Raw genomic sequence first — 42,946 nt, 5'->3', positions numbered from 1 at the left:
GACCAAACTCATTTTTCTTTGTCGACTTTTGTCGTCGACTCTTAATACTATAGCAGATTTGTTTTATCATGTCAAGAACTTTTTTCATTCTTATTCGTCCTTAATTTTTATGCTTCCGCAAAGACATATAGTAATATAGCATAATTGCCAGTAGTCTTCAACATTATTGATACCCAATCATATTAATTTTATTCAATTAATTTATTTTTTTCTTATAAAATCTCTTGTTTTCTCCATATTTTACTTAACAGGAATTGTGTTAATTTATCCATAATTAATAATTTTCTATATACCAAAACAAAATCCACAAGCCCAGTATAAAAACTAAGCCTGTGGATTCCAAGTTAAAATTACTTTATCTATATTTTAACTCTATTCTTCAGTTGTAGCAACTTCGCTATCATATTTTAGATAGTCTATATCTAATATTTGATTTCTAGGGCTATATGATGTATGAAGTAATTTATGAGAAACCTTCCCAAGAGGCTTACCTAAAAACTCTTTATATAGCTGCTTGATCGCAGGATTTTCATGGGACTTTCTAATCTTCATACTTTTATCAACATTATAAATACCCTTAATTCTTTCTTCCTTAACCTTAGTAGTAGTTCCTATAGGCTGTCCTCCACCACCAATGCATCCGCCTGGGCAACACATAATTTCGATGAATGTATAATCTGCTTCCCCATTTTTAACCATATCTAATATTTTCTTTGCATTGCTTAGTCCATGAGCCACAGCTACTTTTACAGATGTCCCATTTAAATCAATTTCAGCTTCTTTAATGCCTTCTAGTCCTCTAACTTCAGTAAAATCTAGCTTTTCAAGCTCTTTTTCAGTTACTAACTCATAAACCGTTCTAAGAGCTGCCTCCATAACCCCACCAGTTGCACCAAATATTACTGCTGCTCCTGTTGTAATTCCGAAAGGCTCATCAAATTCCTCTTCTTCAATATTTGCTAAATCAATACTTGCAGATTTAAGCATTCTTGCAAGTTCCCTTGTTGTAAGCACTGCATCCACGTCTTTATAACCATAGGATGACATTTCTACTCTATCAGCCTCATATTTCTTAGCTGTACAAGGCATTATAGATACAGTAAATATCTTCGATGGATCTAATCCCATTTTTTCAGCATAATATGTTTTTGAAAGTGCACCAAACATTTGTTGAGGAGATTTACAAGTTGATACATGCTTAATTAAGTCTGGATAAAACCCCTCTAAATAATTTATCCAACCTGGACTACATGATGTTATCATAGGTAGCACACCATTATTCTGTATTCTGTGTAATAATTCATGACCTTCTTCAATTATTGTTAAGTCTGCAGTAAAATTAGTATCAAACACTTTATCAAAACCAAGTCTTCTAAGAGAAGCTACTACTTTTCCTGTTACATTTGTACCTGGCTCAAAGCCAAATTCCTCACCTATACTTACCCTAACAGCTGGAGCTATTTGTACAATTACATGAAGAGTTTCATCATATAGAGCGTTCCATACCTTCTCTGTATCATCTTTTTCATATATAGCACCAACTGGACACACAGTAGTACACTGTCCACAAAAAACGCACAAAGTATTGATAAGTTTCTTTTCAAACGCAGGAGTTATACAATAATTGATTGATCTATGTGCTTGACTTAATATCCCTACCCCTTGAACTTCTTGACAAACTTCTATACATCTATTGCATTTTATACACTTACTATGATCTCTTATAATTGCTGGATTTGATTCATCTATTTCTAAAGAATCTACTTCTTCTTCAAGATTAGTCTTAGAAATATTAAACATTTCACAAAGTTTCTGAAGTTCACATTTACCATTTCTAATACACTTAAGACAGTCCTGTGGGTGATTTGCTAAAATTAGCTCAAGTACTCCTCTTTGCGTATCTCTAACTAATTTTGAATGTGTATTTACTTTCATTCCATCCCAAACTGGAGTGGAGCAAGCAGTAACTAATTTATTAGGTCCTGTTTGTACTAAACATATTCTACAATTGGCTTTAACTTTTTGATCTGGATGGTGACATAATGTTGGAATATTAATACCGACTTTCTTAGCCGCTTCTAATATAGTAGTACCTTCTGGTACAGTTATTACTTTATTATCAATAGTAATTGTACAGTTACTCATTTTTAACCTCCTCAATATTATGAACTTTAGTATCTTTATCTACTCACTTTATAAATTCGCTGATAAAACTCTACTGGAAAATGCTTTATCGCTGAGAGCAAAGCTGTCGGAGCAGTTTTTCCTAATCCACAAAATGAAGCGTATTTCATAACGTTGGCAAATTTTTCTACTGTTTTCAAATCTGTTATACTAGCATCTCCAGCAACAAATCTATTGATTATTTTTGTAATCTGTCTGTTTCCTTCTCTACATGGTGTACATTTTCCACAACTTTCATGTAAGAAAAAGTCTTGTACAGATTTTATGAAATCAACCACACTATTTGTTTCGTCTGCTACCAATATTGCACCAGAACCTATTTCAATTCCATGATCCTTTAATTCTTTATAACAATATCTTAAATCTATCATATCAGCAGGAACGATAGCTCCAGATGCCCCTCCAAGCTGAAGAAATTTTAATTTTTTATTTTCTTTAATACCTCCACCGATATCATATATAATTTCTCTTAAAGTAACACCAAAAGGAATTTCATATGCACCTGGCTTGTTAATATTTCCACATAAACTAATTAATTTCGTACCTTTACTTTCAGAAGTTCCGTACTTTGTATATTCTTCAGAACCTATTAATAATATAGATGCTGCTGCGGCAAACGTTTCCACATTGTTTACAAGTGTAGGAAGATTATAAAGTCCACATTGTTTAATATATGGAGGTTTTATTCTTGGTCTACCACTTTTACCCTCCATTGACTCAATTAAAGAAGAATTTTCACCACAGACATAGGCCCCTGCTCCTGAAAATACCTTTATATCAAATTTAAAATCAGTACCTAAAATCTTTTCACCTAAATAACCGGCTTTTTTCGCTAATTCAATAGCTCTTCTAACCTTGTTATGAAGATGTTTATATTCTTCTCTAATATAGATATAACCTTCATTTGCTTTAACTGTATAAGCAGCAATGGTCATTCCCTCTATTATTTTATAAGGGTCATATTCTAGTAAATATCTATCTTTAAAAGTTGCTGGTTCTCCTTCATCTGCATTACATATAATAATTTTTCTATCTCCCTTTACATTCGCTGCTTGTTCCCATTTTTTCCCCGTTGGGTATGCTGCTCCACCTCTTCCTCTTAATCCAGAAGCTTTAATCTCATCGATAACACCTTGTGGCCCTAATTCAAAAGCTTTCTTCAAAGCTTCAAATCCGCCTAATTTAACATACTCATCAATTGATTCTATATTATATTTGTTAAAATTTTTTGTTATAACATTAACAACTCTATTCATGATTAATCCTCCTGTAACTATTAATAATCTCTTTAATTTTAGTCTCATTTAAATTTCCATAAACCTTATCATCAATTCTAAATGCAGGCGAGATATCACAAGCACCGAAACAAGCTGTATATTCAAGACTAAATTCTCCATCTTCTGTAGTCTCACCCATTTTAATACCTAATTCTCTTTCTAAAATCTCTCTAACTTTTTGATACTTATTCAATCTACAGGTAGTACTTTTACATAGTTGAATAACGTGTTTTCCCTTTGGCTTATCGTTAAGAGCTGAGAAAAAAGTAATAACATCATAAACCTTACTTGTAGGAATATTCAACTTGATACTTATATATTTTGCTACTTCTTCTGGAATATAATTTTGAGAAATGTTTGATTGAGTTTCTAAGAGGATAGCAAGTAAGTCGTTCTTATTCCAATTGTGCTTTTCTAATATTGAGTCAATTTTGTCAAACAGGCTTCTTTTGGTTGTGAATTTTTCCATTGTTTTGATACTCCCCCTTTAGATTATAAATAATTATTATAAAGTATAAAAAATCTTGATATTTATATATTAATAGAAATGTCGAAAAATATCCAGAATAGTCTAAAAATTAACAATATTAAAACAGCGGCTTAAAGCCGCTTTAAGATAGACAAAATCTTCGATTTAAAATCAACTGCAATATAGATTTTGCCTATATTTATAATAGAACATAAAAAAATGGAGGATTGGCTTCTCGCATCAACCCTCCATTTTTTTAATAATATTTAAGTGGTGCGCCCAGAGGGACTCGAACCCCCAACCTTCTGATTCGTAGAAATCACGAACATAAGTTCGTAAAATAACGAAACTTTTATAAAATAGTGAAACTTTTGAAATAAAAGAGGAATTAAGGAAGTAAATGTCAAATAATAGATATAAATGAAAAATTATGGGAGGGTAATATCGTGTACTATATTATAATTGTCTTAATCATTATTTATATAACGTATAATTACATAATTAAATTGAAAAAAACAGAAAATAATGTATCAATTAAATTACCTTATAAAAGTAAGAAACATTTATTAAGTAAAGCTGAATATAACTTTTATAAAACACTAACTTTAGCAATTAAGGAAAAAAATTTATACATATGTCCAAAAGTACGACTAGCTGATATTTTATATGTAGATAAAACAGAAAAAAGACAGCTCTATTGGAACAAAATAAATTCAAAACATATTGATTTTTTAATTTGTGAAAGTGAAACTCTTAAACCAGTATTAGCTATAGAATTAGATGATTCAACTCACAATAAATCTGAAAGAATAGAAAGAGATGAATTTTTAAATAATGTATTTAAAAGTACAAATTTACCTTTATTAAGAATTAAAGTAGGATATGGATATAAAGTTAATGAATTGAAAAATAAAATAGAAGAAATATTGAATCCAACAAAAATAGAAAAAGCATTATAAGATTCGCATTTGCGAATCTTATTTTAATGTAATCAATTTAAAATAAAGTTGTAAGAAAAATAAGAAAAGTGTATAATATAACCAAACATATGTTCGCATTTCATCGTTACATTAAATAGGGGGAAAACATTAAAGGGGGCATTTATGAAGTTGTTGAAAAACAAGTTAAAAGAAATGCTGAAGGAAAAATTAAATGCAAATAAAAATAAGCTTAAAGATATAATAGAAAACAACTAAAAAAATTAAATATCTTCAAGCTTATTAGCCATATCAATAAAAATTTCTATCTCTTTTAATATTTTCTCGATTTTTTCAGGGGTGAGTTTCTCGCCCCTTTTAATTTTGCCTTTTTTAATATAAATTTCAATAATTTCATCAGCTAGTTTGTCAGCTTCTTCATCTGTCAATTTGTAAGAATTATTAGGATTAGGGTTATCTGTTCTGCCTAGTAAGTAGTCAATACTAACATTAAAAAAATCTGCAATTTTAATTTTTATTTCATCACTTGGTTCGTTAATACCATTTTCATATTGAGATAAAGTGGAATTTTGAATGTTTAATATTTTAGCTAATTCTTTTTGAGTAATATTCTTTTCTTTTCTTAATTTTTTTATTCTTTCTCCTAATACCTTACCCATAATACCCCTTCTTTTTTCATTATTTATGAAAATATTTTATCATTAACTAAAAAAAAATACTAATAAATTTCATAAAACATGAAATTTATTATTGACATTCATGAAACATGAATGTATAATAAAATTAATTCAGATATCATGAATTTATTTAAATAGATTTCATTTTATATGAAATTTAATAAAATTGGGAGTAGGACTAATTTCCTACTCTCTCCCACCCCAAATAAAAGGATAAAAGAAAGGCGGTGTAAATTAGATGTTAGTTAGTCTAAAAGGATTAGTATTAGAAAAAGTACAAAAGCAAGATAAAGACAACAATAAAAAGTTTGTACTACGTTTATACCAACCAGGCGAAAGAGTGAATTTAGATGTAACAGTAAATCAGCAAACATTTAGTCAAGTAAAAGAGATGCAAGAAATAGAACTAAGTAATGTAAGAATAGGCACATACCTAATAAATGGAAAAGTTGGAATGTATGCAAAACAAGAATTCTAGAAATAGAATTCTTGTAACATGGCGGTGGTGGTCTAGAGGTCTAGGACACTAGGGTTGTAGCCTAGAGGTCGAGGGTTCGAATCCCTCCCCCGCACCCAAAAAGAAGGTGGTGAGGAAATGAGAAAGTTAACTTTTTTATTGATAGTGTTTATTTTATTAAATACAAGTTTAGTATATGCTGAAAGTCAACAAGTAGGTAGTAGGTTGTATATAGATGATAGTATTTTGGATTTAGAAAATACATTCGGACAGGGTTGGGAAGATTACGATTTGATTATAAAAAATACATATGATGATGGAGTTTATGCTTTAGTAGATTTTGTAGGAGAACCTGAATATATAGAGGTATATGTAAGTAATAGTTATATTGAATTTAAACCGATAGATGATAATGGAAATGTTTTGGATATAGTTCATGTAGAAAGAAATAGTACTGTTGCATTTACTTATGATTATTATGATGGTTATGTTAGAAGTGATAAGGAAATATTTGGACAATATGTAGATACTATAATTTACACAAAATATGCAAAGTATGAAATAAGATTAGATGATGGAACAGTAATATATACACCAATTACAATACCTTATTTCGTAGACTGGTACAATGAGGAAGAAGGCGGATTAATAACAATAGAACCAGGAGAAAGTTTATATATATTCAATGACAAAATAGACCAAGCATATTTTCTAATAGATAGTGATACACACTTAGGAAAATACAGAATGACAGTAACTGGACCAGATGGTTTTTATATAGAACAGGAAAAGTCAATTACAAGTATTGGATTTGAGTCATATATAGATAAAAATGATACTTATGTTATAGAAAACATAGGCAATTATACGATAAATTTTTGGTTTGATGATAAGGAATTAATGGATTGTATGAGTTATTATGAGAATTTAGTTTATGATGATGAAATTGAAGAAGTACAATGGCAAACAGTAAACATGGTAGATGGAGATTTATTTATCGCAACAAATACCGATGCAGTACCAAGAAAAGTAGTAATTCCATACAATCCACTAAATGAAAAGAGATTTGTAGTAACAGTAATGAATAATGGTGTTAAAACACAACAGACAGTTGACATATACAATGACTATATAATTACCTTAGAAAAAGACGATATATTGTACTTATATCAAGTAAAAGGAACTTATGACATAGTACAAAGTGAAAATATAACAGGGATAGTATATAGAGAAGTACTTAATAACAATAATGTACCAGATGGATTATTAAGTAGTGATTTAATTCAACTATATCAATTAGAACAACAAAAAGCAGATGAAGAAGAAGATTTAACAGAAATAGAAGAACAAATAAAAGAAATAAAAGGCATAAGAGGAATATTAACAAAAGTTTATTCAGATGTAGTATATGTATTTGAAACATTAGTTTCATTCGTTGGAATGTTGAGTTCAAAATCAGGGCAAGTGATGGCAGTTTTTAAAGATATATTCTCAGTATTACCAGATGAATGGGTACAACTAGGTACAGTAGGCATATCAATAATGATAATAGTATCAATCTTTAGAAAGTAGGGGTTTTATGGAAGTATTAAGAGTATTAATAGATTTAGCAGTAAAAGTAATGAAATTAAAATTTAATGTATTTGAATATCAGATAAGTTTCTTTGAAATATTCATAGGCTCAATGCTCTTATACTTCGCAGCAAGGTTTTTATTTGGAATAATTCAAAGGAGTGGATAGTATGGAAGAAACAGATTTAACGCAAATAGAAAACATACTAACCAATATGGATATAGAAATAACAGCAATAAAGCAGCAGATAGCAGATATGTCAAATTACATAGATAGACAAGTAGAATTAATAGATAAGCAAAATAATATAGCAGTATTTTTAATTTTAGTATTGTTATATCTAGCATTTAAGGAGAGTGTAAAGAAATGGATTCGTTAATGAATTTATTAGGAACAGTTCCACAAGGCATGGAAGAAATAGCGTTCATAGTAAGATGTTTTATATTTATCTTAATAATCTCTGGAGTAATAGACATCATAAAAGGCATAACATTTAGGTTATCAAAAGGTGGCATGTAATTAAATTAAATATATTAAATATTCTAGGAAAGGAGGTAATACTACAACACCAGTAATAGATACTTCTTTATTCAATGAAATAATAGGTATGATTCAATCAATATTAGGATTATTCCAACAGTATCCATTAAACGTACTAGTATTAGGAATGATAGCAGGAGTAGCATTTAGAGTATTAAGAGGAGCAAAGAAAGTAGCAAGATAGTAATAAGAGAGTCCCTGAATGGGACTTTCTTATTCTAATCAATTAAAAAAGGGTGATATTATGTTTGGGCTTTTAAATGCATTGATATTTGATTATTTACCTAAAATCCCACATCTATTGTATTGGAAAATAATTGATTTATATAGATATGTAAAATACAGAGAATGGGAAAAATTCAACTTATATGGTTTATACATTTGGATAGGTATGTTTGGAACAGGAAAAACCATATCAATGGTTAAAACAGCTTACGACTTATGTAAAAAATATAAAGACCTTAAGATATTAACGAATATAAAGCTAACTGGATTTCCCAAGCATACCAAAATAATTCCACTAACAAATTATGATCAGATAATTGAAATAGATGGCAATACTCTAATCTTACTTGATGAAATATCAAGTATATTTAATTCCAGGAATTGGGCAAAAAATGGAGTACCTGCCGACCTCATTGGTTTGTTGCTCCAGGTACGAAAAGAAAGAAAAGTTATATTTGCAACTGCACAACGGTTTAAACACGTTGATGCTCTCATAAGACAAATAACATTTTGTGTAGTAGAAAGCAAGACATTATTTAAAAGGTGGACATTTAATAAATATTATGATGCAGAAGAATACGAACAAACGATTGATATATATAACTTTAAACCTAATCCGTTGAGACGATTAAGTTTTATTCAAACAGATAGATTAAGACGTATGTATGATACATACGAAATGATATCTAAAGCTAAAAAACAAGAATTCTTAACACCAGTAGAAATACTTGAAAAGCAGGGAGTAGTTTCTTCAGTAACTATATTAGATAAAGATACTAAAAAAACTTTAAAAAAGAAGTTAGTAATTTGATGCTCCTGCCCTGTGGCAAATGGCTACATGCCATTGCCACAGGGCGCAAGCTATAGCATACAATATAAAGGTTTAAAGCTTGCAAAAAAATGAGGTGTTGATAATGGATTATAAAAATATGAGCATGTTTAGTTTAATGAAATTATTAAAGAGATGCAGGACCAAAGGACAGATTAAATTTCATTTGAGACGTTGGAAAGCAGCAAATAAAGAATATTTGGATAAGTTAAAATATTGATAAGTTTGTAAATATTTACCAGTTTCTTCTCTCCAAGAGCCCAGAGCAAAAATAAATATGAAGTAAAACTACCTTATAGCACTAACAAAATGGAGCGTTTTTGTATGCTAAAATGCTGTAAGGAAGGGAGAAAAAATAAAAACTAAGTATTTCTTCTTCCCTCCTGTCGCCCTTCGCAGTTTATAAATAGCATACAAAATTGATAAAAGTCAATAGAACGTGGAATACCGCAGCAAAGCGAGGATATGCCGCGAAAGCTATTGACTTTTATCAAAGCAAAATGTCTTAAGAAACGTTAGTTGCGGGTAGGTTGGCTTCACTTGAGTAATATCACACTTAATGCGAAAGCTTAAGTGTGATATTTAAAAGCTAAAGGGGGTCTACCTATGATTAATTTAATGAGTTTTAACTTCCAGGTAAAAATAGCAGGTAAACATATAACATTAAAAAAGTATTCTAAAACATTACAGTTCAATTATGCTAGTAAACCTACATTTGCAACGAAAAAAGGAACAAGCGAAAAAAATAGAGAGAATTTTATTAAGTCTATTATGAGAGCAAGACAAAAGGTTTTTGATATAATCGCATGTAATATAAACTGCATACCAGATTATTATGGTAATATACAAAGACCTAAATTCTGGACTTTAACATTTGCTGAAAATGTTACCGATTTACAAACTGCAAATGCTGAATTTACAAAGTTTAATAAACGTCTTTCTTACTACCTTTATGGTGTACATAAAAATGTGCTTAAGTATATTTGTATACCAGAATTTCAGAAACGTGGAGCAGTTCACTTCCATGTATTATATTTCAATTTACCTTATATTGAACAAAAAGAATTTTCAAAATTATGGCGACATGGTTATACTTGGATTGAATCAGTTAATAAAAAAGAAGAAATTGAGGATTTTGCGAAGTATGTTGCTAAGTATATAAATAAAGAAAACTCTAAAGGTGAAGATAATTATGAAATATATCTTGAAAAAGATTTATTAAATCAGAAAAGATATTTTTGCTCCAGAGGTTTAAATAAACCTAGTATCTATAAACTTAACATAGATGAAGAATTGTATAAAGTTTTTATAAACATGTTAAAAGAATTTAACACAAACAATCAAGAATATCAAAATGACTTTATTGGTAAAGTTGAAGTAAATAACTATGAAATAGATAAAGCATCAGTAATGTTAAATATACGAAATGCTATAAATACTTTGCATAAAATTATGCATGATATGTATAATAGAAAACTAGTATTCAGATATAAGCAAATTAAAAAACACATTATGAGTTTTGAAGATTATCATGAGAAATTATATGTAGAAATGAGAGCTAGAGAAAAATTTAGAGAGAGGGTGAGTTTTTGCTAACTCTAGAAAAAGCATTAGAATTGTTTTTAATAGACCAAAAACTAAAAGGGAACACAGATAAAACTATATTTAACTATGAAAGATTTTTAAGTTACTTTATAGATTTTATCGGAAAAGATAAATTAGTAACAGATATAACTTTGTTAGATTTAAAACAGTATCAGTTATATTTGGGTAGTAAAGATAAAGAATATAATTTTAAAACAAATAAAAAAGAAAAATTATCTAAAACAACGATACAGACATATATTAGACAGTTAAGAGCATTTATAAATTGGTTATATAACGAAGCATACATAAAAGAGAATTTAGCAGAAAGATTTAAATTACCAAAAGCACCTAAAAAAACAATAGAAATATTAAGTGATGAAGAAATTGAAATTTTATATAAAAGCATTAATGATAAAACTGAATTCGGATTAAGAAATAAATGTATGATATCGCTGATGTTAGACTCAGGATTAAGAAGTAATGAAGTAATTGAGTTAAAAGTTGAAAATGTGCATTTTACTCAAAATGTAATTAAAGTTTATGGTAAAGGTCAAAAGGAAAGGATTGTTCCACTTGGATTGTATACTAAAAAGTTATTATTTAAGTACTTAAATGGATATAGACCAATGCCAGAATATCCGACAACACACGTTTTTATAAGTCAAAATAAAACGCCTGTAAGTAAAGATGTAATTAAAATGATATTTGTTAGATTAAAGAAAAAAACAGGAATAGAAAGGTTACACCCACATATATTAAGGCATACATTTGCAACTAAATATTTAATAAATGGTGGAGATATATTTACATTACAGCAAATTCTAGGACATACATCTTTAGAAATGACTAGGCGTTACTCTCATTTAGCTTCAAGTTATGTAATGAAGAACTTTAAAAGATTATCACCATTAGATAATTTAAGAGCAAAAAATATAAAATTATAATTAAAATAGTGAAACTTTTATTAGTGAAAAACAGTAATCAGATTAACATAAATTGTAAATTGAAAATTGACAAAAAAATTTAGTTCATATGCCACGAAAGCATTAAAAAATGGAGGATTGGCTTCTCGCATCAACCCTCCATTTTTTTAATAATATTTAAGTGGTGCGCCCAGAGGGACTCGAACCCCCAACCTTCTGATTCGTAGTCAGACACTCTATCCAGTTGAGCTATAGGCGCAAACATGGAGGCGGCACCCAGATTCGAACTGGGGAATAAAGGATTTGCAGTCCTCTGCCTTACCACTTGGCTATGCCGCCAAAACAGTTTAAAGAATAAATGGCTGGGGCGGCAGGACTCGAACCTGCGAATGCTAGAGTCAAAGTCTAGTGCCTTACCGACTTGGCGACGCCCCAGCAAAATATTATCATTTGATGGGGTGGATAATGGGATTCGAACCCATGGCCTCCAGAGCCACAATCTGGCGCTCTAACCAACTGAGCTATACCCACCACGAAATAATTTTAAATTTAATCTATAATGAAAATTGGAGCGGGTGAAGGGAATCGAACCCTCGCGACTGGCTTGGAAGGCCAGGGCTCTACCACTGAGCTACACCCGCTTAATAAATGGAGCGGAAGACGGGATTCGAACCCGCGACCCTCGCCTTGGCAAGGCGATGCTCTACCACTGAGCCACTTCCGCACACTGACTATGTCAGAATTCTAAATTTTAAATGATATTGAGTCGCTAAAATATTTAACATTTAAAATTTATAATTTAAGATTCACTACGAAGTAGTGTATGGTGGAGGGGGCTGGATTCGAACCAGCGAAGGCTACGCCAACGGATTTACAGTCCGTCCCCTTTGGCCGCTCGGGAACCCCTCCTAATATGGAGCTGGCGATGGGACTCGAACCCGCAACCTGCTGATTACAAGTCAGCTGCTCTACCAGTTGAGCTACGCCAGCATATTTGGCGACCCGGAAGGGGCTCGAACCCTCGACCTCCAGCGTGACAGGCTGGCATTCTAACCAACTGAACTACCGGGCCAATATCTGGCATTCTAACCAACTGAACTACCGGGCCATAAAATCAATTTTAAATCGTAAATGTTAAGTTTTAAATATCTTTTTAAAGCTTCAACTTAAAAAAGATGGTGGGCGCGACAGGGCTCGAACCTGTGACCTCCTGCTTGTAAGGCAGATGCTCTCCCAGCTGAGCTACGCGCCCAATTTTGGTGACCCTACCGGGATTCGAACCCGGGTTACCGCCGTGAAAGGGCGGTGTCTTAACCACTTGACCATAGGGCCACAACGGATTCGAACCGCCGACACTGCGGGTATGAACCGCATGCTCTAGCCAACTGAGCTACGCCGCCACGTTTTTCAATATGGTTGCGGGGGCCGGATTTGAACCGACGACCTCCGGGTTATGAGCCCGACGAGCTACCTGGCTGCTCTACCCCGCGATGATGTGGTGCCGGGGACCGGAATCGAACCGGTACGGTCTTATAAGGACCGCAGGATTTTAAGTCCTGTGCGTCTGCCAGTTCCGCCACCCCGGCATTTATTCTGGCTCCTGGGGTGGGACTCGAACCCACAGCCTACCGGTTAACAGCCGGTTGCTCCACCATTGAGCTACCCAGGATCAATACCTTTTGTCAGCGACGACAAGATATATATTAGCATAATTATAGATTCGTGTCAATAACTTTTTTGAAGAATTTTCATCTTTTTCGATGTACTTCGACAAATTTATAGAAAGCAAAGTATATTAACAGAATACAGTAAACAAAATCTTCGACTTTAAAAAATTAAGGAAGATTTTGTTGAAATTCATAAACGGAAATTATATTCAAAATTATCCACAGTTTAGCAAGGAATATAATTTCCTATGAATTGTAAAAAACTCCTACCGTATCCCAGTACCTAGTACCTGATACATTATACGCTGTGCAGTTTTCAAAGTACAAACCTTGCCGCTTTCGCGGAGTTCTAAATGTTAAATGCTTAATTTTAAATATTTTTTATTTAACATTTAAAATTTATAATTTAAAAATATTTTTCAAAACACTTTATGTTTTGAAAAATATCGCTCTAGCCAGCTGAGCTAAGGGCCCTTAAAAAATCATAATTTATGGTGGGCTTAGGTGGACTCGAACCACCGACCTCACGCTTATCAGGCGTGCGCTCTAACCTGCTGAGCTATAAGCCCACGTACTGCTTTTGCAGAATTTAAAATGTAAAATTCAAAATTATCTTTGTAATTTTACATTTTCATTTTTTAATTTTCAATTCGTCTGAAAGACGTGCCACGTGCGCTACCAAACTGCGCCACACCCCGATGTTGTCCTGTTGGCAGGGGTGGCAGGACTCGAACCCACGACATTCGGTTTTGGAGACCGACGTTCTACCAACTGAACTACACCCCTGTATTTGATTGGTGGGCCCTCAGGGACTCGAACCCCGGACCTGCCGGTTATGAGCCGGACGCTCTAGCCAGCTGAGCTAAGGGCCCTTAAAAAATCATAATTTATGGTGGGCTTAGGTGGACTCGAACCACCGACCTCACGCTTATCAGGCGTGCGCTCTAACCTGCTGAGCTATAAGCCCATATTGGTCGGGGTGGAGGGACTCGAACCCCCGGCCCCATGGTCCCAAACCACGTGCGCTACCAAACTGCGCCACACCCCGATGTTGTCCTGTTGGCAGGGGTGGCAGGACTCGAACCCACGACATTCGGTTTTGGAGACCGACGTTCTACCAACTGAACTACACCCCTGTATTTGATTGGTGGGCCCTCAGGGACTCGAACCCCGGACCTGCCGGTTATGAGCCGGACGCTCTAGCCAGCTGAGCTAAGGGCCCTTAAATCTTGGCGGAGAAGGAGGGATTTGAACCCTCGCGCCCCGTTAGGGACCTACTCCCTTAGCAGGGGAGCCTCTTCAGCCACTTGAGTACTTCTCCACTCTTTATTTGGCGGAGAGGGTGGGATTCGAACCCACGGCCCGCGCAAGCGAGTCACTGGTTTTCAAGACCAGCTCCTTAAACCACTCGGACACCTCTCCATATTGGTGACCCATCCGCGACTCGAACGCGGGACACCCTGATTAAAAGTCAGGTGCTCTACCGACTGAGCTAATGGGTCGTTTTGCAACTCACAGTTATATATATTACAGGATAAGATATTGTTTGTCAACACTTTTTTTAAAATTTTTTATGTGGTTTATTTTACCAAAATTTAACCTCTGATACTAAAGCATCAGAGGGCAAACTGTAAACAAAATAGAACTATAATAATTGAAAAAATATATTTGTTTATGAGCATTATTTTTTCAATTAATTAATAAATATAACTTGAACCCCTGATACTAAAGCATCAGGGGTTGCTAAATTAGAAAATATTCTCTCTTAATATAGTTGCATTTCTATTAGGCCCTATAGAAACTAACTTAACTTTCACGCCAGTAAGCTCTTCAATCTTAGAAATATACTTCTTTGCATTTTCAGGTAATTCATCAAATGTTTTTACATCCTCTATCTCTTCTTCTTTCCATCCATCTAAAACCTCATATATAGGTTTGCACCTTTTTAGAGTTTCTAAACTTGAAGGAAAATCTTTAACTACTTTTCCGTCAAGCTCATATGCTGTACATATCTTTAGTTTTTCAAAACCTCCTAATGTATCTAACTTAGTAATTGCAATAGAGGTTAATCCATTTATTCTAGCTGAATATCTAAGCATAACAGTATCTAACCATCCACATCTTCTTGGTCTACCTGTTGTAGTTCCATATTCATACCCTTTTTGTCTTATCATATCTCCAGTCTCATCAAATAATTCAGTTGGAAACGGTCCTTTTCCTACTCTTGTAGTATAAGCTTTAACTACTCCTAAGACTTCTTTTATACCAAAGGGGCTTATTCCAGTTCCAACAGTTACTCCTCCAGAAATTGGGTGAGATGAAGTAACATATGGATATGTTCCAAAGTCTATATCTAAAAGTGTCCCTTGCGCTCCTTCAAATAGTATCTTTTTGCCATTTTCAATAGCTTCATTTAATAAAGCAGTTGTATCTACAACGTATTTTTTTATTTTTTCTAGGTAATCCATATATTCTGTTACAATACTATCTTCATCAAGCCCACTTTCACCATAAAGTTTCTCAATTATTTCATTTTTTTCTTTTATATTTCTTCTAAGTTTTTCCTCTAAAATATCTTTATAAAAGATATCACACATTCTAATTCCATTTCTTTCAACTTTATCTCTATAACAAGGACCTATTCCCTTAATTGTTGTTCCAATTTTACTCTTGCCTCTTTTTTTCTCTTCAAGTTCATCTAGTTTAATATGATAAGGAAGTATAATATGTGCTCTATCACTTATTCTTAAATTATCAGTTTTTATACCTCTATCATTTAAGTACTTTATCTCTTCTAATAATGATTTAGGATTTACAACAACCCCATTACCAATTACACACACTTTTTCTTCGTAAAAAATACCTGATGGTATCAAATGTAATTTAAACTGCTTTTCTCCTATTTCAACAGTATGACCTGCATTATCTCCACCCTGATATCTAACGACTATGTCAGCTTTCTCAGATAAAAAGTCTGTTATCTTTCCTTTACCTTCATCTCCCCATTGAGCACCTAATATAACAAGTGTATTCATTTAATCAACCCCTTTGTTATTTGTTTAACCTTTTTATTATCTCTCTTGCTACAACTACTCCTGCAGCAGAAGCTTGTGCTAATCCTCTTGTAACTCCCGCACCATCTCCTGCAGCAAATAAATTATCTATTTCTGTTTCAAGATTATTCGTGAGCTTAACTCTTGAAGAATAAAATTTAACTTCAACCCCATATAAAAGAGTATGTTTTGAAAATACTCCAGGAGCTATCTTATCCATAGCTTCTAGCATTTCAATTATATCTCTTAAATGCCTATACGGAAGCACCAAGCTTAAGTCACCAGGAGTAGCATCGATTAATGTAGGCTGAACTAAACTTCTTCTTAATCTACTTTCTGTAGTTCTTCTACCATCTAATAAATCCCCTAACCTTTGTACTATTACCCCATCTCCTAACATATTAGCCAATGTTGCAATATATTTCCCATAAGCTATAGGAGAATTAAATGGTTCAGTAAATTCTTTAGAAACTAAAAGTGCAAAATTAGTATTTTCTGTTTTCCTTTCTGCATAACTATGTCCATTAACTGTCTTTATGCCATCATTATTTTCTACAACTACTTCACCATAAGGATTCATACAGAAAGTTCTTACTCTATCATCAAATGATTTTGTATAATAAATCAGCTTAGATTCATAAACAACGTCAGTAATTTCCTCTAAAACTACAGCCGGAACTTCTACTCTAACGCCAATATCAACTGCATTATTTTTAAGGCTAAGTCCCAATCTTTCAGCTTCATTTTTAAACCATTCAGATCCTTCTCTACCAGGTACTGCAACTACATAATCGCTAAAAAACTCTTCATCTTTAGTTACAACACCTGAAACCTTGCCATCTTTAACTAAAATTTTATCAACAGGTGATAAATATTTTATTGTTATTCTATCCCTTAAGTACTCTTCCATTCTTTTTAGTATATTAAAACATCTTTCAGTGCCTAAATGTTTAACCTTTGCAGGTATAAGTTTCAAATCTGCAGCAGCTGCTTTCCTTTGAATTTCTCTTATTTTCTCGGTATTAGTACCATGTATTTTTTCTGTAGCACCAAATTTTAGATATATTCTATCAACATAATTTATGAGATCCTCAAGTTCTTTTTTCGTCATATACTCATCTAAAATACCACCAAACTCTGAAGTAAGTGTCAATTTACCATCACTAAAAGCACCTGCTCCTCCCCATCCATTAACAATAGAACAAGGTTTACACTGCACACATTTAACGCCTTTTGTTTTTATTGGACATATCCTGCCTTCAATGTTCCTTCCTTTTTCGAGTAATAATATATCCATATTTTCATCATGTTTTAATAATTCTAATGCAGTAAAAATTCCAGCAGGTCCACCACCAATAATTATAACATCGTAATTTTTCTTAGGCATTTTCATTACCTCTCTTCTAAAATAATTTTCGTTATAACACGAATGACCCCTAACTATATTATCAAATCGATTTATTAAAGTCAATAAAATACCGAATGTTATTTGTTGTATTATTTTTAATGTTCGTTTTTGCAGTAGTCATATTTACTCAACTCCATTTTATAATAACAGCAATATAAATTCCCTTTTTTAAAAATAAAGCCATCAATCAAATCACTATGTCTTTCTTTTAATAAAACATTATATGTTTTTATGTCTAGTTTCTTAAGATATTCCCCAGTTTTTCTAAAACCATTTTTTTCATAACATCTTATTGCTCTTTTGTTAAATTTCGCAACACTTAGACACATAGTTTTCATTTTAAGTTCATTAAAAAAATAATCTAAAAAAATATTTAAAGCTTCAGTACCATAACCTCGATTTACAAAGTTAGCATCTAAAGTTATTCCTAAAGTTGCCTGTTTCTTGAATTTTTTTATATTTCTAATTGTTAAGTATCCGATTGTATCTCCATTTTCATTCAATATACCAAAAGATTTTCTATTTTTCTTAAGCGTTCTATCTTTATACCACTGTCTTATTTCTTCATCTTTTAATTTAGGAAAATTATAGTCAGAAAAAAGTGGCTCTTCATGTTTCCCCCAGTCTTGCATTGCATATACATCTTCTAATACTAAAGGTCTTATAGTAACCCTTTTTCCTACAATTAAACACATATACTCACCCACACCCCTTAAATTATCTATATTATATTATATCACGCAATTAGTTCCTTTATATTCCATAATGCTTTTTTATACAAAAAGCATCCAGGCTGTTGACAAAGTTATATTACTTTCTGTCAAAAAATATACCGAGGGTTTAAACCCTCGGTATAAAATAATTTATTGTCTATACTTTTCTAAATTCAAGAATTTAGTAAACTGTCCCATCCAAACCAATTCAACAGTACCTGTAGGACCATTACGCTGCTTTGCTATTATTACCTCACCGATATTCTTTTTATCTGTATCTGGATGATAATATTCATCTCTATACAAAAGCATTACTACGTCTGCATCCTGCTCTATTGCACCAGATTCTCTTAGATCTGATAAAATAGGTCTATGATCAGATCTTAACTCAGGTGCACGTGAAAGCTGCGATAAAGCTACTACTGGACAATTCATTTCTCTTGCTAATCCTTTTAAACCTCTCGATATAGCAGATATCTCCTGTTGTCTATTCTCGGATTTCCCATCTCCCTGCATTAACTGTAAATAATCAATAAGTATCAAGTCTAATCCATTTTCTATCTTTAATCTTCTGCATTTCGCCTTCATTTCACTTAGTGTAATTCCAGGGGTATCGTCAATATATATTTTAGCTTGAGATAAAGGCCCCATTGCTCTAACCAATCTTAACCACTCGTCCTCACTCAACTGTCCATTTCTAATTTTTTGTATTTCTACATGTGATTCAATACTTAACATACGCTGCACTAATTGCTCTTTTGACATCTCTAAACTAAATATAGCAACTGATGCATTACCTTTTAATGCACTATTTAATGCAATATTTAATGCAAAAGCTGTTTTACCCATCGATGGCCTAGCAGCAACTAATATTAGGTCTGATTTTTGTAATCCAGATGTTTTATTATCTATATCGATAAATCCAGTAGTTAAACCTGTTATGCCACCTTTATTTTCAAACATCTCCTCAATTTTATTAAGACTGTCTAATAAAATATTTTTAATAGGCGTAAATCCTTCATGACTTTTTCTTTGCGTAATATCAAATATCTTCTTTTCCGCTAAATCGATTATACTACTTATTTCTTCATCAGCTTCATATCCCTTTGACATTATCTCATCAGAAGCTTTAATCAACTTTCTTAGAATTGATTTCTCTTCTACTATCTCACAATAATGCTTTATATTAGCAGTTGTAGATATACCTTCTGATAAATCGGCTAAATAGGTCATTCCACCAATCGCTTCTAAAGTACCCCTCTTTTTCAATTCTTCAGATAAAGTTATCAAATCAACAGGTTCATTTTTATCATTAAGTGCTAATATAGCTTCATATATTTCCTTATGAGCTTCTTTATAAAAATCGTCTGGTCTTAATATTTCAATAGCAGTAATTATCGAATCTTTATCTAGTATCATTGATCCTAAAACAGACTGTTCAGCTTCAATGCTATGTGGAGGTACTTTTCCAATAGTCTTTATATTATCAGTCACAGAGTTCACCTCCTAATATGAATTACAGCACTTTTTAAGGCAACTTCCTTAAAAAGTGCTGATTATATAAAACACACTAATTTTCAGATACCTCAACTTTAAGCTTTGCTACAACAGACGGATATACTTTAATATCAACAAAAACTACACCAAGAGCTTTTATATTATCTTCTAACATAATTTTCTTTTTATCAATCTTTATTTTATGCTGTTTATTTAATGCATTGGCAATATCTTTACTTGTAATTGAACCAAATAGCTTACCATTTGCTCCTGCTTTGCCTTGTATTTTAACACTAATACTAGATATCTTTTCAGCTAATTTTTTAGCTTTTTCTAATTCTTCTTTTTGTTTAATCTCTCTGGCTGTTTCCTGTTCTTTTAATACCTTTAAATTACCTTCTGTTGCTTCTTTAGCAACTCCTCTCGGCAAAAGAAAATTCCTCGCATAGCCATCTTTTACATTAACAACACTACCTTTTTTACCAAGTCCCTTGACATCCTTTAATAATATTACCTTCATTACTCTTCACCTTCCTTAATATATTCTCTTATCGCTTCTTTCAATCTTTCTTTTGCATAATGTAAATCAGTCCCATCTAACTGCGTGCCAGCCGCTGTCAAATGACCTCCTCCACCTAATTTTTCAAGAATTAATTGAACGTTAATGTCTCCTAATGATCTGCCACTTATATGTATTTTATCATCATTTATCACTAATACAAATGAAGCTTTTATCCCACTAATATTCAATAAATCATCTGCTGACTGTGCAGCAATCAATACTGAATCATCACTAATTTCCTCTAATGTTGATATAGCTATAATTCCATCTATTATCTCTGCTTTCTTTACAACTTCCGCCCTTAAGATGAATGTATACAAATCATCCTGAAATAATTTTCTTACCGACGTAGTATCTGCTCCAGCTCTTCTCAAGAAAGAAGCTGCCTCAAAAGTCCTTACTCCAGTTTTAAAAGTAAAATGTTTAGTATCTACTGCTATACCAGCCAACATAGCTTCTGCTTCAAATTTTTCTATCTCTATTTTATCTCCCATGTAATAAAGTATCTCTGTAACTAATTCACATGTTGATGAAGCATAAGGCTCCAAATACATAAGCACAGGCTCTTCTATAAATTCTGCACCTCTCCTATGATGGTCAATCAAAACCACCTTATCAACTATTTCCAACAATTCTGGAGCTTCTGTATAGCTTGGCCTGTGAATATCTACAACAATACATAAAGAAGACTTGTCTGCCTTAGCTACAGCCTCCTCAGGAGTAATTATGTGTTTTAAATATTGAGGATGATCTTGTTTTATTTTATTATAAATATTCTTTATCGAAGGATTAACTCCACTTAATATAATATATCCTTCTTTACCTCTGTTCTTAACAGCTCTAAATATACCTAATGAAGCACCAAAACTATCCATGTCAGCTATCTTATGGCCCATAATAAATACTCTATCTGATTGGTCTATAAGCTGTCTTAAAGCATGAGAAATAATTCTCGCCTTTACTTTAGTCCTTTTCTCAACCGCTTTACTTTTACCTCCATAAAATTCAAGTTTGTCTATCTTTTTAACGACCGCTTGGTCTCCACCTCTTCCTAATGCAATATCTATAGCAGCCCTTGCGAATTCATAGAGCTGAGCAGGATTTTTTCCATTTACGCCTACACCTATACTTAAAGTAACTGGTATTTTATTACCTACACTTATTTCTCTTATATCATCAAGTATATCAAATTTCTTTATTTCCAAATTTCGTAAATACTTATGCTCAAAAATTATCAAATATTTGTCACTTTCAAATTTTCTTATAAGTCCATTTATTCTTGATGCAAAAATATTTAATCTTCTATCTATTTCTGCAATAACTATTGGCCTTGAAGTTTCTTCCGTGCTCTTTATAACTTCATTGTAATTATCAACCTGTACTAAACATACATTAATTTTTTCATCATTATACTTGTCTTTCAATAAAGTAAAATTAGTTACATCTATCCAATATAACATTATTATATAGCCTTTTTTGTTTTTATTTTTGTTTTCCTTTTTTACTATATTATACAACACTTTATAATGTCTATCTTTAATTGTTGCCTCAATTACCATATCTTTTTCATTATTCATTATATCATCTATATTAAATCCTGGAATTATATCATTTATTCTAATTTCAAGTATATCTTCTCTATCGATTATTTCCATGAATTTAGGATTATACCAAGTTATCCTCCCATCTATTTCAACCATTACTAAAGGAATTGGTAAATTTAAAATCGCATGTTTTGTAGCAGTGTCAAAATCTTCTGTAAGACTTTCTATATATTTAGTCCACTCAACTTTTTTTAAGTGAACATTTCTCCAATGATAATAAATTAAATAAAATAAAACTATTACCCCTATACCTGCAATTACAGGTTCATAAAAAGCTATAATTCCTATAAGTATTCCTATTATCCAGAGATAAATTTTAGTGTCTGGTACTAAAAATCTAAAGATATTTTTCCCCTTTCCCATTTTATCCTCCTAAAAAATCAGGAAACTTTAACTTTCCTAAAATTGATAAGTGAATCTATAAAGCCAATAAAAGAAACAAGTAGCCACATAGGAATATACATCACTGATAGTACTAATATTATCCCCTTTATAAATTTATTAGTTTTTCTTCTGTCTAAATAAAACACCAGAACTGCCAATCCTTGTATAAAGAGAATAAATAGAACAATAATCATTACATTTAGAAATATTGTATGATAATAAAGCATTTTAAAATATTTAATAATCCAAGTAGCTATAAATATTGCCAAAATACCTAATATTGCATTACTAGGCATTCTAAAGTATTTAAATCTCGGTACATGGATATTCCTATTGCCAATCCTTCTCAATACAGCTCCTAATACTAAATAATTAACATATGCTACGAATCCTGAAAAAATAATTAAAGCTGCAGGTAATATAGCAATCATATAATCTATAATCATGTCCATCATACTTTTAATTTTTGACATTTCGTAGTTAGTTAAACTCATATTTTTTATCATATCTAACTGAACTTCAAATGCTTTATTAAGAGAAAGCTCCATATGTTCAACGAAACTTACTCCAAATATATATCCTGATAATAATATAACAATTAAAATTGAAACAAAAAATACCACTGTAGTAATAATTAAAACCTTATATGACTTCTCCTTTTTATTAAGCAAATAAACAAAAATGACAGATAAAGGCCCAAATAGCAACAACATAAATACTCCAGTAAGTAAATCTATCAATATACCTAATACAAAACTTGACACTATAATCGATAATATACTATATTTTATATCTCTCCTAAATCCTAATATTATAAAAGGAACAGGATATAATAATATTACTATAGAAAATATATTAACCCCTATTAAAGCTAAAATAATCGTTAAAGCTGTAATTATTCCCGCTTCTGCTACCCCTTTAGTTTTATCATTTAAGTTCAAAGAAATCACCTCTATTATTTTCTTGATCTATTTAAGTATTCTCTTAATTTACTCAAATCACCATACCACTTTTCTATTTTATGTTCTTCTATTATCCCTAATTTAATTTTATTTTCAATTTTAGAATCTATACTTTCAAAACTAAAACCCAATCTCTTTCCAAGTAAATATGTTACCAAAATAATATTAGCCAAAGCATCTAATAAAGCGTCCTGGCTATTTTTTATCCCTTTAACAAATAACTCAAAAAGTGATGCTACAGCTGTCAGAAGTTCACTTTTAAGCCACTCAATAACTTTTATATTTTTCGTAATATCTATCTTATCATCTTTAAAACCCATATTTTACGCCCCCTATATACATTATAGCAGATTTGTATAAATAATGAACTATTCCAACAATTTCTAACTGCAACCTTAATAAAATTCTACATAGTAGAGTTTATTATGTCAAATGAAATATAGGCTCCATCACATAAAAAAAGCAGCCAAATGGCTGCACTTAGAATACATTTTTAAGCGTTATATTAATTCTATTTATTAAAAATATTTTTTGGTAACATTTTTATTATCAATACAGCTAAAAATCCCCCAATAAGTGCCGTATACAATTGAGGAAGAGATAATGCAACAATAAGTTTTGCAGGTACTTTTGGCATAAATAATTTAACCAAATATCTAACAGAAAAAGCTAACCATACAAATTTAACAAAAGCAGCTCCTATTAAACCTAAATAATCTCCCCATTTAGAAGTTTTATTTCTAATATAATTAAAAATTATAACTAACAAAGCATTTCCTATCATAATAAATGGAATCAAAGGAAATTTAGGCATTATTCCTACAAAAAAAGCTATTAAAGGTGTTAAACAACCAACTATAATTCCTGACAAAGTCCCAACTAGTGCACCACTCATTATAAGTACCATATTTACTAAAGGACCTACTGCAGGTTGAGCAAAAGCTCTAAAACCTATTTGAAACACTAAAGCTAAGGCTAACATTAAGCCTGTCCTTGTTAAAAATGAAATTGTAATACTTCTATTTTCCATATACTTCACCTCTTTCATAATTTATACTATCTAAAATATTCTATGAAAATTATAACACAATTATGAACATCAAAAAAGAGAAGTGGTTTTCCACTTCTCTAATATTATTCTACAGTATATGGTAATAGAGCTATATTTCTTGCTCTCTTTATCGCTCTTGTCAATTGTCTTTGATGTCTTGCGCAGTTTCCTGTGATTCTTCTTGGAAGTATCTTACCTCTTTCAGTCATGTACTTTTTAAGTCTATTCACATCTTTGTAGTCTATCTTTTCTACTTTATCAACACAGAAACTACATACTCTTTTTTTCCTATTTCTTCTAGCCACTCTTGTCCCTCCTTCTAGAATGGAATTTCGTCATCGTCTACTGGTTGAAACCCATCTGCTGCTATCAAATCTTCTGTCCTCATACCCATACTTTCGCTACCAGATTTATTGTCTCCCCAATCTAGGAATTGCACTCTGTCTGCTACTATTTCTGTAACATATCTTTTTTCTCCTTGTGGAGTTTCATATGATCTAGTTTGTATACGACCTTGAATTCCTACAAGTCTGCCTTTTCCTAGATAGTTAGCACAATTTTCAGCTTGTCTACCCCAAACTACGATTTTAAAGAAATCTGTTTCTCTTTCTCCTTTTATATTAGTAAAAGGTCTATCAACTGCTATATTAAAGGTGGCAACTGCTCTTCCATTTTCAGGTAGAAACCTCAATTCTGGGTCTCTTGTTAATCTACCAATCAATAAAACACAATTCATTAGTTCACCACCTTTACTCATCTTCCTTTACAATCATATGTCTGATAACTTGCTCAGTTATCTTAGAAATTCTGTCAAGCTCGTTTACTACACTTGACTCACCTTGGAAGTTAATAACAACATAATATCCTTCAGCGTAATGCTTGATTTCATATGCAAGTCTTCTTACGCCCCACTCATCAATTTTTTCAACAGTACCATTTTGTTCAATGATACCTTTGAATTTTTCAATTATGTTGTTTCTAACTTCCTCCTCTAGATCTGGGACAAGAATAAACATAGCTTCGTATTTTGTCATCGCTTTCACCTCCCTTTTGGACTTACGGCCCTATTAAATAGGGCAAGGTTAACTACATTCTAGTATTATATCACTAATAAGTATATATTACAATAGTTTTTATTTATACTCTCTTATTATACTAAAGAATTTAAAATTAGCTAATTTCAGAACTAGAAATATAATGCATTAAAGCTAATATATTAAACCTGTTTTAACAGACTGTAGATAAACTTGATTTTTTAAAAAATTATATAAATAAATATGAAAATAAAATCGAATGCTTGAAAAAATTTAGTTCTTTCTAAATTCTTTCGCATAAGCGTTATCTTTATAAATATTTTACTCTATCAATAAACTCATTATTGATTAACTGCTTTTAATTTAACTTGGTTGGGCACTTTCAGTAATAAAAATGCACCTATTAAGAAAAATATAACAACACTAAAAACTCCATACCTTGTATTGCCTGTAACCTGTGCAATAATCCCAACTAATGTAGGGCCTAAAATAGACGAAAATCTACCAAAAATATTATAAATACCAAAAAACTCACTTGAATTATTCTTTGGAATTAATTTACCAAAATAAGAACGGCTAAGTGCTTGAATACCTCCTTGAGAAGAAGCTACAAGCATAGCTAAAATCCAAAAATCTAGTGTAGAATCTATTTGATAAGCATAGATACATATAAATATATAAATAGAAACTGCTACTAAAATCATAGTTTTTCCTGAATAAATAGAAGAAAGTTTCCCATAAAGTAATGCAAATGGAAAAGCTACAAACTGAGTTACAAGTAAAATAACTAATAAATCCATAGGAGCTACACCAACATCTCTACCAAAAACAGAAGCCATTCTAATGATTGTACCTACTCCATCATTGTAAAAGAAATAAGCTAATAGAAAAATAAATATAGCTTTATACTCTTTTATATTTTTCAATGTCGACATTAAACGCTTAAAACTATTTTTTATGGAGTTATTCTCACGTTCAATATAATATACTTGCTTTACATTCTTTAACATAGGAATAGTAAATAATCCCCACCAAAGTGCTGTAATAACAAATGAAAGTCTATAAGCAAAAGTTGTAGAAATACCTAGGTTCCGACTAAAGAAAACAATAGCTATACCAATAATAAAAGGTATAGTGCTTCCTATATAACCATAAGCATAACCCATAGATGAAATTTTATCCATTCTTTTATCATCAGTTACATCAGTTAAAAAACTATCATAAAAAACATTAGCTCCAGAAAACCCAATTAGTGATAGTATATAGAATACTATTACAATTTTCCATTGTCCCATAGGCACAGTTGCCATTATCCCCGTAAAAAATACTCCTAAACTAAAAAAGAAAATAAAAAATCGCTTTTTAAATCCCTGATAATCAGCAATAGTTCCTAAAAATGGTGCTAAAATTGCTATGAGAAATGTACCTATTGAGTTGGCATAGCCCCAAAATGCCGTTGAATCAGAATCTGCAATACCTAAATAACTTGTCATATCTTTAAAAAACAAAGGTAGAATTGCTGTTAGCATAACTATTGCAAATGCAGAATTAGCCCAATCATATAAAATCCAACTCCACTCCTTTTTTGTAGTTTTCACTACGTACTCCCCCTTATATTTTTATAACTATAATTATTATAACATATCAAAAATATACTTGTTATCCAAATATATGAAATGAAAAAGACAGAGAAAGTGTTTTATATGTAAATAATCTAGAAACTTAGAAGTAGAAATTTTGGAAAAGCTTGAAAATAGCATAGCTAACAAAATAGAAAAAAATAAATTTAAGGTCCCTTTAAAAAGGGACCTTTATATTAAAGCATTTCTTTTATTGCTTCTGCTAATCTCTTAATTCCAATTACTATTCTTTCTTCATCCATATTTGAATAGTTAAGTCTCATTGTATTTTCATGACCACCATTAGGGAAGAATGAACCACCTGGTACAAATGCAACATTCTTTTCAACAGCTTTTTCTAAAAGTTCTCTAGTATTAATGTGTTCTGGTAATTCAACCCAAGTAAACAATCCACCCTCTGGATAAGTATACTTAATTCCTTCAGGGAATTCTTCTTTCATAGTATTTAGCATTAAATCTCTTCTTCTCTTATATACTTCCTTAATCTTATCAATGTACTCGTCTAAATCATATTTTTCTAAAAACTTATTTAACTCTCTTTGAGCTATAGTACTAGTCTGCAGGTCTGCACCTTGCTTAACTAAAATATATTTTTGCAAAACTTCAGTGTCAGCACAAGTCCAACCTAATCTTAATCCAGGACAGAAAGTCTTAGAAAATGTACCTAAGAATATAACCCTTCCTTCTGTATCAAAATGTTTAATTGCTGGTGGTCTTTCCCCTTCAAATCTTAACTCACCATAAGGATTATCTTCTATAATAGGTAAATTGTATTTATTTGCAACTTCGATTAGTCTCTTTCTTCTTTCTATAGACCAAGTTCTTCCTGATGGATTTTGGAAATCAGGAATTACATATATAAATTTTGCTCTTTCTGTTTTTTCTAAAATCTTCTCTAATTCTTCTATTATCATTCCGTCATCATCAGTAGGCACTTCTGCAAAATTACACTGATAAGCTTTAAAAGCATTTATTGCTCCAAGATAACTTGGGCTCTCACAAATTACTACATCACCAGGATCTAAAAATATCTTTCCTGTAAAATCAAGACCTTGTTGTGAACCACTAGTTATAAGAATATTTTCATAAGTTACGTTAACACCTACTTTAGCCATTCTTTCTGCTATTTTCTTTCTAAGAGGAGTATATCCTTCAGTTGTACCGTACTGTAATACTCTTTCTCCTTCTTCTTCTAAAACTTCTCTTGTTATTTCCTTCATTTCTTCAACAGGGAATAATTCTGGTGCAGGTAATCCGCCTGCAAATGAAATAATTTCTGGTTTTTCTGTAAGCTTTAATAATTCACGTATCTCAGAAGCTTTAATATTTTCCATGCGCTTTGCATAATTTAATGCCATAATAAGCACCTCCAAATCTTCATAATTTACAAAGTAAAACGTTTTCCTTTTTCTCTCTATATTTAGTTTACTATATTTATCTAACGTTGTCTATTTCAATTACTTCAAATTTTGACAAATAATGATTTTTCAATATTGAATTTTTATTAAATTTTTTTAATATATATCCTCTATTCTTTATTTTACTCTACTTGACTAATAATTTTCTTGATTCTCTTTTCTAGTTTTTTCCTTGGGAGCCAAACCTGTCTATTGCATTCAAGACATTTAATCCTAAAGTCTATTCCAGTCCTCATAATTTCCCATTTATCTCCTCCACAAGGATGTACTTTTTTTAACTGTACAACATCCCCTACATTAAGCTTCATAGGCATAAATATCTCTCCTTTTTAGAACTAAATAAAGCTACCTCTTTTATGAAGTAGCTCTAAATATATTATATTATATTTTTTTGCTTTTAAAAACAAAAGATTTTTTTCTATTTTAATATACCTTATTTACTATTCTTTTACCGTTTTCTCTCATAATTTCATATATTCCTTTTATATTAAGTGCCGCACTTTGAATACATGATATTACTTCTTCTAGAAATTTTTTATCAAACCTAATAGATAACCCACAGCTTGCAGTTATCTCTCTAGGAGTTGGTATAACTTTAATTTCTATATTTCTATCCTTTAAAATCTTTTCTCCCTGTATTGCATGATTAGTTGAATTAAATGTTACAACACAAAATGCTTTTTTAATCATACTAAATCATCCTTTTACAATACTATAGTATTTGTTGCATTCTTCATTTTTTCCACTATAGTATACATATTTGTGACTTCTCCTACCTTTAACTTACCATTTAAATTGTAAAAATCCAAGCAAGTTCCACAAGATAATATCTCTACTCCCTGCTCCTCCAATTTCTTTAAATCATCTATTACTTCTGACCCTTCAGTAGTTAATTTTACCCCACTATTTAAGAAAAGTAAAGTCGATGGATATGGAATTGATTCAGTCAATGTATATATAAATCCCTTCATTAATATTTTTCCTAATTCATCAGAACCTTTACCCATTTTATCAGAACCAAAAACTACAGTCATATCTTTAAATATATTCGGCTGGCAAGTATTGCTTTCAACTTCTACAACTTCTCCCTTAGTAATATGAATTACAAAATCATTATCTTTTGTCTTCTCTACTTTAAAATTGTAGTTCATACTCTTAGCAAGTTTAGATACATTCTCTTTAGCAACTTCATTATCCACAATAGTAATAACAACTCCTGATTCTATTTCATCTAATGCTTTTTTAGTCATTATTACAGGTTTAGGACAAGCCTTACCTCTTGCATCAACTTCCTTTTTCATTTTAATACCCTCCTGTTTTATATAGCTTACATATGCCTAAAACTTTAATTATATTATAGTTTTATTTAGCTATAACATTCAATATAATAAGGATTTTATAGATATTATCTATATTAATAGGTATTATTATAAAATTTATCTATAGTTTTTAGGTACTAGGTGCTATTATTGGCTATTCGTCGTTCGCTTTTCGCAGTTCGTTATTCGATTTCATATATTAATTATTTTAATTGTAAGTTTAATTTTTTTAATATTTATATTGACTTTTATTAAAGATGGTAATAATATATAATTAGAAATTAAAATAATTCATTTTATGTTTTCTAAAAATAAATTATTTTAATTTGTTTTTTTAAATATATTAGATAAGGGGGCTTTTGTTTGAAAGATAGCATCCAAAAGATACTAGCAATGTTAGAAAGAAAAGAAATTAGTGCAGAAAAAGCTATTTATTTATTAAAAAATTTACACCCTGATAGTAATAAACCCAAAAAAAGAGCTTCAAAAATAAAAATCACTATTATAGACGAATCAGAACATAAAATTAAAATACCTGCAATACCTTTCTGGATGATTGAATTATTAATTAATATAGGATTAAAACTTATTACCATTACTTCTAAATACTCAAAACATTTAGATGATGATACTTTGAAACACATAAAAGTCTTAAAAGATATAGATTTAAATGAAATATTTAAAGTCCTGAGAATGCATGAACCTTTTAATTTAGTAGATGTTGAAGATGAAAAAAGTGGAACTAAAGTCAAAATAATTACTTCGTAGGGCTTAAAAACAGAAAAGGAGCGTTTATATGTATAAAAAATTAGTAAGTATATTTTCGCAATATAGTGGATTATCAAAATCTGCATATGTAATTTTTTTCGCAAGAATAATTACGAATATGGGCGCATTTATCTGGCCCCTACTTACACTTATACTAAGCCGTAAGATAGGTTATTCAGCATCTACAATAGCTATAATATCGTTAAGTATAGGAGTGCTATATTTACCTGCAACTGTATTAGGTGGTAAGTTAGCTGACAAGTATGACCGTAAGAAAATAATTATAATATTTGATTCTTTAAGTGTTGTTTTCTTTATATCTTGTGCATTCATAGAACCAAGTAACCTAATGACAGTATTATTTGTGCTAGCAGGATTATTTGCAAATATGGAAGGTCCTGCTTTTGAAGCATTAATTGCTGATGCTACAAAACCACAAGAAAGAGAAAAAGTATACTCATTATCATATCTTGGACATAACTTAGGTTTTATTGTAGGAGCTACTGTAGGAGGATTACTATTTGAAAAGTATTTAAGTTTAGCATTTATAATTGATGGATTAACAACATTGTCTTCAACTATATTAATTATTTTATTTGTAAATGTTCTGAAAACTGATGATTTAAAAGATGATGAGAAAAATGAATATGAAAACCATGCTGGTAATGATGTTTCATCCTTTGATATTTTAAAAGAACGCAAATCAATATTAATTCAGTTACTTGTTTTTATGCTCGCAGCATTTATATATGATCAATGGTCATTTACATTACCTCTTTATATGGAAACTATATTCTTAGATAAAGGAGCTCAATACTTTGGCTTACTAGCAAGTTTTAATGGACTAATAGTTATTTTATTTACACCAGTAATGACTCGAATATTAGAAAAATTAAATGAGCTGCCAAAGATTATTATTGGATTACTTCTTTATTCATTAAGTTTCTTAATAATTAGAAATGCAGTAGTGTATTGGGTGTTTTTTGTAATGATGTTTGCGTTTACTATAGGAGAAATAATTAATATGTTAGGATCCTCGCCATATATAAGTAGAAGAGTTCCAGCTTCACATCGTGGAAGAATCAATAGTTACCGTAACATTGGATATTTCATAGGTGGAATTGGAGGACGTGTTATTATGGGTTGGTTAATAGATACATTTTCATATGCAACTGCTTTCACAGTCTTAGGAGGAATAGGTGTAGTTAGTGCTACAATAGTTTATTTAAATTATAAACTTGATAAAAAAATATTCCCAAAACTTTATGAAGGAAAAATTGCATCAGAAAAATAACTACCAGTATTTATTATGTTATAATGAATAGTCAACAACTATAAATATACCAAAAAATAAAGAAACTTCTGATTGTAATGTTTAAAAATATTATCCATACTCTTCGTTTATTAATTTATAAGAATAAAAGTATATAATTTCCTATGGATTATAAAAGATTATAGAAGGAGGATAGCTAATGAAAAAAGAAGTAATCGGAAGATGTCCTGTTTGTAACAATGAACTTAACGTAACAAAACTCCATTGCGATTACTGCAATACAACTATAGAAAGTAAATTTTCCTTGTGTAAATTTTGTAAGTTAAATGATGAACAAAAGTATTTCGTCGAAGTTTTTATTAAGAACAGAGGAAATATTAAAGAAATCGAAAAAGAATTAGGAATATCATACCCGACAGTAAGAAATAAACTTGAAAACGTTATAGAAGCTTTAGGATATAGTCCAAAATATACTCCAAAAATTGATAGAAAAGAAATTCTAGCTAAACTTAGTACAGGAGAAATAACTGCCGAAGAAGCTGTAAAACTGCTAAAGGAATAAAGTGAAAAATTTTAAAAATTAATTTTGAATAGGGGGAGGATATTATGTCAAATTTTAAAGAAGAAAAATTACAAATCCTTAAAATGATTGAAGAAGGAAAAATAACACATGAAGAAGGATTAGAATTGTTAAACGCAATAGAAGAAAAAGATAAGGAATTCAACACATCTAACGCAAAATGGATAAAAATAAGAGTATATGATCCATATGATAAAACTAAAGTGAATGTAAATATACCTGTAGCTTTAGTTGATGTAGGTCTAAAATTTGCAACAAAATTTTCACCCGAACTTAAAAATTCAGACCTAGAAAACATCAATTTAGAAGAAATTATACAAATAATTAAAAGTGGAGCGCAAGGAAAAATAGTAGATGTAACAAATGAACGAAATGGAGAAAAAGTTGAAATTTTCGTAGAATAAGCATGGCAAAAGCCATGCTTATTTAAATAATCCATATCCTTTGAGATAATTGATTATTAAATTATTGCTATACAAATAATACCCTATAGTTGAATCATAAACACCTTTTGATATAGCTCCATCTGGAAACATTGTAACAACAGGAGTAATAATAGCAAACAAAATGTATAGTATAAAAATTCCTTTTACAAGACCAAAAATTAAACCTGCTGATTTGTTTATTTGCCTTAAAACTGGCAGCTGTGCTATATTATCAAGAACACTAACTACAACATATAATATGAATTTAGCAACTAGAAAAACTATTATTATACTTATTATATCTACAAAAAGTCCTGTCAGTTTAGTAGATATCATATCTCCAGCTGTATTTATTGTATTGTTCATATAAGAATTAACATTCGGATCATTTATCATACTTTCGCCTAATTTATTTGGTAATTTAAGTATTTCAAAAAAATCGCCTATACTACCAGAATTCCCTATCTTATTTATTATAATTTGTACTCTCGTTGTAACATATTTTTTTATAGTATAAATAAAATTTGGATTATTTTTTATAAAATTCGCAAGTACAGGATAATATAATTTAGCTATATATAAGGATAAAATGAAACCAAATAAGTTAAATACCGTTATTATCAATCCTTTTCTTAATCCTCCTAGACCATTTACTAGAAGTATAACAATAACAACATAATCTACCCAATTCATAAAAATCAGCTCCTAATTACTCTTCAAATTGACTAGCTTCATTATTTTTATGTTTTCATTCGTAATAATAATCAGTTTATCTTTCAAAATACCTATGGATTTTATCTTTTCGCTAGTATTATAATCCAAAAATACATCTTTACTTATTCCATATATCCTTTTATCACCAGCTAGATAAATATTGCTATCTTTTTTATATATCTTTTTAATACTTTTATCAACTTCTTTTTTCATTATAGTTCTTCCATTTATACTCACAACCTCTAAATATTTTTTATCTCCATCATATAATAGAATAATTTTCTTATCATTAATATCAACTCTCAAGTCTATTATTTCTCCATTAACATTTCTATCCCAAAGCAGCTTCTGCTTACTGTTTAACAATCTGATATTGCTTTTCGTAACTGATAATATCTTACCATCAATAAAATTAATTTTCGCTATTATATCATTTTCAATACTTTGTCCCCATATCTCATAACCATTTACAGAATATAATGCTACTTTACTTTTTATCTTTTCATCACTTAAATCTAAAACATTAATAAGTACTTTCTTTTTATCTCTTGAAATATCACAATCTAAAGCTACTCCTTGCTCTAAAATAATATTACCAACTAAATCTCCTTTTAAATTAAATATGTTTATTTGATCCTTGCTTTCTCCAGCCTTTGTAAATATAATCAAACAATCTTCCTTTTCAACAATATCTTTAATCGATTTTTTAAAATCATAACGCCAAATTTCCTCTCCATTTAAATTTAAAGCAGTAACTTGTCCATTTAGAGGGTCTAATATATATATATTTTGCTTACCAAATCGTATGATTGGATTTATAATCTTTATATCTTTTTTCCATGCTATATTCCCGTTATAATACAATGAAATAATTTTATTTGAATCTGTAATCAAAATTTTATCGTCATAAATATTAACTCCAGAATATTTATTCATATCTACATTTATGTTAGATATAATCTGTAAAGTTTTTTCATTATTATTTAATAATTTACCTATATTAAACATCCTGCTTGAAGCAATTAGTATAAGTAAGAAAAATAACAATATAAAAAATTGCAATCTTTTATTATGTCTCTTTGCTCTACTACCTCTCAAAATCTCCAACTCCTTCAGTAAAGCTATTTAGCCTATAGTTTATTATTCTTTTTTCTCAGGTAAAATCCTTCTGTTTTAAACTTCTAAATCTTCTTAAGTATAAAGCTTAAAATAATTGAAACTAAAATAGGAATTCCTACTACACCATATAATGGATATAATATTGATATTAATCTTGAAAAACCAACCTTTGCCATGGGTATTGTTAAAAATACAAATAATATTGAAAATAATCTTTCGTCTATTCTAGTAATCTTTGACACCCTTCTTATACATCCAAAACCATTTGCTATCGCTGTAGTAAACATTGCACACCACAATATTAAACTATAAATTGTTTCGCCGTTTTTGCCCAAATATTCAGCTGTTTTTAACATAGGAATCTCAAGACCAAAAACATCTGTATAGAGTATTAGTAATGGAACAAGTATAAAGATAGCTAATACTCCAAGACCTAATCCGCCAAATAGCCCTCCTTTAATAGCTTCTGTTTTATTAGGTATTATCGATGACAAAGTGCTCATTACAACTAAAACAGGTATACAATTATAACTTACATAAATTATCGATGAGGTTAACCAATTGCCAGTTGTCGAAATTTCAGCCCCTTTATAATTACTAAATACTAAACCCTCTTTTGAAATCACAAGCATACTTAATGTAATAATACCTACTAATAATAACGGAACTATTATTTCATTCACTACTGAAATACCTTTAATACTAAATAAAAAAGTTATTAATGTAGCTATCCCCATAATAAATATACCAATACTGTAAGGCAAATGAAACTGTTCGAAAAAAATAGCACCACTACCAGCTAACATAACACAATATCCACCGAATAAGAAAAATAATATTATAAATTCAAATGTAGCACTTAACTTATTCCCAAATATTGAAATTAAAAAATCCTGATACCCATTTAAATCATTTTTATATACAGAAACTAAAATAATAATTCCTATAATACAAAATAATATTCCTGAAACTATAATTCCTAATAATCCTTTAATACCAAACACTCCAAAAAATTTTATTATCTCCTGGCCTGATGCAAAACCTGCACCTATAACCGTTCCGATATATATAAAAGATAAATTTATCCATTTTCCACTTTTCATAGACAAGCCCCCTAACACTCCATTATTAATTTTATGTGTAAGGGGGCTTGACTAATGATATATATTTAATTTTTTCTATTAATATAATGAGTATGAAGTAATTGATGAGACTTATGCCCTAGAGGCTCTTGTAAAAATTCTTCATAAAGTACATTTACCACAGGATTTAAATGAGATTTTCTTATAGCATATGAAATATCTACATTATAAATAGCTTCTATTCTTTTCTTCTTAATCTCATTTGTATTTGGTATAGGCTGACCACCACCACCTATACAACCACCAGGACAACACATTACTTCAATAAAATGATAGTCTGCCTTACCTTCTTTAATCATATCAAGAATCATTTTAGCATTTTTAAGACCGTTAACTACTGCTACTTTTACTTTTACATTATCCATTTCTACTTTCGCTTCTTTATATTCATCTATTCCTCTTAAAGCAGTAAATTCTACTTTTTTAAGCTCTTTACCTGTCACCTTTTCATACACTGTTCTAAGCGCAGCCTCCATTACCCCACCAGTAGCTCCAAATATAGCACCTGCTCCTGTCGCAATTCCAAACGGTTTATCAAATTCTACCTCTTCTAAATCTTCTAGTTGTATTCTTGATTCTTTAATCATCTTACCTAATTCTCTAGTTGTTAAAACAATGTCCACATCTTGATAGCCTGAACTATCCATTCCCTCTCTAACTACCTCTGCTTTTTTAGCAGTACATGGCATAATAGATACTACAACTATATCTTTAGGATCTATTCCAAATTTTTGAGCATAATATGTTTTAGCTAAAGCCCCGAACATTTGCTGTGGTGATTTACACGTAGAAACATGCTCTAATAGCTCAGGATAGAAAAACTCTATATATCTTATCCAACCTGGACTACATGATGTTATCATAGGAAGCTTTCCTCCATTTTTTATCCTATAGAGTAGTTCATTTCCTTCCTCTACTATTGTTAAGTCAGCTGTAAAATTTGTATCAAAAACTCTGTCAAATCCTATAGCCTTTAAGAAAGCTACTATTTTCCCTGTAACTATACTACCTGGTTTAAATCCAAATATTTCCCCTAATGATACTCTGACTGCAGGTGCCATTTGTACAACCACATGTTTACTTTTATCCTCTAATACATCCCATACTCTTTCAATATCTTCTTTCTCGTATATAGCACCTACTGGACAAACATTAATACATTGACCACAATATACACATGCAACATCACTTAATTTTTCATATAATCCAGGTAAAATTTTTAAGTCACTACTTCTATTGATAGCATCTATTGCACCAACTCCTTGTACATCATGACATACTTCTATACATCTTCCACATTTAATACATTTATTAGGATTTCTAACTATTGAAGGATTAGATTCATCAAGTGGTAAATTTTCTGCTATCCTATCATATTTTATTTCTTTTATATTTAGTTCTTCACTTAATTTTTGTAGTTCACAATTTCCATTTCTAATACATGTCAAACAATCACCATCATGTCTTGCTAAAATAAATTCCATTATACTTTTTCTTGCTTCTCTAACTCTTCTTGTATTAGTTCTCACTCTCATACCATCTCTAACTGGTGTACAACATGAAGCTGAAAAATTCTTTTGACCCTCAATTTCAACTATACAAATCCTACAAATCCCCTTTATTTTTTGGTCTGGATGATAGCAAAGAGTTGGAATGTTAATATTTGCCTTTTTTGCAGCTTCAAGTATCGTAGTCCCTTCATCTACTATTACTTCTTTGTCATCTATAAAAACCTTCACTTTAGTCATCTAGAACACCTCCTTTAAAGGTGCATTTTCCTGCTCTACAATATCCTTTTAAATGCTCTTCATATTCTTCTTTAAAATATTTCATTGTAGTTATCAAAGCAGTTGGAGCTGCTTGACCTAACCCGCATAATGAACACTGCTCCATAACATCAGAAATATTTTTTAACAATTCTAAATCTCTTTCACTACCTTTTCCTTCTGTTATTCTTTTTAGCGTCCTAACTAAATGATAGTTACCTTCTCTACATGGTGTACATTTACCACATGACTCATGCTGGAAAAACTGAGAAGTTACTTTTATAAAATCAACTACACATGTGTTCTCATCTACAACTAAAATTGCTCCAGAACCTAATCCTATACCATGATTTCTTAACTCATCGAAATCAAGTCTTAAATCTAACATGTCAGCAGGTATACAAGCGCCTGAAGAACCACCTAGTTGTACAAACTTCAAATTCCTATCCTTCACAAGTCCACCACAAATATCATATATAATCTCTCTTAAGGTAATACCAAATTCCACCTCATAAACCCCTTTATTTACTACACTTCCAGATACGGAAATAAGCTTAGTTCCACTACTTGATTCTGTTCCATACTTTTTATAATTTTCAGCTCCTATTTCTAAAATAACCGGAATGTTAGCAAGTGTTTCAACATTATTTACAAGAGTTGGTTTTCCCCATAAACCTTTATTAGGAGGATATGGAGGTTTAAATCTAGACCTTCCAGGATTACCTTCAATAGACTCTATTAATGCAGTCTCTTCACCGCATACATATGCTCCAGCTCCTGATCTAATTTCGATATCAAAACTAAAATCACTACCCAAAATATTTTTGCCTAAATAACCTTCTTTTTTCAGTCTATCGACTGCTTCAATCAGTAGTTCTCTTGATTTTGGATATTCACCTCTTATATATATAAATCCTTTTTTAGCACCTACTGCATAACCAGCTATAAGCATACCCTCTATAATCTGAAGTGGACAGCCATCTAATAATACCTTATCTTTAAAAGTTCCTGGTTCTCCTTCATCTGCATTACATATCACATATTTCTCATCACTTTCTTCCATAAATACAAACTGCCATTTTAGTCCTGTTGGAAATGCAGCTCCACCTCTTCCTTTCAAATTTGACTTTTTTATCTCATCAATAACATCTATTGGTTTCATTTTGAATAAAGCTTTTTCTAAACTTTTAAAACCACCATTTTCTCTATAATCATCTATTGACAAAGGATCTAACTTACCACATAATCTAGAAACCAAATTCACCATTACTTCCCCTCCTTTCTTAATGAATCTAATATCTCGATTATCTTATTTTTATCTAAGTTTCCATATACTTTATCATTTATCTTTACTGCTGGAGCTAAATTACACGCCCCTATACAACTTGTATATTCTAATGAAAACATTCCATCCTGTGTTACTTCTCCCATTTTTATTCCTAAAACTTCTTCAAAAGCTTTTACAATATCAGAAGAACCCGAAATATAACATGGTGCACTATTACAAATCTGAATAACATACTTACCTCTTCCTTTAATAGATAACATTGAATAAAATGTTGCTACTCCATAAACTTTACTTAGTGGTATATCTAACGACTCTGAGATTATTTTTAAAGTTTCCTTCGGTACATAATTACCTTCTGTTCTTGATTGTATTTCAAGTAGTATCTCGATCAACTTATCTTTTGTATTCCCTTTCTCCTCAATTATCCCTAATACCATTTGCTGCAAATTCATATATATCCCCCCTTACATTTTTAGTAACCATTCTTCCATTGGCTCTCCATAAAGAGAATGAGAAATAACTATAGCTCTAGCTTTCGAAGGCGTTACTAATTCATAAGTGTATCTCTCACCATTTGGCATATATATATCTAATAATGGTTCCTTAGAGCAAAGTCCTATACAGCCAGTAGTTTCTAATATTACATTGTCAATATCTGCTTCAACTAAAACTTCCTGCATTGATCTTAGTACTTCATTAGCTCCAACACTTACACTGCATATTGAATATCCTAATACGGCTCTTATTTTCCCATTTTCTCTCTTGTTTTTTATAGCTTCCTCAGCTGATTTTCTTAAATTCTGATAGAAATCATTAAACCTCATATCTAACCCCCCTTTATTTGCTAAATATAAAATGCATAATTTATGCCAAATAGATACTAGGGGCTAGGTACTTGGTACTAGAAACTAGATACTAGATAAAAAAAGTCAATAGATAATAGTCGATAGACAAAAATCTATCGACTACTAACTATTGACTACTAAATAATGCATTACTGCATTTAATCATGCTCTAAAGCATTACTCTTTATATATTTCTGTATCTTTCTTACAACTGTTGACTGATTAACACCTAATACTTTTGCCATCTCATAAGTAGATTTGTATTTTCTATATGCTTTTTCAATCAATTTCTTCTCAACTAACTCAACAGCTTCCTTTAAAGGTAATATCCCCTCTATATCTACTTTCTTACAATAATCATTAGTATTTAATAAAAACATAGGCAAATCTTTAATATCTATCACATCACTTGGTGTAGTAACCACTACTCTTTCAATTAAGTTTTCCAACTCACGTACATTTCCAGGCCAATTATAATCTTCAAGAATCCTTTCAACTGATTTAGATAACCTTTTATTACACCTATATTTCGAATTAAATATCTCTAAAAAATGATAACATAGTGGAAGAATATCAGTTTTTCTTTTTCTCAGTGGAGGTATTTCGATAGGAACTACATTCAATCTATAGTATAAATCAGCTCTAAACTCTCCTTTTTGCACCATATCATATAAATCTCTATTTGTAGCAGCTATTATTCTTACATCTACATACTTTTCTCTTATCCCCCCTATTCTCATAATTTTTCTTTCTTGTATAACCCTTAATAATTTAACCTGCAAATTTAAAGGAATCTCTCCTATTTCATCAAGAAATAATGTTCCTTCATGTGCAAGTTCTATAAGTCCTGGTTTGCCTTTCTTTTTTGCTCCTGTAAAAGCACCTGTTTCATATCCAAATAACTCAGATTCAATCAAATTATCTGGTATAGCACCACAATTAATTTTAATAAAAGGCTTATCCTTTCTTGTACTTAGATTATGTATAAAATTTGCAACAATCTCTTTTCCTACCCCTGACTCCCCTAAAATCAAAACTGTAGAATCAACTTTCGCTACACTACTTGCTAAACTTAATACTTCTCCAAATTCAATACTGTTAGCTACAATATTCTCATTGTGATATTCTTTGTTATATGTTCTGCTTTTAGTCTCTTTGTAATATTTTTGCAGTTTTCTAGTTTCTTCTATTTGATCTCTTAATCTATTTAATTCATCTATATCTCTTATATTAGTTACTACCCTTTTTATTGAGGAATTGCTATCAAATATAGGTGTAGCTGTTGCCAAATACTCTTTACCATTATGAGAATGCTGAATAAAAGATATTCTTCTTTTTTCCTTTAATACTAATAAAGTTGCTGAAGGAAAAATAATATTTTTACTTTCTATATCTTTAACGGATTCTTCTTTTTTAGTTTCATATCCTACCATTTTCCTCCACGCTGAATTTGTTTTCAATATTCTACCCTCTCCATCTGTAACTACAAGACCATCATACGATGACTCAATAACCGCTTCTAATTCATCCTTTAAGTTTTCTGTCTCCTTTAATGTTTCAGATAATTGTTCAACTAGTTTAGTCTTTTTAGAAATAAGATATGGTAAACACATATCCACTTCTGCAATTCCCTGAAATACAGCTATTGCTTTATCTCTGCATGTACTATATCCACATGCACCACAATTCAGTTCATCTTCTTTAGTAAATTTATTAGTCATATTTAATATTCTCTGTATTTCGCTTTCTGTAGGATAAGGTAATATACTTCTTTTATTTCTATAATACCTTATAAAATCTAATTCTAATTTTATATTTCGTTTTTTTGCTTTTTTAGCACTATTTTTTATGTATTCATAAATCTTATTAATTCTTTCATAATAGTTTAAACTGCTATCAATCTTAGGTCCATCTATACATCCTCTACACATTAAAACATCAACAAACTTACCTTTAAATTTACCAGCTTTAATAGCATTTATTAATTCAACACAATCTTTATCATTATCTATAACTACATATTCACTTTCTTTCAAATTATATAAGGATTTAAGATTCCCCAATAACCCTCCTGATAAAGGAAATAACTTTCCTTCATTGCAATATATACTATCAAAATCCATTTCTTGAGCATTCTCAATATTAATACCTTTAATTGCAAAAATATCTTTTAACTCATCAAACGTAAGTACACTATCTATAATTCCGTCAAATTGTGGCTCTAATGCTTCACACTTTTTTGCTACACAAGGCCCAATAAAAACTATCTTAATATTTTTGTTTTTGTGTAGCTTTCTAATAATTTTTCCTGTAGCAATCATAGGTGATACAAAAGGCAAAAGATACTTTATCATTTCTGGATAATGCTTTTCTATTAAAGATATAAATGCAGGACAAGGAGAACTTAAAAAAAGATTATTTTCTTTATTTTTAATATACTGACTGATAGCTTCAACAATATACTCTGCACCTACTGCAACTTCCCATACTTCTGAGAAACCAACTTCTTTTAAAGCCCCAACTATCTTTTTATAATTATATTCATGAAAACTTACTATAAATGAGGGAGCTATGCAGGCTATAACTGTATCATTTTCTCTTAATATACTAAGTGTTTTTCCTTTACTATCAATAACTATTTTAGCTTCTTGAGGACAACTTTTAATACACTTACCACAATTAATGCATCTTGAATGAACTATTTTAGCCTGTCCACTTTCTATTTGTACAGCTTTGGCAGGACAATTTCGAACACAAGAATAGCATTGTTTGCACTTATTTTGACTTATACTAATAATATCCTGCATAGATATCACCCCTTTAATCGGTTTACAATTCCTTTATGTTATAAATAATATGTATTTTTATAGATAAATAGTATTAGAGCTTGTAGACAAAGTAAAATATTTATGAAAATAACTCTCATGCGAAAGAAAAAACTAAATTCTTTCAAGCATTCGCTTTTATAATCCATAGAAAATTATAAACTTTCTTAGACAAATAGAAAAAAAGTGGCCAAAGGCCACTTAAACAAA

At 30.7% G+C, this 42,946-nt stretch carries 42 protein-coding genes and 26 tRNA genes; 14 read left to right on the top strand and 54 right to left on the bottom strand.

Annotation, left to right across the window (positions count from 1 at the left end; translation table 11 throughout):
* Positions 1 to 372: 372 nt before the first annotated feature.
* Genes BFN48_RS11370 through BFN48_RS11360 form a run of 3 tightly spaced genes read right to left on the bottom strand, consistent with a single transcriptional unit; the run spans position 373 to position 3,930 of the window.
* A complete protein-coding gene (locus BFN48_RS11370) occupies positions 373 to 2,145 on the bottom strand; it encodes an NADH-dependent [FeFe] hydrogenase, group A6 (protein WP_069651004.1) in 1,773 nt (590 codons plus the stop codon).
* 35 nt (positions 2,146 to 2,180) lie between these two features.
* On the bottom strand, positions 2,181 to 3,440 hold the full coding sequence (locus tag BFN48_RS11365) for a complex I 51 kDa subunit family protein (protein ID WP_069651003.1): 1,260 nt from the start codon (positions 3,438 to 3,440) through the stop codon (positions 2,181 to 2,183).
* Positions 3,433 to 3,930: an NADH-quinone oxidoreductase subunit NuoE family protein gene (locus BFN48_RS11360; RefSeq protein WP_069651002.1), complete on the bottom strand. Its 498-nt coding sequence runs from the start codon at positions 3,928 to 3,930 to the stop codon at positions 3,433 to 3,435. The genes BFN48_RS11365 and BFN48_RS11360 overlap by 8 nt, the downstream gene beginning before the upstream one ends.
* Before the next feature lie 446 nt (positions 3,931 to 4,376).
* Between BFN48_RS11360 and BFN48_RS11355 the strand changes: the two genes are divergently transcribed.
* The gene (locus tag BFN48_RS11355; RefSeq protein ID WP_069651001.1) at positions 4,377 to 4,889 is read left to right on the top strand and encodes a DUF2726 domain-containing protein; all 513 of its coding nucleotides are present in this window, start codon (positions 4,377 to 4,379) and stop codon (positions 4,887 to 4,889) included.
* A 242-nt stretch (positions 4,890 to 5,131) separates the two neighbouring features.
* On the opposite strand, the gene BFN48_RS11350 is transcribed toward BFN48_RS11355, so the two are convergent.
* Positions 5,132 to 5,527: a helix-turn-helix domain-containing protein gene (locus BFN48_RS11350; protein WP_069651000.1), complete on the bottom strand. Its 396-nt coding sequence runs from the start codon at positions 5,525 to 5,527 to the stop codon at positions 5,132 to 5,134.
* Positions 5,528 to 5,783: 256 nt separating this feature from the next.
* On the opposite strand from BFN48_RS11350, the gene BFN48_RS11345 reads away from it, so the two are divergent.
* The 9 genes from BFN48_RS11345 to BFN48_RS11315 all read left to right on the top strand — a co-directional run bounded on the left by BFN48_RS11345 (position 5,784) and on the right by BFN48_RS11315 (position 11,700).
* Positions 5,784 to 6,023, top strand: coding sequence for a hypothetical protein (locus BFN48_RS11345; protein WP_069650999.1), 240 nt, complete (start codon positions 5,784 to 5,786; stop codon positions 6,021 to 6,023).
* Between the two features lie 21 nt (positions 6,024 to 6,044).
* Positions 6,045 to 6,117 (top strand) — tRNA-Thr (locus BFN48_RS11340).
* 23 nt (positions 6,118 to 6,140) lie between these two features.
* A complete protein-coding gene (locus BFN48_RS11335) occupies positions 6,141 to 7,574 on the top strand; it encodes a hypothetical protein (RefSeq protein ID WP_069650998.1) in 1,434 nt (477 codons plus the stop codon).
* 7 nt (positions 7,575 to 7,581) lie between these two features.
* Positions 7,582 to 7,743, top strand: a complete 162-nt coding sequence (locus tag BFN48_RS12510) for a hypothetical protein (protein WP_176718874.1) — start codon at positions 7,582 to 7,584, stop codon at positions 7,741 to 7,743.
* A gap of 1 nt (position 7,744) precedes the next feature.
* Positions 7,745 to 7,954 (top strand): hypothetical protein, encoded by a 210-nt coding sequence (locus BFN48_RS11330; protein ID WP_069650997.1) that lies wholly within the window; start codon positions 7,745 to 7,747, stop codon positions 7,952 to 7,954.
* Positions 7,942 to 8,094, top strand: a complete 153-nt coding sequence (locus BFN48_RS12505) for a hypothetical protein (protein WP_176718873.1) — start codon at positions 7,942 to 7,944, stop codon at positions 8,092 to 8,094. Before BFN48_RS11330 ends, BFN48_RS12505 begins: the two co-directional genes overlap by 13 nt.
* Positions 8,095 to 8,317: 223 nt before the next feature.
* Entirely contained in the window at positions 8,318 to 9,151 is an 834-nt protein-coding gene (locus BFN48_RS11325) for a zonular occludens toxin domain-containing protein (protein ID WP_069650996.1), read from the top strand.
* A gap of 624 nt (positions 9,152 to 9,775) precedes the next feature.
* Positions 9,776 to 10,765: a rolling circle replication-associated protein gene (locus BFN48_RS11320; protein ID WP_069650995.1), complete on the top strand. Its 990-nt coding sequence runs from the start codon at positions 9,776 to 9,778 to the stop codon at positions 10,763 to 10,765.
* Positions 10,759 to 11,700 carry a tyrosine-type recombinase/integrase gene (locus BFN48_RS11315; RefSeq protein ID WP_069650994.1) on the top strand — a complete coding sequence of 314 codons (942 nt, stop codon included), beginning with the start codon at positions 10,759 to 10,761 and terminating at the stop codon, positions 11,698 to 11,700. Before BFN48_RS11320 ends, BFN48_RS11315 begins: the two co-directional genes overlap by 7 nt.
* Positions 11,701 to 11,861: 161 nt before the next feature.
* On the opposite strand, the gene BFN48_RS11310 is transcribed toward BFN48_RS11315, so the two are convergent.
* The 42 genes from BFN48_RS11310 to yedF form a co-directional block, all read right to left on the bottom strand.
* A tRNA-Arg gene (locus tag BFN48_RS11310) sits at positions 11,862 to 11,938 on the bottom strand.
* Positions 11,939 to 11,943: 5 nt separating this feature from the next.
* Positions 11,944 to 12,018 (bottom strand) — tRNA-Cys (locus BFN48_RS11305).
* A 20-nt stretch (positions 12,019 to 12,038) separates the two neighbouring features.
* Positions 12,039 to 12,114, bottom strand: a tRNA-Gln gene (locus BFN48_RS11300).
* Between the two features lie 19 nt (positions 12,115 to 12,133).
* A tRNA-His gene (locus BFN48_RS11295) sits at positions 12,134 to 12,210 on the bottom strand.
* Between the two features lie 36 nt (positions 12,211 to 12,246).
* Positions 12,247 to 12,320, bottom strand: a tRNA-Gly gene (locus BFN48_RS11290).
* Between the two features lie 8 nt (positions 12,321 to 12,328).
* Positions 12,329 to 12,403, bottom strand: a tRNA-Gly gene (locus tag BFN48_RS11285).
* Between the two features lie 100 nt (positions 12,404 to 12,503).
* Positions 12,504 to 12,588 (bottom strand) — tRNA-Tyr (locus BFN48_RS11280).
* Between the two features lie 5 nt (positions 12,589 to 12,593).
* Positions 12,594 to 12,669: transfer RNA gene (locus tag BFN48_RS11275), tRNA-Thr, on the bottom strand.
* 5 nt (positions 12,670 to 12,674) lie between these two features.
* Positions 12,675 to 12,751: transfer RNA gene (locus tag BFN48_RS11270), tRNA-Asp, on the bottom strand.
* 104 nt (positions 12,752 to 12,855) lie between these two features.
* A tRNA-Val gene (locus BFN48_RS11265) sits at positions 12,856 to 12,931 on the bottom strand.
* Positions 12,932 to 12,936: 5 nt separating this feature from the next.
* Positions 12,937 to 13,011: transfer RNA gene (locus tag BFN48_RS11260), tRNA-Glu, on the bottom strand.
* Positions 13,005 to 13,081, bottom strand: a tRNA-Met gene (locus BFN48_RS11255). The genes BFN48_RS11260 and BFN48_RS11255 overlap by 7 nt, the downstream gene beginning before the upstream one ends.
* A gap of 11 nt (positions 13,082 to 13,092) precedes the next feature.
* Positions 13,093 to 13,169 (bottom strand) — tRNA-Met (locus BFN48_RS11250).
* Positions 13,170 to 13,175: 6 nt separating this feature from the next.
* Positions 13,176 to 13,265 (bottom strand) — tRNA-Leu (locus BFN48_RS11245).
* Between the two features lie 8 nt (positions 13,266 to 13,273).
* Positions 13,274 to 13,348 (bottom strand) — tRNA-Asn (locus BFN48_RS11240).
* Positions 13,349 to 13,838: 490 nt separating this feature from the next.
* Positions 13,839 to 13,915 (bottom strand) — tRNA-Ile (locus BFN48_RS11235).
* 141 nt (positions 13,916 to 14,056) lie between these two features.
* Positions 14,057 to 14,132, bottom strand: a tRNA-Trp gene (locus BFN48_RS11230).
* Between the two features lie 9 nt (positions 14,133 to 14,141).
* Positions 14,142 to 14,218 (bottom strand) — tRNA-Ile (locus tag BFN48_RS11225).
* Between the two features lie 18 nt (positions 14,219 to 14,236).
* Positions 14,237 to 14,313, bottom strand: a tRNA-Ile gene (locus tag BFN48_RS11220).
* Between the two features lie 4 nt (positions 14,314 to 14,317).
* Positions 14,318 to 14,394, bottom strand: a tRNA-Pro gene (locus tag BFN48_RS11215).
* Between the two features lie 12 nt (positions 14,395 to 14,406).
* Positions 14,407 to 14,482 (bottom strand) — tRNA-Trp (locus tag BFN48_RS11210).
* Between the two features lie 9 nt (positions 14,483 to 14,491).
* Positions 14,492 to 14,568, bottom strand: a tRNA-Ile gene (locus BFN48_RS11205).
* Between the two features lie 8 nt (positions 14,569 to 14,576).
* Positions 14,577 to 14,667, bottom strand: a tRNA-Ser gene (locus BFN48_RS11200).
* 10 nt (positions 14,668 to 14,677) lie between these two features.
* Positions 14,678 to 14,768, bottom strand: a tRNA-Ser gene (locus BFN48_RS11195).
* Positions 14,769 to 14,772: 4 nt separating this feature from the next.
* Positions 14,773 to 14,848, bottom strand: a tRNA-Lys gene (locus BFN48_RS11190).
* Between the two features lie 246 nt (positions 14,849 to 15,094).
* Complete coding sequence (locus BFN48_RS11185; RefSeq protein ID WP_069650993.1) at positions 15,095 to 16,381, bottom strand: adenylosuccinate synthase; 1,287 nt, start codon at positions 16,379 to 16,381, stop codon at positions 15,095 to 15,097.
* Positions 16,382 to 16,397: 16 nt separating this feature from the next.
* Positions 16,398 to 17,786, bottom strand: coding sequence for an NAD(P)/FAD-dependent oxidoreductase (locus tag BFN48_RS11180; protein ID WP_069650992.1), 1,389 nt, complete (start codon positions 17,784 to 17,786; stop codon positions 16,398 to 16,400).
* A 116-nt stretch (positions 17,787 to 17,902) separates the two neighbouring features.
* Positions 17,903 to 18,502, bottom strand: a complete 600-nt coding sequence (locus BFN48_RS11175) for a GNAT family N-acetyltransferase (RefSeq protein ID WP_069650991.1) — start codon at positions 18,500 to 18,502, stop codon at positions 17,903 to 17,905.
* A 168-nt stretch (positions 18,503 to 18,670) separates the two neighbouring features.
* A complete protein-coding gene (gene dnaB, locus BFN48_RS11170) occupies positions 18,671 to 20,014 on the bottom strand; it encodes a replicative DNA helicase (RefSeq protein WP_069650990.1) in 1,344 nt (447 codons plus the stop codon).
* A 76-nt stretch (positions 20,015 to 20,090) separates the two neighbouring features.
* Entirely contained in the window at positions 20,091 to 20,537 is a 447-nt protein-coding gene (rplI, locus tag BFN48_RS11165; RefSeq protein WP_069650989.1) for a 50S ribosomal protein L9, read from the bottom strand.
* The gene (locus tag BFN48_RS11160) at positions 20,537 to 22,546 is read right to left on the bottom strand and encodes a DHH family phosphoesterase (protein ID WP_069650988.1); all 2,010 of its coding nucleotides are present in this window, start codon (positions 22,544 to 22,546) and stop codon (positions 20,537 to 20,539) included. The genes rplI and BFN48_RS11160 overlap by 1 nt, the downstream gene beginning before the upstream one ends.
* 17 nt (positions 22,547 to 22,563) lie before the next feature.
* Positions 22,564 to 23,508, bottom strand: coding sequence for a YybS family protein (locus tag BFN48_RS11155; protein WP_069650987.1), 945 nt, complete (start codon positions 23,506 to 23,508; stop codon positions 22,564 to 22,566).
* Positions 23,509 to 23,522: 14 nt separating this feature from the next.
* Positions 23,523 to 23,849 (bottom strand): MazG-like family protein, encoded by a 327-nt coding sequence (locus BFN48_RS11150; protein WP_069650986.1) that lies wholly within the window; start codon positions 23,847 to 23,849, stop codon positions 23,523 to 23,525.
* A 191-nt stretch (positions 23,850 to 24,040) separates the two neighbouring features.
* The gene (locus BFN48_RS11145) at positions 24,041 to 24,559 is read right to left on the bottom strand and encodes an ECF transporter S component (protein ID WP_207644732.1); all 519 of its coding nucleotides are present in this window, start codon (positions 24,557 to 24,559) and stop codon (positions 24,041 to 24,043) included.
* A gap of 104 nt (positions 24,560 to 24,663) precedes the next feature.
* Positions 24,664 to 24,885, bottom strand: coding sequence for a 30S ribosomal protein S18 (rpsR, locus tag BFN48_RS11140; protein ID WP_141706172.1), 222 nt, complete (start codon positions 24,883 to 24,885; stop codon positions 24,664 to 24,666).
* Positions 24,886 to 24,899: 14 nt separating this feature from the next.
* Positions 24,900 to 25,316 carry a single-stranded DNA-binding protein gene (locus tag BFN48_RS11135; RefSeq protein ID WP_069650984.1) on the bottom strand — a complete coding sequence of 139 codons (417 nt, stop codon included), beginning with the start codon at positions 25,314 to 25,316 and terminating at the stop codon, positions 24,900 to 24,902.
* Positions 25,317 to 25,329: 13 nt separating this feature from the next.
* Complete coding sequence (gene rpsF / locus BFN48_RS11130; protein WP_423230253.1) at positions 25,330 to 25,596, bottom strand: 30S ribosomal protein S6; 267 nt, start codon at positions 25,594 to 25,596, stop codon at positions 25,330 to 25,332.
* Between the two features lie 359 nt (positions 25,597 to 25,955).
* Positions 25,956 to 27,212, bottom strand: coding sequence for an MFS transporter (locus BFN48_RS11125; RefSeq protein WP_069650982.1), 1,257 nt, complete (start codon positions 27,210 to 27,212; stop codon positions 25,956 to 25,958).
* A 218-nt stretch (positions 27,213 to 27,430) separates the two neighbouring features.
* Positions 27,431 to 28,612 carry an aminotransferase-like domain-containing protein gene (locus tag BFN48_RS11120; RefSeq protein WP_069650981.1) on the bottom strand — a complete coding sequence of 394 codons (1,182 nt, stop codon included), beginning with the start codon at positions 28,610 to 28,612 and terminating at the stop codon, positions 27,431 to 27,433.
* 182 nt (positions 28,613 to 28,794) lie between these two features.
* The gene (locus BFN48_RS11115) at positions 28,795 to 28,986 is read right to left on the bottom strand and encodes a DUF951 domain-containing protein (protein ID WP_069650980.1); all 192 of its coding nucleotides are present in this window, start codon (positions 28,984 to 28,986) and stop codon (positions 28,795 to 28,797) included.
* A gap of 109 nt (positions 28,987 to 29,095) precedes the next feature.
* Positions 29,096 to 29,362 carry a putative Se/S carrier protein gene (locus BFN48_RS11110; RefSeq protein ID WP_069650979.1) on the bottom strand — a complete coding sequence of 89 codons (267 nt, stop codon included), beginning with the start codon at positions 29,360 to 29,362 and terminating at the stop codon, positions 29,096 to 29,098.
* Between the two features lie 14 nt (positions 29,363 to 29,376).
* A complete protein-coding gene (gene yedF / locus BFN48_RS11105) occupies positions 29,377 to 29,973 on the bottom strand; it encodes a sulfurtransferase-like selenium metabolism protein YedF (protein ID WP_069650978.1) in 597 nt (198 codons plus the stop codon).
* A gap of 381 nt (positions 29,974 to 30,354) precedes the next feature.
* Here yedF and BFN48_RS11100 point away from each other — a divergent pair, with 381 nt between their 5' ends.
* The 4 genes from BFN48_RS11100 (at position 30,355) to BFN48_RS11085 (ending at position 33,016) form a co-directional block, all read left to right on the top strand.
* Positions 30,355 to 30,759, top strand: coding sequence for a hypothetical protein (locus BFN48_RS11100; protein WP_069650977.1), 405 nt, complete (start codon positions 30,355 to 30,357; stop codon positions 30,757 to 30,759).
* A 28-nt stretch (positions 30,760 to 30,787) separates the two neighbouring features.
* Positions 30,788 to 32,053, top strand: a complete 1,266-nt coding sequence (locus BFN48_RS11095; protein WP_069650976.1) for an MFS transporter — start codon at positions 30,788 to 30,790, stop codon at positions 32,051 to 32,053.
* A gap of 178 nt (positions 32,054 to 32,231) precedes the next feature.
* On the top strand, positions 32,232 to 32,594 hold the full coding sequence (locus BFN48_RS11090; RefSeq protein WP_069650975.1) for a DUF2089 domain-containing protein: 363 nt from the start codon (positions 32,232 to 32,234) through the stop codon (positions 32,592 to 32,594).
* A 44-nt stretch (positions 32,595 to 32,638) separates the two neighbouring features.
* A complete protein-coding gene (locus tag BFN48_RS11085) occupies positions 32,639 to 33,016 on the top strand; it encodes an SHOCT-like domain-containing protein (protein ID WP_069650974.1) in 378 nt (125 codons plus the stop codon).
* An 18-nt stretch (positions 33,017 to 33,034) separates the two neighbouring features.
* Here BFN48_RS11085 and BFN48_RS11080 read toward each other — a convergent pair whose 3' ends face one another.
* The 8 genes from BFN48_RS11080 to BFN48_RS11045 all read right to left on the bottom strand — a co-directional run bounded on the left by BFN48_RS11080 (position 33,035) and on the right by BFN48_RS11045 (position 42,718).
* Positions 33,035 to 33,730, bottom strand: coding sequence for a CvpA family protein (locus tag BFN48_RS11080; protein ID WP_069650973.1), 696 nt, complete (start codon positions 33,728 to 33,730; stop codon positions 33,035 to 33,037).
* Between the two features lie 12 nt (positions 33,731 to 33,742).
* Positions 33,743 to 34,849, bottom strand: a complete 1,107-nt coding sequence (locus BFN48_RS12720; RefSeq protein ID WP_069650972.1) for a DUF5711 family protein — start codon at positions 34,847 to 34,849, stop codon at positions 33,743 to 33,745.
* A gap of 83 nt (positions 34,850 to 34,932) precedes the next feature.
* Complete coding sequence (locus tag BFN48_RS11070) at positions 34,933 to 35,973, bottom strand: YkvI family membrane protein (RefSeq protein ID WP_069650971.1); 1,041 nt, start codon at positions 35,971 to 35,973, stop codon at positions 34,933 to 34,935.
* Positions 35,974 to 36,038: 65 nt separating this feature from the next.
* Positions 36,039 to 37,760, bottom strand: coding sequence for an NADH-dependent [FeFe] hydrogenase, group A6 (locus BFN48_RS11065; RefSeq protein WP_069650970.1), 1,722 nt, complete (start codon positions 37,758 to 37,760; stop codon positions 36,039 to 36,041).
* Positions 37,753 to 39,045, bottom strand: coding sequence for an NADH-quinone oxidoreductase subunit NuoF (gene nuoF, locus BFN48_RS11060; RefSeq protein WP_069650969.1), 1,293 nt, complete (start codon positions 39,043 to 39,045; stop codon positions 37,753 to 37,755). The genes BFN48_RS11065 and nuoF overlap by 8 nt, the downstream gene beginning before the upstream one ends.
* Positions 39,045 to 39,518, bottom strand: coding sequence for an NADH-quinone oxidoreductase subunit NuoE family protein (locus tag BFN48_RS11055; protein WP_083238914.1), 474 nt, complete (start codon positions 39,516 to 39,518; stop codon positions 39,045 to 39,047). Before BFN48_RS11055 ends, nuoF begins: the two co-directional genes overlap by 1 nt.
* A gap of 12 nt (positions 39,519 to 39,530) precedes the next feature.
* Entirely contained in the window at positions 39,531 to 39,890 is a 360-nt protein-coding gene (locus tag BFN48_RS11050; protein WP_069650968.1) for a (2Fe-2S) ferredoxin domain-containing protein, read from the bottom strand.
* 179 nt (positions 39,891 to 40,069) lie between these two features.
* A complete protein-coding gene (locus tag BFN48_RS11045) occupies positions 40,070 to 42,718 on the bottom strand; it encodes a sigma 54-interacting transcriptional regulator (RefSeq protein ID WP_069650967.1) in 2,649 nt (882 codons plus the stop codon).
* Positions 42,719 to 42,946 lie beyond the last annotated feature (228 nt).

The organism is Caloranaerobacter ferrireducens (assembly GCF_001730685.1).
GTDB classification, from domain to species: Bacteria; Bacillota; Clostridia; order Tissierellales; family Thermohalobacteraceae; genus Caloranaerobacter; species Caloranaerobacter ferrireducens.
This window is presented reverse-complemented; position numbering and strand designations above follow the sequence as displayed.

Excerpts from the sequence above, each read along its gene's own strand:
- BFN48_RS11350 (WP_069651000.1), bottom strand. The coding sequence starts at position 5,527 with ATGGGTAAGGTATTAGGAGAAAGAATAAAAAAATTAAGAAAAGAAAAG.
- nuoF (WP_069650969.1), bottom strand. The coding sequence starts at position 39,045 with ATGGTGAATTTGGTTTCTAGATTATGTGGTAAGTTAGATCCTTTGTCA.
- BFN48_RS11080 (WP_069650973.1), bottom strand. The coding sequence starts at position 33,730 with ATGAATTGGGTAGATTATGTTGTTATTGTTATACTTCTAGTAAATGGT.
- BFN48_RS11325 (WP_069650996.1), top strand. The coding sequence starts at position 8,318 with ATGGGACTTTCTTATTCTAATCAATTAAAAAAGGGTGATATTATGTTT.
- rpsF (WP_423230253.1), bottom strand. The coding sequence starts at position 25,596 with ATGTTTATTCTTGTCCCAGATCTAGAGGAGGAAGTTAGAAACAACATA.
- BFN48_RS11070 (WP_069650971.1), bottom strand. The coding sequence starts at position 35,973 with ATGAAAAGTGGAAAATGGATAAATTTATCTTTTATATATATCGGAACG.
- BFN48_RS11335 (WP_069650998.1), top strand. The coding sequence starts at position 6,141 with ATGAGAAAGTTAACTTTTTTATTGATAGTGTTTATTTTATTAAATACA.
- BFN48_RS11185 (WP_069650993.1), bottom strand. The coding sequence starts at position 16,381 with ATGAATACACTTGTTATATTAGGTGCTCAATGGGGAGATGAAGGTAAA.
- BFN48_RS11135 (WP_069650984.1), bottom strand. The coding sequence starts at position 25,316 with ATGAATTGTGTTTTATTGATTGGTAGATTAACAAGAGACCCAGAATTG.
- BFN48_RS11110 (WP_069650979.1), bottom strand. The coding sequence starts at position 29,362 with ATGATTAAAAAAGCATTTTGTGTTGTAACATTTAATTCAACTAATCAT.
- BFN48_RS11360 (WP_069651002.1), bottom strand. The coding sequence starts at position 3,930 with ATGGAAAAATTCACAACCAAAAGAAGCCTGTTTGACAAAATTGACTCA.
- BFN48_RS11120 (WP_069650981.1), bottom strand. The coding sequence starts at position 28,612 with ATGGCATTAAATTATGCAAAGCGCATGGAAAATATTAAAGCTTCTGAG.
- BFN48_RS11320 (WP_069650995.1), top strand. The coding sequence starts at position 9,776 with ATGATTAATTTAATGAGTTTTAACTTCCAGGTAAAAATAGCAGGTAAA.
- BFN48_RS11050 (WP_069650968.1), bottom strand. The coding sequence starts at position 39,890 with ATGAGGTTTAATGATTTCTATCAGAATTTAAGAAAATCAGCTGAGGAA.
- BFN48_RS11090 (WP_069650975.1), top strand. The coding sequence starts at position 32,232 with ATGAAAAAAGAAGTAATCGGAAGATGTCCTGTTTGTAACAATGAACTT.
- BFN48_RS12510 (WP_176718874.1), top strand. The coding sequence starts at position 7,582 with ATGGAAGTATTAAGAGTATTAATAGATTTAGCAGTAAAAGTAATGAAA.
- BFN48_RS11085 (WP_069650974.1), top strand. The coding sequence starts at position 32,639 with ATGTCAAATTTTAAAGAAGAAAAATTACAAATCCTTAAAATGATTGAA.
- rplI (WP_069650989.1), bottom strand. The coding sequence starts at position 20,537 with ATGAAGGTAATATTATTAAAGGATGTCAAGGGACTTGGTAAAAAAGGT.
- BFN48_RS11175 (WP_069650991.1), bottom strand. The coding sequence starts at position 18,502 with ATGTGTTTAATTGTAGGAAAAAGGGTTACTATAAGACCTTTAGTATTA.
- BFN48_RS11045 (WP_069650967.1), bottom strand. The coding sequence starts at position 42,718 with ATGCAGGATATTATTAGTATAAGTCAAAATAAGTGCAAACAATGCTAT.
- BFN48_RS11150 (WP_069650986.1), bottom strand. The coding sequence starts at position 23,849 with ATGGGTTTTAAAGATGATAAGATAGATATTACGAAAAATATAAAAGTT.
- BFN48_RS11345 (WP_069650999.1), top strand. The coding sequence starts at position 5,784 with ATGTTAGTTAGTCTAAAAGGATTAGTATTAGAAAAAGTACAAAAGCAA.
- BFN48_RS11330 (WP_069650997.1), top strand. The coding sequence starts at position 7,745 with ATGGAAGAAACAGATTTAACGCAAATAGAAAACATACTAACCAATATG.
- BFN48_RS11145 (WP_207644732.1), bottom strand. The coding sequence starts at position 24,559 with ATGGAAAATAGAAGTATTACAATTTCATTTTTAACAAGGACAGGCTTA.
- BFN48_RS11055 (WP_083238914.1), bottom strand. The coding sequence starts at position 39,518 with ATGAATTTGCAGCAAATGGTATTAGGGATAATTGAGGAGAAAGGGAAT.
- BFN48_RS11065 (WP_069650970.1), bottom strand. The coding sequence starts at position 37,760 with ATGACTAAAGTGAAGGTTTTTATAGATGACAAAGAAGTAATAGTAGAT.
- yedF (WP_069650978.1), bottom strand. The coding sequence starts at position 29,973 with ATGAAAAAGGAAGTTGATGCAAGAGGTAAGGCTTGTCCTAAACCTGTA.
- BFN48_RS11180 (WP_069650992.1), bottom strand. The coding sequence starts at position 17,786 with ATGCCTAAGAAAAATTACGATGTTATAATTATTGGTGGTGGACCTGCT.
- BFN48_RS12505 (WP_176718873.1), top strand. The coding sequence starts at position 7,942 with ATGGATTCGTTAATGAATTTATTAGGAACAGTTCCACAAGGCATGGAA.
- BFN48_RS11115 (WP_069650980.1), bottom strand. The coding sequence starts at position 28,986 with ATGCCTATGAAGCTTAATGTAGGGGATGTTGTACAGTTAAAAAAAGTA.
- BFN48_RS11160 (WP_069650988.1), bottom strand. The coding sequence starts at position 22,546 with ATGGGAAAGGGGAAAAATATCTTTAGATTTTTAGTACCAGACACTAAA.
- BFN48_RS11365 (WP_069651003.1), bottom strand. The coding sequence starts at position 3,440 with ATGAATAGAGTTGTTAATGTTATAACAAAAAATTTTAACAAATATAAT.
- BFN48_RS11095 (WP_069650976.1), top strand. The coding sequence starts at position 30,788 with ATGTATAAAAAATTAGTAAGTATATTTTCGCAATATAGTGGATTATCA.
- BFN48_RS11370 (WP_069651004.1), bottom strand. The coding sequence starts at position 2,145 with ATGAGTAACTGTACAATTACTATTGATAATAAAGTAATAACTGTACCA.